The 57,671-nt window shown below is 45.7% G+C and carries 39 protein-coding genes, 1 rRNA gene and 2 pseudogenes; 5 read left to right on the plus strand and 37 right to left on the minus strand.

Annotation, left to right across the window (positions count from 1 at the left end; translation table 11 throughout):
• The 19 genes from NV381_RS28355 to NV381_RS28445 all read right to left on the minus strand — a co-directional run.
• Positions 1 to 272 (minus strand): 16S ribosomal RNA (locus NV381_RS28355); the annotation flags it as partial.
• Positions 273 to 588: 316 nt separating this feature from the next.
• Positions 589 to 840, minus strand: coding sequence for a hypothetical protein (locus tag NV381_RS28360; protein ID WP_258216672.1), 252 nt, complete (start codon positions 838 to 840; stop codon positions 589 to 591).
• Between the two features lie 334 nt (positions 841 to 1,174).
• Complete coding sequence (locus NV381_RS28365; RefSeq protein WP_258216673.1) at positions 1,175 to 1,330, minus strand: DUF1540 domain-containing protein; 156 nt, start codon at positions 1,328 to 1,330, stop codon at positions 1,175 to 1,177.
• A gap of 144 nt (positions 1,331 to 1,474) precedes the next feature.
• Entirely contained in the window at positions 1,475 to 2,074 is a 600-nt protein-coding gene (locus tag NV381_RS28370; RefSeq protein WP_258216674.1) for a response regulator transcription factor, read from the minus strand.
• Positions 2,071 to 3,210, minus strand: a complete 1,140-nt coding sequence (locus NV381_RS28375) for a sensor histidine kinase (RefSeq protein WP_258216675.1) — start codon at positions 3,208 to 3,210, stop codon at positions 2,071 to 2,073. Before NV381_RS28375 ends, NV381_RS28370 begins: the two co-directional genes overlap by 4 nt.
• A gap of 118 nt (positions 3,211 to 3,328) precedes the next feature.
• Positions 3,329 to 4,369: a fatty acid desaturase gene (locus NV381_RS28380; protein WP_258216676.1), complete on the minus strand. Its 1,041-nt coding sequence runs from the start codon at positions 4,367 to 4,369 to the stop codon at positions 3,329 to 3,331.
• Between the two features lie 228 nt (positions 4,370 to 4,597).
• Positions 4,598 to 4,780 carry a hypothetical protein gene (locus tag NV381_RS28385; RefSeq protein WP_258216677.1) on the minus strand — a complete coding sequence of 61 codons (183 nt, stop codon included), beginning with the start codon at positions 4,778 to 4,780 and terminating at the stop codon, positions 4,598 to 4,600.
• Between the two features lie 99 nt (positions 4,781 to 4,879).
• A complete protein-coding gene (locus NV381_RS28390; RefSeq protein WP_258216780.1) occupies positions 4,880 to 6,580 on the minus strand; it encodes a methyl-accepting chemotaxis protein in 1,701 nt (566 codons plus the stop codon).
• 101 nt (positions 6,581 to 6,681) lie between these two features.
• Positions 6,682 to 7,629, minus strand: coding sequence for a dihydroorotate dehydrogenase (locus tag NV381_RS28395; RefSeq protein WP_258216678.1), 948 nt, complete (start codon positions 7,627 to 7,629; stop codon positions 6,682 to 6,684).
• Positions 7,626 to 8,414 (minus strand): dihydroorotate dehydrogenase electron transfer subunit, encoded by a 789-nt coding sequence (locus NV381_RS28400; RefSeq protein WP_258216679.1) that lies wholly within the window; start codon positions 8,412 to 8,414, stop codon positions 7,626 to 7,628. Before NV381_RS28400 ends, NV381_RS28395 begins: the two co-directional genes overlap by 4 nt.
• Positions 8,383 to 9,696 carry a Zn-dependent hydrolase gene (locus tag NV381_RS28405; protein WP_258216680.1) on the minus strand — a complete coding sequence of 438 codons (1,314 nt, stop codon included), beginning with the start codon at positions 9,694 to 9,696 and terminating at the stop codon, positions 8,383 to 8,385. The genes NV381_RS28400 and NV381_RS28405 overlap by 32 nt, the downstream gene beginning before the upstream one ends.
• Positions 9,697 to 9,919: 223 nt before the next feature.
• Positions 9,920 to 10,693 (minus strand): ABC transporter permease, encoded by a 774-nt coding sequence (locus tag NV381_RS28410; RefSeq protein ID WP_258216681.1) that lies wholly within the window; start codon positions 10,691 to 10,693, stop codon positions 9,920 to 9,922.
• Positions 10,694 to 10,709: 16 nt separating this feature from the next.
• Positions 10,710 to 11,750, minus strand: coding sequence for an ABC transporter substrate-binding protein (locus NV381_RS28415; RefSeq protein WP_258216682.1), 1,041 nt, complete (start codon positions 11,748 to 11,750; stop codon positions 10,710 to 10,712).
• Positions 11,747 to 12,535, minus strand: a complete 789-nt coding sequence (locus NV381_RS28420) for a nucleoside phosphorylase (RefSeq protein ID WP_258216683.1) — start codon at positions 12,533 to 12,535, stop codon at positions 11,747 to 11,749. The genes NV381_RS28415 and NV381_RS28420 overlap by 4 nt, the downstream gene beginning before the upstream one ends.
• A gap of 24 nt (positions 12,536 to 12,559) precedes the next feature.
• Entirely contained in the window at positions 12,560 to 13,327 is a 768-nt protein-coding gene (locus NV381_RS28425; RefSeq protein ID WP_258216684.1) for an ABC transporter permease, read from the minus strand.
• Positions 13,327 to 14,070, minus strand: a complete 744-nt coding sequence (locus NV381_RS28430) for an ABC transporter ATP-binding protein (RefSeq protein ID WP_258216685.1) — start codon at positions 14,068 to 14,070, stop codon at positions 13,327 to 13,329. Before NV381_RS28430 ends, NV381_RS28425 begins: the two co-directional genes overlap by 1 nt.
• A 345-nt stretch (positions 14,071 to 14,415) precedes the next feature.
• Complete coding sequence (deoB, locus tag NV381_RS28435) at positions 14,416 to 15,603, minus strand: phosphopentomutase (protein WP_258216686.1); 1,188 nt, start codon at positions 15,601 to 15,603, stop codon at positions 14,416 to 14,418.
• A 55-nt stretch (positions 15,604 to 15,658) separates the two neighbouring features.
• Positions 15,659 to 16,942: a dihydroorotase gene (locus NV381_RS28440; RefSeq protein WP_258216687.1), complete on the minus strand. Its 1,284-nt coding sequence runs from the start codon at positions 16,940 to 16,942 to the stop codon at positions 15,659 to 15,661.
• A 211-nt stretch (positions 16,943 to 17,153) separates the two neighbouring features.
• Positions 17,154 to 18,824: a PucR family transcriptional regulator gene (locus NV381_RS28445; protein ID WP_258216688.1), complete on the minus strand. Its 1,671-nt coding sequence runs from the start codon at positions 18,822 to 18,824 to the stop codon at positions 17,154 to 17,156.
• Between the two features lie 280 nt (positions 18,825 to 19,104).
• Here NV381_RS28445 and NV381_RS28450 point away from each other — a divergent pair, with 280 nt between their 5' ends.
• On the plus strand, positions 19,105 to 20,289 hold the full coding sequence (locus NV381_RS28450; protein ID WP_258216689.1) for a carbamoyl phosphate synthase small subunit: 1,185 nt from the start codon (positions 19,105 to 19,107) through the stop codon (positions 20,287 to 20,289).
• Positions 20,276 to 23,464 (plus strand): carbamoyl-phosphate synthase large subunit, encoded by a 3,189-nt coding sequence (gene carB / locus NV381_RS28455; RefSeq protein ID WP_258216690.1) that lies wholly within the window; start codon positions 20,276 to 20,278, stop codon positions 23,462 to 23,464. Before NV381_RS28450 ends, carB begins: the two co-directional genes overlap by 14 nt.
• 134 nt (positions 23,465 to 23,598) lie before the next feature.
• On the opposite strand, the gene NV381_RS28460 is transcribed toward carB, so the two are convergent.
• The 15 genes from NV381_RS28460 to NV381_RS28530 form a co-directional block, all read right to left on the minus strand.
• A complete protein-coding gene (locus tag NV381_RS28460; RefSeq protein WP_258216691.1) occupies positions 23,599 to 25,062 on the minus strand; it encodes a hypothetical protein in 1,464 nt (487 codons plus the stop codon).
• Positions 25,063 to 25,155: 93 nt separating this feature from the next.
• Positions 25,156 to 26,631: an amidase family protein gene (locus NV381_RS28465; protein WP_258216692.1), complete on the minus strand. Its 1,476-nt coding sequence runs from the start codon at positions 26,629 to 26,631 to the stop codon at positions 25,156 to 25,158.
• Positions 26,632 to 26,838: 207 nt separating this feature from the next.
• On the minus strand, positions 26,839 to 27,282 hold the full coding sequence (locus tag NV381_RS28470) for a Rieske (2Fe-2S) protein (protein ID WP_258216693.1): 444 nt from the start codon (positions 27,280 to 27,282) through the stop codon (positions 26,839 to 26,841).
• A gap of 52 nt (positions 27,283 to 27,334) precedes the next feature.
• Complete coding sequence (locus NV381_RS28475) at positions 27,335 to 28,408, minus strand: amidohydrolase family protein (RefSeq protein WP_258216694.1); 1,074 nt, start codon at positions 28,406 to 28,408, stop codon at positions 27,335 to 27,337.
• 238 nt (positions 28,409 to 28,646) lie between these two features.
• Positions 28,647 to 29,528, minus strand: a complete 882-nt coding sequence (locus NV381_RS28480; protein WP_258216695.1) for a carbohydrate ABC transporter permease — start codon at positions 29,526 to 29,528, stop codon at positions 28,647 to 28,649.
• 16 nt (positions 29,529 to 29,544) lie between these two features.
• A complete protein-coding gene (locus NV381_RS28485; protein ID WP_419182312.1) occupies positions 29,545 to 30,465 on the minus strand; it encodes an ABC transporter permease in 921 nt (306 codons plus the stop codon).
• A 118-nt stretch (positions 30,466 to 30,583) separates the two neighbouring features.
• Positions 30,584 to 33,280 (minus strand): hypothetical protein, encoded by a 2,697-nt coding sequence (locus NV381_RS28490; RefSeq protein WP_258216697.1) that lies wholly within the window; start codon positions 33,278 to 33,280, stop codon positions 30,584 to 30,586.
• Positions 33,277 to 34,485, minus strand: a complete 1,209-nt coding sequence (locus NV381_RS28495) for an iron-containing alcohol dehydrogenase (RefSeq protein ID WP_258216698.1) — start codon at positions 34,483 to 34,485, stop codon at positions 33,277 to 33,279. The genes NV381_RS28490 and NV381_RS28495 overlap by 4 nt, the downstream gene beginning before the upstream one ends.
• Positions 34,486 to 34,501: 16 nt before the next feature.
• Positions 34,502 to 35,590 carry a mandelate racemase/muconate lactonizing enzyme family protein gene (locus NV381_RS28500; protein ID WP_258216699.1) on the minus strand — a complete coding sequence of 363 codons (1,089 nt, stop codon included), beginning with the start codon at positions 35,588 to 35,590 and terminating at the stop codon, positions 34,502 to 34,504.
• A 5-nt stretch (positions 35,591 to 35,595) separates the two neighbouring features.
• A complete protein-coding gene (locus tag NV381_RS28505; RefSeq protein WP_258216700.1) occupies positions 35,596 to 37,752 on the minus strand; it encodes a beta-galactosidase in 2,157 nt (718 codons plus the stop codon).
• A 148-nt stretch (positions 37,753 to 37,900) separates the two neighbouring features.
• On the minus strand, positions 37,901 to 39,469 hold the full coding sequence (locus tag NV381_RS28510; RefSeq protein WP_258216701.1) for an extracellular solute-binding protein: 1,569 nt from the start codon (positions 39,467 to 39,469) through the stop codon (positions 37,901 to 37,903).
• A gap of 166 nt (positions 39,470 to 39,635) precedes the next feature.
• On the minus strand, positions 39,636 to 41,966 hold the full coding sequence (locus NV381_RS28515) for a helix-turn-helix domain-containing protein (RefSeq protein WP_258216702.1): 2,331 nt from the start codon (positions 41,964 to 41,966) through the stop codon (positions 39,636 to 39,638).
• A 1,460-nt stretch (positions 41,967 to 43,426) separates the two neighbouring features.
• Positions 43,427 to 43,909 carry a Fur family transcriptional regulator gene (locus tag NV381_RS28520; RefSeq protein ID WP_258216703.1) on the minus strand — a complete coding sequence of 161 codons (483 nt, stop codon included), beginning with the start codon at positions 43,907 to 43,909 and terminating at the stop codon, positions 43,427 to 43,429.
• Positions 43,910 to 44,323: 414 nt separating this feature from the next.
• Positions 44,324 to 45,679, minus strand: a complete 1,356-nt coding sequence (locus NV381_RS28525; RefSeq protein ID WP_258216704.1) for a dicarboxylate/amino acid:cation symporter — start codon at positions 45,677 to 45,679, stop codon at positions 44,324 to 44,326.
• Between the two features lie 317 nt (positions 45,680 to 45,996).
• A complete protein-coding gene (locus NV381_RS28530) occupies positions 45,997 to 52,647 on the minus strand; it encodes a 5'-nucleotidase C-terminal domain-containing protein (RefSeq protein ID WP_258216705.1) in 6,651 nt (2,216 codons plus the stop codon).
• 230 nt (positions 52,648 to 52,877) lie between these two features.
• On the opposite strand from NV381_RS28530, the pseudogene NV381_RS28535 reads away from it, so the two are divergent.
• A pseudogene (locus NV381_RS28535) lies at positions 52,878 to 53,090 on the plus strand (YiaA/YiaB family inner membrane protein); the annotation flags it as partial.
• A 60-nt stretch (positions 53,091 to 53,150) separates the two neighbouring features.
• A pseudogene (locus NV381_RS28540) lies at positions 53,151 to 53,348 on the plus strand (YiaA/YiaB family inner membrane protein); the annotation flags it as partial.
• Positions 53,349 to 53,441: 93 nt separating this feature from the next.
• Here the strand turns inward: NV381_RS28540 and NV381_RS28545 are convergent.
• The 3 genes from NV381_RS28545 to NV381_RS28555 form a co-directional block, all read right to left on the minus strand.
• The gene (locus NV381_RS28545) at positions 53,442 to 54,182 is read right to left on the minus strand and encodes a MerR family transcriptional regulator (RefSeq protein ID WP_258216706.1); all 741 of its coding nucleotides are present in this window, start codon (positions 54,180 to 54,182) and stop codon (positions 53,442 to 53,444) included.
• Positions 54,183 to 54,326: 144 nt separating this feature from the next.
• Positions 54,327 to 55,505: an NAD(P)/FAD-dependent oxidoreductase gene (locus NV381_RS28550; protein ID WP_258216707.1), complete on the minus strand. Its 1,179-nt coding sequence runs from the start codon at positions 55,503 to 55,505 to the stop codon at positions 54,327 to 54,329.
• 30 nt (positions 55,506 to 55,535) lie between these two features.
• Positions 55,536 to 55,973: a DUF1641 domain-containing protein gene (locus NV381_RS28555; protein WP_258216708.1), complete on the minus strand. Its 438-nt coding sequence runs from the start codon at positions 55,971 to 55,973 to the stop codon at positions 55,536 to 55,538.
• 483 nt (positions 55,974 to 56,456) lie between these two features.
• Here NV381_RS28555 and NV381_RS28560 point away from each other — a divergent pair, with 483 nt between their 5' ends.
• Complete coding sequence (locus NV381_RS28560) at positions 56,457 to 57,368, plus strand: LysR family transcriptional regulator (RefSeq protein ID WP_258216709.1); 912 nt, start codon at positions 56,457 to 56,459, stop codon at positions 57,366 to 57,368.
• Positions 57,369 to 57,671: the final 303 nt, after the last annotated feature.

Below are 57,671 nucleotides of genomic sequence, written 5' to 3' on the forward strand. Positions count from 1 at the left end.
GGTGAGCCGTTACCTCACCAACTAGCTAATGCGCCGCAGGCCCATCTGTAAGCCACAGATTGCTCCGTGTTTCATGAACAGAACATGCGTTCCATTCAGCTATCCGCTCTTAGCTATCGTTTCCGATAGTTATCCCGGTCTTACAGGCAGGTTGCCTACGTGTTACTCACCCGTCCGCCGCTAACTTCACCCGAAGGTGAAATCCGCTCGACTTGCATGTATTAGGCACGCCGCCAGCGTTCGTCCTGAGCCAGGATCAAACTCTCCATTAAAGTTGGTCACGAAGACCGTTTAACGCAAGCTTGTCTTAAGCTCAAAAGTAATGCTAGCGAGAATTTTCATTCTCCATTTTAACACTCACTCGTTGTTCAGTTTTCAAAGGGCAATCATGTTCTATTTACTCGTTTGTTTCACTGCCTCGTAAGCAGCTGAATTAATATAACACATGTTGTTTACTAATTGCAAGTACTTTATTTTTATTTATTTACTTATCTTTTTTTGCCGTTCTCAACAGCAAGATTGCCAATATACCACATATAACAATCGCATTGCAAGTCTTTTTGCCATTAAAAAAATGACTGCTAGTTTTTAATGGATTTCAAAACCTAATTCCAACGCTCTTTTCAAAGCATCTGCTGAAAACTTATTCTTCTTGTACTTTTTTTCAATCTCTTCCTTACTAAGAGGTATCCATCGAAAGTCTTTATTTATATAAATCATACTTTTAAAACCCCAATCCACATGGATGGTTCTATTCGCCACTTTAGTAATCTTCCCAATTTTGGTAACTGCAAACCCCACCGTATCAATACAATATTTATTTAGTATTGTTGTATTCATTTTATTCTCCTCAGCTTTTTTTACATGCCTATAAAAGCATCCTATTAGTTTAACAGTTTTCAAAAGAATATGACAGCAAAAAATTGTTCTTATGTAGTATAGAAGGCTTATTTAAGATAATTTCAAAAAAATTTTCAAAATTTGTGATAACGATTATCATTGTCGGTTAAACTAGAAATAAGAAAAGCTTCTATTCGAAGTCCTCTCGATGAAGATACATTCGTGTCTTAGCGGTAGCTTTTCTTGCAATATCAGCTTCAGCTCCGCTGAAAACTTATCAAGTCTGATATTATGAAAAAAGCAACTGCTGTAACAGTTGCTTTCGAAATAGTTATTAAATTTGAGGTTCAAAAGTTTTACAATCCGTTTCTTCCGAATTAGCAGCCTGTTTACCGCGATGGCTAACTACATAAATCGAGGTAGCATTGCATTTATTACCCGTTGCCCAATACTTACAGGAATTCACGTCGCATAGAACATCTTTTGCCATATACTTTCACCTCCTCCTTACTAAACAGTATGGTCTAACTATAGAATTAACATTCCTGTAGTTTATTTGATTTCTTCTATAGTCATCGTTATCCGATTTCAAACACAAAGAAAGCCACAGGAAGGTAAGTGTCTCCCGCGGCTATCATTTGAACCATCCTTTTTCATTAAAATGCTTGATAGCTTCGATCCGGTTGCTAACATCGAGCTTATCGAGGATGATGGAAATATAATTTCGGATGGTTCCTGTAGTAAGGTAGAGTTGACTCGCAATTTCCTTGGTATTCTTTCCATCGGCAATTAAAGATAGAACCTGCTTCTCCCGCTCAGTCAGAGGATTATCATCGCTATACGCCTCATCCACCAGTTCTGAGGCATAAACCCGACGGCCGCTCAGGACACTGCGAATGGTGTTGGCTAATTCTTCGCTTGGACTATCCTTCAACAAATACCCGCTTACACCTGCTTTGATGGCTCGATCAAAATAGCCTGCACGAGCAAAGGTCGTTAGAATGATGACCTTACAACGGTCTCCTTTTAGCTGTTCAGCAACCTCAAGTCCCGTTTTCAAAGGCATTTCTATATCCATAATACAAACATCCGGTTGATGTAGACGAACCAGCTCTAAAGCTTTTTCCCCATCCGCCGCTTTACCAACAACCTCCATGTCCTCTTCCAAATCAAGCAGGGAACCTAGAGCTCCCAGTAACATTCGTTGATCTTCTGCAATCACAATTCGTATCATGTACGCTCACCCTTATCCGATTGGTTTATCATCTGGGGGATTCTCGTGATGATTGTTGTTCCTTTGGTCAATGCAAATTCAAGGCTTCCGTTGACGAATTCCAGTCTTTCTTTCATTCCCTGCAGGCCATTGCCCCGTTTAATACAGGACTGCTCACCCAAGCCAATACCATTGTCGTGGACTTTCATCAGCAGCTCGGATTGAGTCCTCTCAAACGTGACAGAGCAAGCCGAGGCGCCGCTATGCTTGACCACATTCGTTACAGCCTCCTTCAGACACATGCTTAACACATTCTCTGACAATAAAGAAACATTAGAAATAGCTTCGTTGCCTTCCAAATGGAAATCAATTTGGGCTGCCTTCAAAATTTGCTGGACATGAGAAATTTCCTCTTCGATTCTCGTTCCCCTCATTTGCGAAACGATATGTCTAACTTCCTTTAAAGCCGTTCTGGCTGTTTGTTGAACGTCCTTTATTTCTGCACGTGCCCGATCAGGATCTTTAGTTATTAATTTGCTGGCAAGGTCACTTTTCAAGCCAATGAGAGAGAGCTTTTGACCAAGTGTGTCATGCAGATCGCGAGCTATACGCTGACGCTCTTCAATCTTAACCAGCTCAGAAATCCTCATATTGGCATCCTTAAGCTGCTCCTGAAGCTCTCCACGCTTATTTCGGTTATAGCTCCCTAATGGAAGCAATATGACGCCGATAAGACAGATTAATATAAATGGGGCTTGTGACAAGAAAAACTTATTTTGCAGGATAAAACCAATATTAACGGTAATGATGCTCGTCACTATATGAACGGTATAAAGGGTAATAAATCCGGCCTTATTCTGAATATTCCCAATAAAGAAAGCAAGAAAGAAGGAAAAATACGCATAGTTAAAAAGAATCGTCATCGCTATGGATATAGCAATTTGCAAGCTCACCCCGACATATACCGGCCAGCCTTTATAATAAAAGGTCAGCCGATAGCAGAAAAAGAAGGCGATAATCATCAGAATGCCGGATGTGATTTCGAGATTGGATGAAGAACGGAATATAAAATAGAACGGAAGAATACCAAACACAAGCCACACATAGGGGCTAAGTCCAGTGCTTTTAGGGAATAGTTGGTATTTCTTCAGCTGCATGGCAAGTTCTCCTAATTGATGTACAGTCGTTACTACTATTTTAACATATATATCAAAGAATGGGTTGTCATTGCATGATTGTATATAAAAGCTTTACATTGTCTTTTCTAGTATGCCTCTATGCCGATTTTTTAGCGCCAGTCGTTAACGGTTTGGCCTTTAAGAGCAAATGGCGGATTTCTTTGAAGCCTACAAAAGACTTGCTTTCTTCATCCCAAAGACGGTAGTTTAAAGCTTTTAGACTGGTAGCGATTGTTATAGTAGTAGCATGCTGCAATGGCGGCACTGCGTTATGAGCTTGCTCCAGATTATAATTAGGAACTCTTGGATTTAAATGATGAACATGATGAAAGCCAATATTTCCCGTAATCCATTGCAATACTTTAGGTAGCTTATAATAAGAGCTTCCATCAACGGCAGCCTTCACGTAGCTCCAATCCCCTTCCTTCTCAAAGTAGGAATCCTCAAACTGATGCTGTACATAAAATAACCAGATGCCAAGTGCACCCGAAACCCAAAAAATAGGACCTTGAATAAGCAAAAAGGTTTGCCAGCCGATTGCCCAGCAGACAACACTGTACAAGACAACAATACTTACATTAGTAATCCATGTGTTAATACGCTCAGCCTTACGAGCTCCCTTTACATTGAAGCGTTGAGCAATAAGGAAGGTGTAGATAGGGCCAAGCACAAGCATCGTAACCGGGTTACGGTACAGTCGGTAAGCAATACGTCTCCATACAGGCAAGGCAAGATATTCATCTACGGTAAGCATCCATATATCGCCGATACCCCGTTTATCTAAGTTGCTGCTTGTTGCATGATGTATGGAGTGGGCATTCTTCCACTGATGGTAAGGAAAAAGAGTAATAACTCCTGTAATGGTTCCCACGATTTCATTCGCTAGTCGATTTTTGAAAAAGGATTGATGGCAGCAATCATGAAAAATAATGAAGGTCCGAATGACAAAACCCGATGCCAGTATAGCAAACACAAGGGTAAGCCAATACGATACGGACATGCTGAAATACGCGGCAAGCCACAATAAAACAAAAGGAGGCAATGTGTTGAGAATTTGTCTTATGCTCGATTTAGTGCTGGATTTTTCATAAGGGGCGACATTTTTTCTCAACTGGGCTTGATGATTAGAACTAGGCATAGGTTCCTCCTTGTAATGTACACACTTAAGCTGAGTATAGCTCTACATCTATTCTAATCCATGCATGTATACTGCGTTAGTCATAAGTGTCAGTACTAACACATGACAAATGTCATATGAGGAGAACCGAAGTCTTACGGTGGGTCACCTGGAAAACTCAAAAAACAGAGAGATAAAGGCACAGCTAGCTGCTAGTTCCTTTATCTCTCTGTTTTTGTACATCATTTATTATATAGAGTTAAGTTCAAATACTTTTTTCAATTCATCAAAATCCAGATCCAATTGCTTGCAGCAGTTCTCTACTTTTGCAAAAAAGTTGTTTTCCTCACTCGGTTGATCACGTTCTACATAGTACATGTTAATTAGTTCATACAGCTCAGATAATACTTTTACTCTCTCTACTTTATCCATCTAAATCATCCCTTCTATCTCTAAAAAATTGTAATGATTCTTCATAATTATACATTAAAATGCATAAATAATCATCACTTTTTTATTTTCACCCAACATTTACAATCGAAAATGCTGCAACGTCAGCTGCAGCTCCTCCGATAGCTTGGCAAGAGCATCAGCCGCACTCCTGATCTCCTCCATGCTGGAAAGCTGCTCCTGACTGGATGCTGTGCTTTGCCGGCTGACTGTCATGCCTTCCTTAGCCACGTTATTTACCACATCCATTACAGATACGATTCTTTGACTGCCCGCGATAAGCTGGTCAATAGTATCCTTAACGCTCGCAACTCCCACGTATACATGATCAACCGCCTCATCAATATGATGAAACACGACTTGGGTATGCTTCGTTTTTTCGATTCCTAGCTCGACTTCATTTAATCCGTGCCGCATTGTGCTGCCAATCCGCTTCATCTCCGCTTGAATCGAACCGATCAGCTTCTCAATTTGCTGAGAGGAGCCAGCTGATTCATCGGCAAGCTTTCTCACCTCTTCAGCTACCACAGTAAAGCCTCTTCCCGCTTCTCCTGCTCGTGCCGCTTCAATGGCTGCATTCAGAGACAGAAGGTTAGTTTGAGTGGAAATCTCATGAATGACTGTGACGAATTTCCCGATTTCCTGAATATGTCCTGTCAGCAGCTCCACCGTGGAGTCGAGGTCTTTTACCGTTGAATAAATCGACTTCATTTGCTCCGATACCGATGATACGGTCGATGCTCCTTCTTTGGAGAAGCTCGCCGCTTTACTTGCAGATACATATACATTCTCACCGCTGTCGCCAATAGTTACGACATTTTGCCTAATTTGATAAATAGCTGCAGTAGCATCTTCAATACTATTAACTTGTTTGTCCAGCTCCAGCTCCAGATGCTCGCTTGAAGAGGCGATTTGTTCCGAAGCGGATGCTCCTTGTTCAGTACTTGCAAGCAGCTGTTGAGAGCTTGCCGAAATAATGAGCGCATTCTCTGATACTTGTACGACCAACCCACGCAACCCCTGCAGCATTTTATTAAAGGAGTTGGTTAGGTTGCCCACCTCATCCTGGTAGGGGTAATCGCCTACAACCGAAAGATCTCCAGCTTCAGCCCGGTTCATCAGGGATTGCAGCGAGAGAATCGGTTTTGTAATTACATAGTTGATAAGAAATCCTACGATAATAAATATTCCTACTGCCAGCAAGGTTGCAATTAAGGTGAAGATTTGTGCCGTAGTGGCCTCGTTCTCTGTTTGCTCATATAACTGCTCGGCAATTTGCTCATTGTGTGCAGATAAATCAGTTAGAACTTGATTAATTTGATTGCCCAATCTGCTGGCTTCCGTCACAAAAGCATCATAAGCCTTCGCTTCGTTATTGGCAGCAGCCAGCTCAATGACTTTGACAACAGAAGAGCGATAGGCTGGAAGCAGGCCTTTATACTGCTGAATGAGCTCCAGCTCTTTCGGACTCAATGCAAGCTTTCCGTATTCTTCTATCGTAGAGTCGATAAATTGATCCTGCTTGCTTATTTTACTTTTCAACAACTCATCCTTGGTCAATACAAACTCAAGCATACTTCCTTCATTCATACGTGTAGCCGTTTGAATGGCATTTACCCATTTAACGGGCAGCAGCCTGTTAGTATACATTTCCTTTGTATTCACAGCCATACCCGTCATATAGTGATAACCTACAAGCGCAATAAGAAGGATTGCAATAATGGCCGTTACATTCAATATAAAAATTTTATATCGAAACCTTAGATTGCGGAGCACATCCATACTCAAGATAAACCTCCCGGCAGTTATGAGCATCATCTGTACGTCATACTGCTATTTACATTCTTATAGCGCTGAACTTCCTATGTAGAACAAGCGGATAGTTAATCCGCAATATAAGTGCTGTTTACCATAACTTTCCCAATTAATTCTTTAATATCCTGAACTTGATACCGCACCATATAGTCCTTTATTTCCTGTAAAATATCGAGCATAGCGGTTGGTTGGACAAAACTGGCCGTTCCTACTTGCACAGCGGTAGCTCCAGCCAAAATCATTTCGATGGCGTCTTCTCCGTTCATAATGCCGCCGCAGCCGATAATCGGGAGGCTCGTTACTTGCCGGACCTGGTAGATCATCCGGACAATAATCGGCTTGACCGCAGGACCGGATAGGCCCCCCATGTTATTGCCGATCTTAGGCTTACGCGTATGGATATCGATGGCCATTGCCAATATCGTGTTAGCCACATTCAATCCATCCGCTCCGCCTTGTTCGGCTGCAAGTGCAATTTCCTGAATGCTTGTCACATTAGGCGAAAGCTTGGCAATGATCGGTTTTTCCGTAACTTCCTTCACACGAAGAACCAGTGCACGAGTTGCTTCCGGGTCCATGCCGAAGGCTAAGCCGTTCCCTTTCAGGTTAGGGCATGAAATGTTCAATTCTAATGCGTGAACGTCGCTCAGCTTGCCGATTATCTCTGCCATTTCAGCAAACTCATCGATCGAATCTGCTGAAATGCTCGAGATTAGAGGAACGTCATATTGTTTATAATAAGGAATGGTCTTTTCCAGATAGTACTCAATTCCTTTGCTTTGAATCCCGATGGAGTTGATCATACCTGCCGGAACCTCGCATACTCGCGGAGTCAAATTCCCTTTGCGGGGATATTTCGTTATGCTTTTGGGTACGATGGCGGCGATTCGATTAAAGTCGATCACCTGATCCATTTCTTCACCAAAGGCGCCGGATGCAGGCATAATCGGATTCTGCAGCCGAAGACTCCCGATATTAACTTCCAGATTCAATGCTTCCTGATCCACTTTCATCATGCCAACACCACCTGTTCCAAGGAAAACACGGGTCCTTCTTTACAAACCCTTACAGTCCGGGTTGAACCGTCCGCCTCTTGAATATCACAAACACAAGCAAAACAAACGCCCATTGCGCAGCCCATATTTTCTTCCAAAGCGATTTCTGCGAAAATATCCTTTTCCGCTGCAACCTCCTGCAAAAGCATGGACAGCCGTTTCGATCCACAGGTGTAAGCAGCGCTGATATCATCTTCGCTCATAATTTGCTCAATCAACTGTCGTACATGTCCGACACCGCTAGTACCGTCCTCATCCGTCACTTTATATACCTTTGCTCCAAAGCCCTGAAGCGCCTCAGCTGCAAGTAAATCATTGCGCGTTCTTGCACTAAGAATTGCGACGCTGCGAATTCCCTGCTCTGCCGCTTCCTGCGCGAGTGCTGCCAATGTCGCTATGCCTACTCCGCGTGCAAGCATAAGAATGGTCCCTTCGTTTTCCCGTAAAGTAAAACCAGTACCGAGCGGGCCGAAAATATCGACTGTTTCTCCAGCCTTTATTCCAGCCAAGCGCTGCGTACCGATTCCTTTGACCAAGTAAAGAAATTCGAGCGTGTTGGAATCTTTATTAATTCTATATATGCTAAATGGCCGACGCAGCAGAGGGTAATTATCCTCCCCGCACAGGACATTAAAAAATTGTCCGGGCCTGGCTGAAATATGCAGGTTCGATGCATCGACAATCATATGCCAATAACGTTCACTCACTTGTTGATTAGATAATACTTTTCGTTTTTCCGCTCTCATGATGTTTGCTCCTATCCATGTTTTTAAATGTCCCGGCCGGCTTTTTCTGAACTTCTTCCGCACACCGGAGAACGACTTCTTCCAACAAGGCGGCGCCTTTAGCTATTTGGGCAATGGAGCTGTATTCATCCTTATGATGGCTTAATCCGTCTCGCGATGGAATGAAGATCAAGCCAGTCGGACAAATACTTGCCATATTCATCGCATCATGCCCGGCACCGCTCATCATATTCATGTAAGCGATACCTTGAGCTTCACATAAAGTAGATAACAATCGTACTGTATATTTATCCAGAACGACGGGCTTCTCATCACTTAAGATTCTAGCTTCGACCTGAAGTCCCCGCCTTTTTTGCAATCCTCTGAACAGTTGAGACAGACGTTCAATGATGATTTGTCTGGATGTTATAACGGTGCCACGAATATCGATCTTTAAGCTTACCCAGTCCGGTACGACATTCATCGCTCCTGGTTGAACATCACATACTCCTGCTGTGGCAACCGTACCATGCTCGGCTTCCTCTAACGCTGCCTTTTCCAGCTCCGTAATGATCTCGGCCGCTCCAATCAGCGCATCCTTACGCATATTCATCGGAGTCGTCCCCGAATGGGAAGCCTTGCCTTGGATCGTAACCTCCAGGCGGATGGGAGCAGCTATTCCAGTTGCAATCCCAACTTCCCTACCGCTGTTTTCAAGCAGTGGGCCTTGCTCAATGTGAAGCTCGAAAAAAGCTTTAATATCTTTCCCGCTTCTTCGCGCCGTTTCGATATGGGCAAAGTCCAGGTCAACTGCTGCTAATGCTTCCGGAAATGAAACACCCTCATTGTCACGCAGCTTTTGCAGCGATTCTTTGTTTAACTTGCCAGCCATAGCTTTGCTTCCTATGGTCGATACACCGAAGCGCGCTGATTCTTCACAGGCAAATGAAATCAGCTCAATAGGATTGCGCGTAACAATCCCCTTCTCATTCAAGCTTCGAATCATTTCCAATCCTGCAATAACTCCGAGAGTTCCATCGTATCCGCCGCCATGCTGTACTGTATCGAGATGCGATCCGCATGTCACTGCGGGAAGCTGAGGTTCACTGCCTTCACGCCGGGCAATAACATTCCCGCAGGCGTCAATCCGCACCGACATACCTTCATCCTTGCATTTTCGGATCAAATATTCATTTGCTTCCCAATGCTCCCTGGAATAGGCAAGTCTCGTTATTCCCTCTCCATTTGCAGCCCCAATCTCGTTAACTTCCTTCAATGCAGCTTCCAAACGATTTATATTCACGAGCAATCACCTCATTATACCTAAGCTTTTTCCTCAGTATACGTAAGAGAAAAAGAACAGTCATTGTGTATAAAGCCGAAAGATGTCAGTTTCTTTTGTCTGTTTGGATAAGAAAAAAATACCGATTAGAGCTCATAATTCCAGGTTTAAATGAAACACCCCGACGCTTCAGATCTGTCAGACAGATGACTTAAACGTCAGGGCGGGTAGAAACGTAAAATATTTACAAAATAAGCTCTTGAGACTCATGCCAACGAAGCAGTCTTTTCTCCAACATATTCGACAGCATGTATAGCAGTAAGCCAATTACGCTTAACAATAAAACCGCCGTTAAAATCATATTAATGTCATAGGTTTCACTGCCCAGAATTACCAGATACCCTAACCCTGCCTTGGCGCCAATCATTTCACCGATAACCGCACCCGTTATTGCATAGGTTGTAGATACTTTGACACCGGACATAATAGAAGGTAAGGAATAAGGAATTTCTACCGTCCAGAAACGCTGCCACCGGTTAGCCTTCAGAATATGCAGCAAATCCTGCATATTCTTTTCTACAGAACGGATACCGACGATCGTATTGACCATGATGGGGAAAAAGACGACCAAGATGACGAGTGCAATCTTCGAGGTTGCACCCAAGCCGAACCACAAGAGAAACAGTGGTGCAATTGAAATTTTCGGTGCTATTTGAACCAAAACAATATACGGATTGAACAGACGTTCCAACAATACGCTTTTGGCCAGCAAATAACCGAAAAGTAACCCAAGTACACAACCAATCAGAAATCCGATGAATATCTCATATAACGTAATCCCAATGTGGGTTCCCATATCCCCCATCGTTAAAATTTTAAGAAATTTGGATACAAACAATGCAGGACCTGGAAGAATTTGTACCGGTATATGAAAAACAGATACGTATGCCTGCCACAAACCAACGAACACCAGTAACGTAAGGATAACGAGAAAACTTTTTCGTCCAAAATAATTCATAGTGCATTCACCTGCGTTACTTTAGATTTGGGACAACTAAATCTTCCGCTTTAAAGGTTGTCTTGATAATATCAAATGTCTTTTGCGTGTCGATTGACGTTTGCCATCTTGCCATATCAGCAGCACCATAGCCATCCTTCTTAGTCAGATCGCTCTGCCACAAATAAGGAATGAACACATCATTGAAGATTTTTTCAGTAATTTCCTGTTTACCTTCAGACGACGTAGCATATTTCTTGATGGACATATCAACAGCAGCTTTCACATTGCCTTTAATAATATAATCCAGTGACTGGTTCAAAGCTTTGTTGAACGCGATAACCGTGTTCTTATTCGTGGACAAGTATTTATCCGAAGTTACGACAACATTACCAAAGGAAGGAAGGAAATCATCGGAACGAATTTCATCCACATCCACGCCGCTGTTTTTAAGCTCAACCGTTCTCAGCATGGAGAAGGTGATGGCATCAACTTCATCAGAGACCAATGCATTTACAATTGCGCCGGTACCTACGATTTTGGCATTAACATCCTTGATGTTCATGCCATTTTTCTCAAGCAGCACCTGCAGTTGGATATAGTTCGGGCTTCCGAAGCTGGTTACGGCAACCGTTTTACCTTTCAAATCTTTAGGGCTTGTAATTCCTTTGCCTTTTTTGAAAATGGTTGCTCCCAGACCGCGCTGATAAGTTGTGTGCACAACTTTTACAGGAATGCCTTGTGATTTTGCTGTAATAACGGCATCGGCATTAGGAAATCCGAATTGCACATTGTCCGCAGCAACGTTTTTCACGATACTGGCAGCATCTGCATAAACGAAATCGACGTCAAGACCTTGCTCCTTAAAGAAGCCTTGCTCTTTGGCTACATACATCGGTGCATAGTAAGGAACAGCTGCTCCATCCATTTGAACCGTAACCTTCTGAATTTCCTTTGGTTTCTCTCCACCGGCAGCAGGCGTTTGTGCAGTATCATTAGGTTTGGCGCCACAAGCTGCCAATAAGCTGCCAGCAAGCGTAAGACTGAGTAAAAGGCTAAGTGATTTCTTCTTCATCATGAAACAACACCCCTAGTTATCAATTTGTCTACTGCGTGCAACGCGACCTTGCATAATTTCATTTGGCTTTCTTCGTAATCCACCAGCCATTGATTCGTGATTCGGTTGGCATGGACAACAAGCAATGTGCCTGCATAAGCTCCCATAACTGAAGCAATGGTCAAAAGTGTTTCTGATTCCATCTCCAGATTAAGCACTCCAAGCGCCTTCATTTCCTCAATGATGCTCGCTGAGTAATTATAAGGACTTACGTCTCTTCCCTGACCATGGTAAAACGAAGAGGTCGTTGCGCCTATGCCGAGATGATAGCGGTAACCCAGATCCTCACAGGCTTCAATCAGCGCCTGCACTACATAATGATTGGCCAACGCTGGAAATTCGGGACGCGCATAATGATTCGTAGTCCCTCCCAATCGAACACTGCCTGTGTTGATGATCATATCCCCACAATCAATTCCTTCTTGAATAGCAGCGGTTCCACCGATTCTAAGCAAGCATTTGGCCTTTAATCGGAGCAATTCGAGAACGGCTATTTCGGTAGAAGGACCGCCAATGCCTGTAGAACATACGGAGACTGGATTGCCGTTGAATTCGCCTGTCCCTACTTTAAATTCACGATTAGAGCTGATGATCTTATAATTGCTAAACAAATCGCGAATCAGCTCAACACGCCCCGGATCACCCGGCAGCAGCACATAGGGCGCTGTCTCTCCTTCGGAGATCCGAAGATGCGGTACTTTCGTTCCTTCGTATAAGGGGAAATCCGCTTGAATAAACCTGGTCATGACCTGCCCTCACATCCTCTCGAATTATTTCATTTGCTTGGAATCGTGCCAGAATAGAAAACGATTCTCTAAAAAACTAATAAGTGCGTAGAAAATGATCCCAACGACAATGGTGTATATAATACTGGCAAAAAGCATGGGAGAATTATAAGTGGTACTGTTAAATACCAGCAAATAACCTAACCCGCTTTCGCCGGATATCCACTCTGCAACAATAGCTGCAATAACGGCCTGTACCATTCCAACCTTTAAGCCTGCAAAAATTTGCGGCAGGGAATGAGGCAGCTCGACTTGAACGATTTTTTGCCACCAGTTTAAGCCTGTAATTTGCATCAAGCATTTCAGGTTATAAGTGACGCTTTTCAATCCGAATATCGCACCCAGCATAACCGGGAAAAACACCATCGAAATAATTAACATCAGCTTGGAGGTAAACCCTAATCCGAACCATATAACGAACAACGGAGCAAGAGCAATCTTCGGCGCCGTTTGGGCCAAAAGAATATACGGCATCAGCGCATCTTCAAGAAATTTGAATTTACCAATCAGATAGCCGATCGCATAACCGAAAACAATACCCAATACGAAGCCTGCAAGCACTTCACCTGAGGTAACTAAGAAATGGTGCATCAAATCCTGAGTGGAAAACATCTCTATAAGCGCTTTTCCAACATCCGCTGGAAGCGGTACTATAAATGCCGGCACATCGAATGCTACGACGTACACATACCACACGAGTACAAGAAAAAGGATGGCTGCTAAATACTCTCCAACTTGTCTCAATCTCAGCATTAGCCTAACACTTCCCTTAGCTTTTTAACGTAATTCACAAACTCAATCGTTTCCTTCATTTCCACAGTTCGGGGATGAGGCAGATCAATATCGATAATTTCATCGATCTTTCCCGGGCGTGGAGACATTACGATAACACGATCGGATAAAAATGCCGCTTCGGAAATGCTGTGTGTTACAAACAAAATCGTTTTTTTCGTTTCCGTCCAAATGCGAAGCAGCTCAATTCCCATTTTATCCCGAGTCAGCGCATCCAAAGCACCGAACGGCTCATCCATCAACAGAACATCAGGGTTATAGGACAACGCTCGAACTATCGCTACCCGCTGCCTCATACCGCCTGACAATTCACGTGGATATGCTTTCTCAAAGCCCTTTAATCCCGCAAGCTCCAGCAGCTTATCCAGGTTTTCCATATTCTCTTTGGTTTCCAATTTCTTTACTTCCAACGGAAACTTGGCATTCTGATAAACGGTTTTCCATGGAAGCAGAGTAGCATCCTGAAACACAAAGCCAATGTTATCAGCTGATTTCTCCCAAGTTATCGAACCTGATGATGGGGTATCCAAATTCGCAAGTATTCTTAGTAAAGTTGATTTCCCGCAGCCTGATGGACCTATGATGGAAATAAATTCACTTTTTTTAACATTCAAATCAATATGTGTTAAAGCCTGTACCTCTCGACCATCGCTTGCCTTGTATATCTTGTTTACATCCTCAATGCGAATTGCTGTAGTAGACATGCTGGATAACACCCCTTCACTTTCATCTTTTACGATATTACTTTCTCTAAAAGTCCCTATCGGTTATATAAAATATATTTTATCCGTTTAAAATGTGATCTGATATGTCTGTGAGGACAAAAAATAAGTTTCACATTCGTCCATTAAGACAATGTACATTTTTCCATTTGTTGATCAATGGCTTTTTCAGCTTATATTAATGTCAACTATGTGGTATTTGAGCTGTTTACAAAGGCTATTCCCCATTTTGAACAGGAAGTAAATCATGACGTTTGGGAGCCTGCTGGCTATGCTAGCAGCATTTCCCTACATTATTCATGCCCTCTGTCCTTACGGACTATACGGCTATTGCTCCTCTATGCTAGAAAGAAAGCTCTCTCCCTGAGGCGGGGGTTCTACGAGGAAATTATCTGCAATCGTTGCTCCAATGTCGGCAAAGGTCGAGCGGATTCCAAGGTCGCTTCCCTTGCCCAAACTCTTCTTCGATACAAGCAGAGGTACATATTCCCTTGTATGGTCTGTACCTGTATGGGTCGGATCATTGCCATGATCAGCTGTGATGATCAACAAGTCATTGGAGCCTAAGCCTTCCAGAATTTCAGGTAAACGAGCATCGAACTCCTCCAGTGCCGCAGCATAGCCTTGCGGGTCACGGCGATGCCCATAAATAGCGTCAAAATCAACAAGATTCAAGAAGCATAAGCCATTGAAATCCTGTTGCATGACCTTAATTAATTGATCTACTCCATCCTGATTGGACTTCGTTTTCAAGCTTTCCGTAACGCCTAGTCCTGCAAATATATCGGAAATCTTACCAATCCCAATGCTGTCATATCCAGCCTTAACCAAATGGTCCATCACCGTCGCCGTTGGCGGCGTCACGGCGTAATCCCGCCGATTCGGAGTTCTACTGAATTGGCCAGGCTCACCTATGAAAGGACGCGCAATAACCCTGCCTACAAAATTATCCGCATTCAGCGTCATTTCCCTGGCTTTACCGCAAATCTCATATAGCTCAGCAAGGGGAACGATGTCTTCATGCGCGGCAATTTGGAGCACACTATCGGCTGAGGTGTATACAATAAGTGCCCCGCTTTGCATATGCTCCAAGCCTAGCTCATCCAATATTTCAGTTCCGGATGCCACCTTATTGCCGATAATTGAACGGCCTGACAGCGATTCCAAAGCTTGTATGAACGTTTCCGGGAACCCTTCGGGATACGTTTGGAAAGGAACATCATTCCGCACACCCATGATCTCCCAGTGCCCAGTTAATGTATCCTTGCCCGCTGAAAGCTCAGCCATTTTCCCATAATAAGCCTTCGCATGCTCAACAGCTTGTATGCTTTGAATAGGTCCGATGCGGCCAAGTCCCATTTGTTCCAAGTGGGGCAGTCGCAATGCACCGACAGCCTCCGCTATATGTCCAAGCGTATTGGAACCGAGATCACCATAAACGGAAGCATCCGGAAGCTCCCCTATCCCAACGCTGTCCAGAACAATGAGGAAAACCCTTGAATATCGATTAGTCATTAGTTGTTAGCCCCTTCACCTATACCTGTGCTGCAAAAATTATGGTTCCAAACACTTAATTGAGCATTTCATCGTAAACAACAGTTCCATTAACCATCGTTAACACAGCTTTCCCTTTGAGCTTCATCCCGGCGAAAGGGCTGTTTCGGGATAGCGATTTAAATTGCTCCGGATCTACCGTCCATTCTTTCTGTGGATCCAATATTGTAATATCGGCGTCCAAGCCCTCCGCCAGCCTTCCTGACGGCAGTCCCATAATATTCGACGGGTTGACCGTTAATTTGGCAATTGCATCCGTAAGGGCCAGCCTTCCTGAATGTACGAGGAATGTAAAGGTTAAGCCAACAGCCGTCTCAAGCCCAACCATTCCAAACGGGGCCTCTCCAAGCGGGCGCGCCTTCTCCTCAGATGTATGAGGGGCATGATCCGTTGCAATAGCTTCCAGCGTCCCGTCTGCCAGACCTGCAATTACAGCCTCCACATCCTCCCGAGTTCGCAGCGGTGGATTAACTTTAGCCAATGTGCCGCATACTAATGCTTGCTCATCGGTTATGGAGAAATGATGCGGTGCTCCTTCCCCTGTAACCCGCACCCCTCTGGCCTTGGCCTCACGTATAAGCTGAACCCCTCTGGCCGTTGAAACATGCTGAATGTGAAGCCTTGCCCCAGTTTCTTCTGCGAATAAAATGTCTCGTGCTATAATCAATTCTTCACCCAGCCTGGGAATACCAGGATCTCCAAGCTGATTGCTCACCTTGCCTTGATTGAGTGAACCGCCGCTTACCAATTGATGATCCTCGCAATGGGAGCTGATCGGCACATCCAGCTCGGCAGCTTTGCGGAAAGCTGTGTACACAAGCTTAGGGTCCATCACAGTTTTGCCGTCATCTGTAAATGTAACCGCCCCGGCTTGCTGCAGGCTCTCCATCTCTGTCAGCACCTTGCCCTCAATCCCGTAGGTTAGAGCCGCTGAAGAATAAACCTTGACGGTCGCTTGCTCCAGTCCTGTACGGAGCACATACTCCAGTATTTCTACAGTATCAATGCTGGGCTTCGTGTTAGGCATACAGACTACCGTTGTAAATCCTCCGGCAGCTGCGGATAAAGCGCCTGATGAAATCGTTTCCTTTTGAGGGAAGCCTGGGTCCCGGAAATGGACATGGATATCTACAAGACCGGGAACAACAAGCAAGCCTGATGCATCAATGACATGATCGACAATCCCATTCGTTATAGGTCCAATATGAACAATTTTTCCATCTTCAATGATTACGTTAGTGATTTCCATAAAATGAGTCTCAGGATTGATGACCGTTCCATTTTTGATAAGCGTTCTCATAAGATGTCACTCCTTGAACTTCTGATAATAGAAACTTTATCAAGAAATAGAGGCAACGAATATGTAGGGAAGGACAAAAAAATAAACCGACTTTTGTCGGTTTAGCCAAGAGTAAAAGGTGAGTCCCGCACTCCAAGGGTTTCTTCAGTATTCGATGCTGACAATGTTCCAAAAGTTACTTCGTTATCCATGCAAACTTTTTATACCAACGCTACACATTTCCCGACTGGAGGATTTGGTCTATTTTCAGTCCCATATGCAGCAACAATCGTTTTTCCGCATCATGAACACTGCAGCCGGTTAGCTGTTCTATTTTTTGCAGCCGGTATTTCATCGTATTAACATGAACGAACAGCTTCTCCGCCGTTTCAGCCAGGGAGCAATTGTTTGCAAAATATTCCCTCAAGGTGACCACAAGACTTGCATTGCTGCTCCAATCGTATTCCACCAGCTTGCCGATCGTTTCCGAATAGATATCCTCCATTTCCTTCCAATCATTAACTTGACCTAGTACACGAAAAATACCCAAATCCTCGTAATGGACACAGCCTGTTTTTCCACTGATCGGCTTTCCCAGCTGAATTGCTTTAACCGCTTCCTTATATCCTTGATGAATGCCCTCCAAGCCCTGATAAAATCTTCCAACGCCAACGGTAAACGACAATTCATCGAATTCTTGTGAAAGCTGCCGGCGCGCGGATTCCGCTAAATCCATGATCGAGCTGTTATGCGGGTCATTGGTGTAGGGTAACGTTCCCGCTCCAACCGCGGGCTCCCGATGATAAAGTACAACGATAAGTTCTTTTCTAACTGTAATAATAGCCTTTTGGGCATCGAATCGAAAAATATCATTTACTTTCAGCAGAAGCTTTCGTTTGCGTTCCTGAAACCACAGCGCTTCATTCTCACGTTTTACAACAGGCTGCGGAGAGCTGGAATAAGCAATAGCAAACACTTGATAGTCCTTCGACAAATTCCAATTGAACATCTTGCCCTTCTCAATAACTTCGGCTTTATCCGCAACATTGCCCGTCAGCACCTCGGATAAAAAATCATCTTTGAAGGTTTGTTCCACATCTGCTCTCGTAATCACTTTTAAAAATTCAAGGGCCATTAACAATACCGTACGATCCAGCACAAGAAAATCACGCTCAACAAATTCTCTTTTCGTTTGCCAGCAGGTAACATCTCCGTACAATTCATCGTTCAAAAAGAGCGGCGTTACTATGCATGGTGTGCTCTGATGATCAAGCATTCGCTCCATCCTGATGGAACGTTTGGCTATTTTCAGCTCGTTTTTTTGCGCCCGGGTCAGAGCAGCGACTGTTTTCCCCCACGAAATACCTTCCAATGCCGGAACTTCCGATCCAACTGTAATAATATTTTCTGTCATTTGCTGCACAGCTTCAACCAAAGACGGGATTCCCTTCCCACCCATAGCCAGCTCAGTAATCCACTGAAAAAACTTTTCCAGCTGCTCCTTGCCCAGGTCCGACTTATTCAATCGAAGCTCCATCAACGGAGTCATAATATCCAGATAAGAGACTTCATCTTCTATTTCTATTATTGGAAACCCAAGACGGTTCCCGGCTTCGATGATCACCTCTGGAATTTCCTTCACATAACGTTCGGTCTTAATAGCTAAGGCTGAGCTTCCAACATCATGCAGCTGCTGAACCAAATGTCCGATAGCCTCTGGATCGTCCTTGATCGGGTACAGGCTGGTCAACAGCAAGTCGTTTCCTTTTAACCACCGAATAACATCCGGCACTTCCATGACTGTAATATAGTCAATCGTTCTATGAAGCCCCTTCTCTCCGGCAACTACCTTACACTGAACCAGTCCGCCGATTTGCATAGCTTCCTTTACGCTGACTCCCATTGATCCACCTCTTCTTTCTGTCGGTTAAAATTTCCATATGGATAATGTACGTTATTATAACGAAAAGAAATCGATTATACACTATTCGCATTTGCTTCATTCAGTATGAGAAAAACAGATAAATCGATATTATTATACTTTTCCGAGTCAAAAGCAAGAAACAGGGGCAATTTAAGGTATTGTATATTTATTCATTTTAATGTATATTTAATCACAAATTGACTTACTCGAGCTATTATCCCTCATATTCCATATAAATATTTTTTAGGAGTGAATCATCATGAATGCGAAATTGTTGTTGGAGGATGGAACCGTATTTGAAGGAAAAGCTTTTGGCGGCGAAGGAGAAACCTCCGGAGAGGTCGTATTTCACACCGGTATGACCGGCTATCAGGAAATATTATCGGACCCTTCCTATTGTGGGCAAATGATTGCTATGACCTATCCGTTAATCGGAAACTACGGGATAAACCGGGATGATTTCGAAGCTATTCGCCCCTGGGTACAGGGCTTTATTGTAAGGAATCACGAGCTCGCGCCCAGCAATTGGAGATCCTCCATGAACCTTAATGCTGTGCTGAAGCAATACGGCATACCCGGGATAAGCGGCATTGATACAAGGATGCTGACACGAATTATTCGGCAGCACGGCACGATGAAGGGACTGCTCTCAACCAGCAGCAAGCCGCTTGCAGCACTGCAAGAACAGCTTCATGCCATGAAGCCGCTGCGCAATCAAGTGTCGCTCGTTTCGACGCCGCAGCCATACCGCAGTCCGGGCGCCAAGGAACGTATCGTGGTAGTAGATTTCGGCTGTAAATTAGGCATGCTTCGCGAGCTTAGCGGTAGGGGCTGCGATGTTGTCGTCGTTCCTCACGATTCAACCGCGGATCAAATCCGCAGCTTTAATCCTGACGGCGTCCTGCTGTCCAACGGTCCCGGAGACCCTAAGGATTCGGCTCACGTCATACCGGTGATTCGCGAGCTTCTTGGTGAAATTCCGCTGTTCGGAATTTGTCTTGGGCATCAGCTATTCGCACTCGCCTGCGGTGCCGACACCGGCAAGCTGGCCTTCGGCCATCGCGGCTCCAATCATCCTGTAAAGGAAGTGGCCACAGGACATTGTCTTATCACATCACAAAACCACGGATATACCGTAATCGATGCTACAGTAGCTTCAACCGACCTTATGATCACTCATATTAATAATAATGATGGCACTATTGAAGGACTTAAGCACAGCTATCACCCTGCTTTTTCCGTACAATTTCATCCCGAGGCAGCTCCTGGGCCTTATGACAGCAACACTTTGTTTGATCAATTTTTGGATATGATTCACCAATTCCAACGCAATCGTGCTTTAGGAAACCTTTTAGAAAGCTCAACAGGCAAACACAAAGCTCATACAGCATCTTCTGAAATTCTCTCACATAAAGGAGCCCAATTGGTATATGCCGAAAAATAACGCTTATCAAAAAATTCTCATTATTGGCTCAGGCCCTATCGTGATCGGGCAAGCAGCCGAATTCGACTATGCCGGCACACAAGCCTGCGAAGCGCTAAAGGAAGAAGGCGTGGAGGTGGTGCTCATCAACAGCAATCCGGCCACTATTATGACCGACTCCACATTTGCCGACAAGGTATACATGGAGCCTATCACTCTGGAATTTGTCAAACAGATCATTCGAAAAGAACGTCCTGACGGCTTACTTGCTACTCTTGGCGGACAAACGGGGCTCAATATGGCGATGGAGCTTGCTAATGACGGTATCCTCGCTAGTGAAAATGTAAAGCTTCTCGGAACTCAATTGGAGCCCATCCGTAAAGCCGAGGACCGCGAGCTGTTTCGCGAGCTGATGAAGGAGCTGCGACAGCCCGTTCCGCAGAGCATCATAGTTACAGAGGCCAATGCAGCGCTTCAATTTGCGGCTCAGATCGGCTATCCTGTCATCGTTCGTCCCGCCTATACGTTAGGGGGAACCGGTGGAGGCATCGCCAAGGATGCTGAAGAGCTGCTGGATATTGTTCGATCCGGCTTGCACTGCAGCCCCATCGGCCAATGTCTGGTAGAAAAAAGCATTGCCGGCATGAAGGAAATCGAGTATGAAGTCATGCGTGATGCTAATGACAATTGTATGGTTATTTGCAATATGGAAAATTTCGATCCGGTAGGCGTTCACACTGGAGATAGCATTGTCGTAGCCCCAAGCCAAACGTTATCTGACCGAGAATATCAAATGCTGCGCACGGCCTCCATACAAATTGTGCGGGCACTCGGTATCGAGGGCGGCTGCAATGTGCAATTCGCGCTGGACCCGGACAGCTACCAATATTACGTTATTGAAGTGAATCCGCGGGTCAGCCGTTCATCAGCGCTGGCATCCAAAGCGACAGGTTATCCCATTGCCAAGATGGCTGCAAAAATCGCAATGGGTTATACGCTTGATGAGATTATTAACCCGGTCACTGGTAAAACCTACGCCTTCTTCGAGCCGGCATTGGATTATGTCGTTACCAAAATTCCACGCTGGCCCTTTGATAAATTTCCGAACGCCAACCGGAAGCTTGGAACTCAAATGAAGGCTACCGGAGAAGTTATGGCCATTGGCCGCAGCTTCGAGGAATCGCTTCAGAAGGCCGTCCGCTCCCTTGAAATTGGCACCGTGCGGCTGCATCTCCCTGAAACTAAACAGCTCACTCAAGCGGAGCTGCAGATAAGACTGCAGAAAGCAGATGATGAAAGGCTGTTTCTGATCGCAGAGTCTTTTCAAAGGGGATATACAGTCGATGAAATTCATCGTCTAACTCATATAGATCAATGGTTCTTACAAAAAATTGAACAATTGGTTGTATTCGAGCAGCAGCTGATAGAGGAAGATCTTTCGGATGCTCAGCTCCTGGAGGCCAAAAAGCTGGGCTTTAGCGATCAAGCTATTGCGGATATACGCCACTCTGCGAATGCCTCCTTCCGGTTTACAGCGGCTCGCGACATTGAAGAACGCAGGTATCGTTCAGGCATCATTCCAGTATTTAAAATGGTGGACAGCTGTTCCGCTGAATTCGAGGCGACTTCATCGTATTATTATTCGACCTATGAAATAGAAAATGAGACACCTGAGTCAATCAAACCCAAAATCGTAGTATTAGGTTCCGGTCCCATACGCATCGGGCAAGGCATCGAATTCGATTATTCCACCGTTCATGCGGTCAAGGCTATTCAAGAGGCCGGGTATGAAGCGGTTATTATCAATAATAATCCGGAGACCGTATCAACGGATTTCAATATTTCGGATCGATTATATTTTGAACCGCTCCATCTTGAGGACGTCATTCATATTATTAATCATGAACAGCCTGAAGGGGTTATCGTGCAATTCGGCGGGCAGACGGCTATTAAGCTGGCTGCAGCTTTAGCTGAGCGGGGCATTCGCATTATTGGCACGAGCTTTGCCGGAATCGATACGGCTGAAGATCGTAAAAAATTCGAACTGCTCCTCCGGGAGCTGCAAATTCCGCAGCCTTCGGGAGACACCGCCCATTCGATCAAGGAGGCTGTGACGGCCGCAGAGCGAATCGGCTATCCCGTTTTAGTGCGTCCCTCCTATGTGCTTGGAGGACGCGCTATGGAAATTGTGCATTCCGCCTTGGAGCTAGTCACTTACATGGAACGTGCGGTTCAGGTTAATCCCTTGCATCCTGTCTTAATCGATCGATACATGCATGGAATTGAGGCGGAAGTAGACGCAATTTATGATGGTACAACGCTCCTGATTCCTGGAATTATGGAACAAATCGAACGGACAGGGGTACATTCCGGGGATTCAATTGCAGTGTATCCTCCACAAAGCTTGTCACGAGGCGTCAAAGAGCAAATCGTTGATATAACAACGAAGCTGTCCAAGCATCTGAATGTTATAGGCCTCGTTAATATTCAGTTTTTAGTGGTGCAGGAGCAAGTGTATGTCATCGAAGTCAATCCCCGCGCCTCAAGAACGGTTCCATTTATGAGCAAAATCACGAATGTACCGATGGCTAATATAGCAACCAAAGTATCCTTGGGGCAAAGCCTTGCTTCATTCGGTTTTCCAGAGGGTCTGTTGAAGGAAGCCGACGAAGTTTCAGTTAAAGTTCCGGTGTTTTCTCTTCATAAGCTAAGCGGTGTGGAGATTGCGTTAAGTCCTGAAATGAAATCCACAGGCGAGGTTATCGGGAGAGACCCAGTGTATGCAAAAGCGTTGTATAAAGGCTTGCTTGCCGCAGGGATGAAGCTGCCTGCCCAAGGAACCGTCATCGCTTCCATTGCTGACAAGGATAAAGCAGCGGCTGTTGAACCGCTAAGAAAGCTGTTCCGGCTTGGGTACCGGATTATCGCAACTCCCGGGACCGCCCGGCTGCTTCAAGCGAACCATATTCCGGCTGCCAGCTATAACATGGAAGAGCTTATCCATTCGCTGCGAAGCTTCAAAGCAGACCTGTTAGTCAACATGGTGACAACAGGAAAAGCTGCTTCCAGCAACGGCTTCCAACTTCGGCGCGAGGCCATCGAAAGCGGACTTGTGTGCCTAACCTCGATGGATACCGTGCACGCCTATACAAATGTGCTGGAAACGGTGTATTTCACACCGTTCGCCATTCGTTAAGGATACGCGGCTTCGTATTTTGGGTGGATGATCTCGTTTGCGCTTTTTGTTAAGGAAATGGAGTGGAAGCTGCATGATCGCTTCCACTCCATTCTCTTAGTCCTTACGAAACATCACTCCAAGCCGAAGCATGTTCACGGTGCTCCAATAAGCAGTGGAAAATGTGTCAGCATTGCTAATTGTGCTTCCCCTTGCTCACTCACTCCTGCTTTTGTGTAATCGATTGTCATTGGCAGCTTGATTTGGACACTATAATTTCCGAAAGGAACCTGCTTGCCGTCTGAATCCTTTTGATCCCAACTAAATGTCAACTCCTCGCTTCCGCCGCTTTCAAATACGGCTTTCGATGCGGGGATTTTTCCTGACCAGACCAGCTCCGGTTTAATACGGCCAGCGCCGATGTCCAGTTGACGGGTAATCTCAATTGTGAAGGACGTTGATGGATTCAATTCCAATTCGTCTATGCTTACATTTCTGATTGCGTAGCGTAAACCTACTTCTTGGCCTCTGGAAAAGTAAGCTTCCGGATTGATCATTTCCCCATTCATAACAACTATGGATAAATCAAACGGATAGTTTCTCCATCCGGCGCCCAGCTCATATTGATGAGTCTTTTTTACGCCTGTAATTTCCTTAGGGATAACTGCTGCCGGAGGTATATATAGAGCAGGATCATCTTCCGGGTTTATTTGATAAATCCAACAATCCCCAAGCCAATCGCTATGAATATGATGCCAGCCTCCGCCATGCTCGAACACCGTTACCTTCTGTGGAGTCAATCGGCCGAGCTCCCGAGCTTGTTTATCCGGATGCTCGTATGCAATGGCAGAATCGGTCAGGATCATACTTCTTTCTTCTGACTTAAGATCCGGCGGATAGCCAACATGACTGTTGACCCAGCGCTTCCCTTCCCATGTATCGATGTACAACCATTCATTATTTAATGTTATTTTTGCCTGCACTAGCTGGGGTGACAGCATGCCTGCAACCTCGCTCCCTGCATCCGGAGTACGGAACATTGGAGTTGGCGTCCGCAGATGTACCCATAAGCCGCTGCTGTTCGGTCCGTAAAACTCCGCATGCTGAATAATGGAAGATTTGGGATGAATCCATTTATAGCCAAGCCATGTTTCAATCAGATAGTATTCTCCATCCGTATACACGGACCGGACTACTTGCGGAGAAATGGTTCCCAAGCTCTGTTTCATAGAAGCTTGCCGTGCCGGATACAAGTTTTCCTCTTGCATCAGCACCAGGTAGTCGTAATATTGCTCCTCAAATGGAGCGTTCTGCAATAGAACCCATTTATCCTCATTCGTTGTTTTAATTTGAAACCACACTTTGCTTCCGTTCAAGAGCTTACGGTCCCAGCCATTTTCGGCTCCCGTTACTTGTACCGTCTGCGGGGCAGCATCGTAGAGCTGATTGCCGTCAATACCGTCATAGATAGGTGTTCTATCAGCCGTTAAGCTAATTTCTTGGGGAAGCTGCATACCTGTGGAACCGGATTCCGCTGCAAATGCAGCGTTCAAAACTGTGGAAGCCACGCTCCCGAGGAGCAGCACAAGCAGCATCAATAGAATTCGTTTAGGTTTCATTTCATTTCCTCCCTATCTAAATGTCTGATATACATTCAGACGCTCGGGAGGCTAAAAGGTTTCCAAACTGCAACGGCATTCCTCCATTGAAGTTTAAGCAAATTGAGGGGGAAAACGGTGATGGGTTGCTTGTTCAAACCCGTAGGCTATTTTTATCAAAGTAGGCTCGCTAAATGCTCTACCTGAGAAGACTACACCAAAGGGACCCTTTGTATGATCACCATCCAAGTCTATAATGCCTGTCGAAGAATACCCCGCCGGAACCGCAATTAATGGATAGCCCAATCGTGCTGCAGTATATAGCCCGTCAACATCCCCAGGTAACATTAAGGCATCCAGACTGTATTTATCCAACACATAGTCTATTCCTTCATGAAGCGCCAACTCCATGTATTCCTGCTTCTTCTGCAAATAGGTTTCTTCAGTCAGTGCTGTTTCTTCAGACCTTATTAGCGTGTCCTGCCCATATTTCAAAGCAATCTCCGCATTCTTATTATTGTACTCAATCAGCTCTTCCAAAGAGTGAACCGGTACGGTATCAGCCAACTGGGATAAGTAATTATTGAGACCTTTCTTAAATTCATACGTGATGACATCATTATTCCAGTTCATCTGCTCAACGTAGAGACTAACATGATCAATAATTGTGGCTCCTTCATTTTTCAATGTAATAATGGCTGCTTCCATAATAGAAAGCCTTTCCTCATCCAAATGCTTATAATAATGTCTTGGAATGCCTATTCTTGCATGCTGTAAAAAGCCTGCTTCTAAAAATGGCGTGTAGTCTTGAAAATAATGCTTTTCGCTCGAAAATGTAGCACTATCATTGCTATCCACTCCAGTTAATGCTCCCAAAATAATGACAGCATCCGTTACCGTTCTAGCTATAGGTCCCGGAGTGTCTTGGCTGCAAGATATAGGAATAATCCCGCACCGGCTAACTAATCCTACCGTAGGTTTGATTCCTGCCAGGAAGTTTTGACAAGCAGGGCCTACAATAGATCCTGCCGTCTCCGTTCCTATAGCCGCCGCTCCCAAATTCGCCGCTACCGCAGCAGCAGAGCCTGAGCTAGATCCGCTGATGAACAGCTCACCAGCACCATATGGATTTAGAACAAGTCCACCTCGCGAGCTGTATCCCGCAGGCATCCGGCTTGACATGAAGTTGGACCATTCCGTCATATTCGTTTTTCCGAGCAATATGGCTCCCGCGGAACGGAGCTTAGACGCTACGAATGAATCTGCTGCCGCGAACGAATCGGCCAAAGCTACTGATCCTGCACTCGTATGCATATTATCCTTGGTATCTATATTATCCTTCAATAAAATGGGAATACCATGCAGCTTTCCCCGGTTCCCTGTTTCTTTTCGTTCCATATCTAAAGCTCTTGCGATTTGTATAGCATCCGGATTGATTTCTAATATGGAATGAATTATTGGATCAAACTTATGAATCCGGTTCAGATATGCATTAACTAAATCCTCTGAGCTTATAGAACCTGCTTCCAAAGCAGTTTGCATACTTGTAATATCCGCTTCTACAATCCAATCCTGCAGCTTGATAGTCACTTGGACAGCTCCCCTCGACAAAAAAATGTGGTGTGATTATCTTCAACTTACCACAATTTCTTCACCTAATAACATGGAGAGATTAACTATACTTATTTTAAGCTTTGAATTTATTGACAAAAAAAGAGCTGTACCAAAAGTCATTTTGGTACAGCCGTTTATTGGATATTCTCAGATGTGCGGAGATAAGGTCACTTCCAACGCGTATTATATATGAAGAATAATGAGGCCGTCCTCCACCGTAATCGGGTATGTCTCTATCTTCGTCTCCTCTGCCTCTATAGTTGGCTCGCATACTACAGCAGCAACAGCGGCAGCTGGCTGTTCTACAGTAACATCATAGGTGCGGACAAGACATTTATGAGGATCATAGATCGATTTGCCTGTTAAAATATCGAATTCCCAACCATGCCAAGGACATCTTATAATTTCCCCGCTTCGTCCGTATACATATTGTCCCGGTGGTGCTGTAAGCGTCATGCCAGTAACACGTCCTTGGCATAAGGGCGCCCCCTGGTGCGGGCAGCTGTTACGCATTGCGTAATAAGTACCGTTGACATTAAATACGCCGATAGACCGGCCTTCGGCTTGGACGATTTTGCGCCCACCGGCCTGTACCTCCGTAACCGTTCCTACAACATGACGTCCCAAGCTGATCTCCTCCTAAAAGTTTCGCGGAGCGAAACTTACTTCGTCCATATAATTATCGCAATCGGTAAAGTTCTCTGGCCGTGTCTGAAAAAATCCGGTTATATAAATCCTCCGGCAGCTTGGGGAACGCACGCTTCGGCGAGTCGAAGTCCCAATGCGGATAATCGCTGGAAAACATCAAAATATGGCGTGCATCCATCATATCCAGCACCTGCAGCAGATGCTGATCATTGTCCGGCCGTTCAATCGGCTGCGAGGCCATACGAACATGATTGCGTAAATATTCACTCGGCCGTTTGGTCAACCAAGGCACTTCGTACCGAAGCCCTTTATACTCCGCGTCCAACCGCCACATTAATGCCGGAAGCCAGGAAACGCCGCCTTCGACAAGCACTACTTTAAAGTCAGGAAACCGTTCGAATACACCTTCGGTAATAAAGCTGACCAGATGCGCTTGAAAGCTTAATGACAGACAAGTATGCCACTCGATATAATGAGTCGGATAGCCGGGTGACGGCTGCTCATTTATCCCCATACCATCGGTACCCGGATGAATGGCAAAAGGAAACCCGTTACGCTCGCACGCTTCATAAATCGGATAATACTGCCGTTGGCCGAACGGCGCCCTTGCTCCCGAGTCTGTCATAACCTGAACAAAATGCGGATGTCCCGCCCAACGGTCAATTTCCTTCGCTGCGGCCACCGGATCCTGATGCGCAATAGTAATCGAGCCTTTGAATACGCCGTCATTGTTGTATTTGCCGAGCCAGGTGTCGGCCAACCAGTCGTTGTATGCGGCAGCTAGCGCTGTCGCCAAATCCGGATCGGGGATCATATTGCAAAAAGCCCGGGGCAGCAGAATAGCATGATCGATTCCGTATTCTTCAATAAGCTGCCGGCGCAAAAAGTCAGGGTCCGTGCCCGCTCCCCCGCCACCCGGAGGCTTTGCATCCAATCTGACCCCATGAACCGGGTTCTCATAAAAGCCTCCCCTGCCTGAAGGCAAATTCCGGCTGCGCCACGGCTCCTGCATATAGCTCCTCAACTCGTCACTGCTTTTCGGATATACATGAACATCACAGTCAATAATGCCTTTCTTTCCTTGTGCACCTTCAAAATCCGCCATTGCCTTCACCTCATCATATAGTCTGTCGGGATCAGTCCATGGAACGCGTTCATCTTAGCAGCTGAGACGGCGGCGTACTACAGACATTTTTTTATAATATCTGACTTTATAAGTTTTCAGTGGAGCTGAACAAGTCTGATATTGCAAGAAAAGCTACAACTTAGACACGAATGTATCTTCTTCGAAAGGGCTTCGATCAGAAGCTCTTCTTACCCGGCCATATATTTCCTAACCCTTCCTAACCCTTGACCGAACCTAACATTACACCTTTGGCAAAATGCTTCTGCAAAAACGGATAGACGATAAGAATCGGCGCCATGGACAGCATAATGGATGCCATGCGGATCGTTTCCTGCGGCAAAACCCGGTCATCCCCGCCTGCACCTGCCTGACCGACACCATTGGAATCGGAGTCTATAACGAGTGTTTTGACGAGCACCTGAAGCGTCCACTTTTTAGAATCTGAAATGTATATAAGCGCATTAAAATACGTATTCCAGTGAGCAACGGCGAAGAACAGTGTGAAGGCAGCAATAGCCGGCATCGATAGCGGTATAACAATTCGCAGAAATACCCCAAGATCCGAGCAGCCGTCAATCCGTCCCGAATCTTCAAGCTCCGACGGCAGCGATTCCAGAAAGCTTTTGATTACGATAAGGCTCCAAGCGCTGGTTAATCCCGACCAAATCAAGGACCAATAAGAGTTAAGCAGCCCCAATTCTTTTATCAAAATGTAGCTCGGTACGATTCCCGCATTAAACACTAAGGTGAAAATAACCGCGCTCATCATAATGCCGCGTCCTGGCATCGTTTTCTTGGTCAGAGCATAAGCCATGGAAAAGGAAACGATAACGTTAAGAATAGTGCCGATTACCGTAATGAAAACCGTACTTTTCAAAGCGTTGATAAAGCTGTTGGTAGATAAAATATACTTGTAGGCGAGAAGCGACCATTTCTCGGGAAATAAATAAAATTGCAAAGGGATATAGGCTTTGGGATCGGTAAAGGAAACACTAAACACGTAAATAAACGGAAAAATACAAATGATTGAAATGATGGCCAGGAGCGAATAGTTCACCCAGTCAAACAATGTCAGCTTTTTGCGCGCAACAAAACTCATCGCAGGCTCCCCTCCTTCAATAAATGCCTTCGTGTCCCAGCTTTTTGACAACGTAATTAGATGCAAGCACAAGCACAAGACCGACGACACCTTTAAACATTCCGACTGTAACCCCGGCACTGATCTGTCCCTTCAATATACCGTGTGTATACGCATACGTATCAAACACTTCCGAGACCGACAGAACGAGGGGATTCTGCATCAGCAGCACCTGCTCGAAGCCGACGTCGGCCATATGACCCAGCCTTAAAATAAGCAATATGATAATGGTCGGCCGAATCGCCGGTAATGTAATATGCCAAATTTGATGCCAACGGTTAGCTCCGTCCACAACAGCCGCTTCATATCTCTGCGGATCAACTCCCGCCATCGCTGCGAGAAAGATGATGGTGCCCCAGCCTGCTTCCTTCCACATGCTTTGCGCGGTAATGAGTCCCCAGAAAAAATTCGGATTGGACAAAAATGCCACGCTCTCATGACCGGAACCTGTAATAAGTTTATTCACAATGCCCACATCGGTGGAAAGAATGAAGAAGGTCATACTTGCTACCACTACCCAGGACAAAAAATGCGGCAAATACACAATCGATTGGTTTAACCGTTTAAACACTTCATGCCTGACTTCATTCAACATTAGCGCCAAAATAATAGGGACCGGAAACATAAACAGCAGCCCGATCAGATTGATGGCGAATGTATTTCTCAGCATCATGTAGAAGGCGTTATCGGTGAACAATTCGTTAAAATGCTTCGCTCCAACCCACGGACTGCCCCAGAAACCGCCGAAGGGATTATAATCTTTAAAAGCAATCAGCAGTCCCCACATCGGGGCGAACTTAAACAGGACGAAATAAAGCACGCCTGGCAAAGCAAGCAAATACATATATTTATGCTGCAGCATGCGGATCCAGAGTCGGGGCCAATAGCCGGTATTCATTTGATTTTTGAGCACGGACTTCGCCGTGTCAGCCGTTGCAGCGGGCTCCAGCATACCATGCACCTCACTTTTATTTGACGTTTGTGATTCGGGTTAACGGGATTCCGACCCGCTTATTTTATTGCTGACGGAGGTGGTAATACGGCTGATTGGAAAGATCAGCATTCAGCCCCGGAACGAGCCATGCTTCCCCAAGTTCATTTCTTAGCTCAAAAAAGTAAATGAGCGGATAGGAGGAATCCGTATAGCTGCCCGGAATGACAGCAGAATAATGTCCCTCAGATTGCTGCATGGTTACAGTCTGATAAGACTCCGCTTGATGTGCATGCCTGTAAAGCAGACTCACGTGCACATCTATACTAGCTCCGGCAAGCATCAAATGCAGTTCTACCGGCTCTCCCACACGGAATGTTCCCGGTGATACATGGTTGTATAGCGGACGCTGCAGCACCGCTGAACCTGAGAGAGCTCCTGCAGACGCCGTCTCCAACGGAGCTGAACCTTCATAATCTTTGGCGGCTTTGAGATACACCTGCTCCATCGCAGCGATATCTTCATCGATCCCTGCTAACCGGTCGGACCAGTGACCCTTCATAAACGGCTTATAGCCGAAGGTGATGTCATCACGGTACACATCCTTGGTTATGGCAACGACTCTCTCCCAAGCCGACCGCGCAGAACGGTAGCTCTGTAAGGCCGCCTGCAGCTGCTGGGGATTGCCGGTCCGCTCGAACATGGCGTAGGCAACTCCGGCACGCAGCTTATCCGCGAAGAAGCGACCGATTCCCGCCTGAGCAGCGATATCGACAGCCCAGCGCCGGAAAGTAGCGCCTGCCGAATCGCTCACTAATGTGCCGGCTGCGGCCAAATGCCGTTCGGCCGCTTCCGCGAGCCCCGATAGCCGGTCTGCGACTTCAAGCGGTGAATATTTGCCGCGCCGCTCGCCTCTCACTGTATCATCGGCAAACTCATTGATCCCATAAAAGATGGCGGTGTCAAGCGGACTTACTGCGCCGAATGTATGCGGGGCAGGGGTGTCAAAATAAGTTTCGGATTGCTTGCCTATGTCGACAATCGCCAGATTATTGTACATCTCCGGCCAAAAATAATTGTTCGATGCAGACGGCAGATGAGCGGTCGTAATCAGCAGCAATATTCGGCTGGCATTTGCCAGTGCCTCGCCTAAATCAGGCCCTGCCCCCTGGAACTCATGACGCAAATATCTTTGCCATTGATCTTCAGCAGCGTCAGGATTGTAATTCAATCTTCCCCACACACGGTAAGTGTACAAATATTTATTCCAGCCATGGCCCTCCATTTGCAGCCCCGCATCCTTATAAAGCTCCCGTCCCCCCGGAGTACCGCTGGTTTTCCGCGCTTTGAACGACATCGGCTCACAGAGCTCTACGCCGAGGCTGTCGCAGAAGCTCCCGCTGCGCCCATAGCCCGCAGCCATTGCAGGATCACCCCATAACAATACCCGCTGCGTTCCGGGCCAAATGCGGTGAAGCACCCCGGTTTGCCGGTTTTCATTCAAATAATCGGCATAGCCGTATCGCGTAAAACGCCTGTAAGTGTTTGTAACTCCCATTAATTCAGCACGCTCCGTCGTCGCAACCGGTAATTCTCTGGCGCGAATGGCAGCCTGATGGTAAGGCAAGCCCATATGCTCCGCCCAAAATTTAGGGGAAACAATGACCGGCATTCCGGTGCCAAGAGCAACCTCCAGCATCTGAGAGTCCACGCCTTTAGGATGCATGTCGATCTCCACTTCCCGGCCGCATCCGGTTATCCCTTTCATAACTTCATTCCAGAACACATGCGAGGGCTCCGGAATACCCCCTTCGTAATGCGTGCGAATGGTCACACCGTCTATATTTGGACATAGCTTGAGCAAAAGACCTAAAGCATCCCGGCAGTAAACGGCATGGTTCTGCTCATCCACACCTTCAATGGTGTGAAGCTCATTAGGACTATCCAGCATCTGATAGGCATGATTCCATAGCCCAAGCTGGAAATGGATACCGCGCAGCTTAGCTTCATGGCTAATATACTGCAGCATGGCTAAATTCCGTTCCGCTTCTCCCTCCGGTAATTCACGAACACGTACCCCATAACCGGGGACAGAAACAAAAAACGGATATGCGAATCCAAAATAGTTGTCCTGCACATTCGGGTCATGCCCATAGTCATACGATATACCAAGAGTCAGATGCAGCCGGTTGAAACGGTGCGTGGCCAGCTCGGTCAAATACTCTTCCCAGAACAGCTTATCGTAGAACCATGGCTTATCTTCAATTTCACTGCAAAATGAACGGCTAATACTGCGGATTCGATTTGCCGGCTGCTCTCTGTACGACTCTATTTCCGCCAGCGCTGCCAGCGGTTCATCGCTGCACTGAACACGGTCCGCCAGCTCCAGAACTCCGTAGATCAAGCCACGAATATCCGCCCCGATAATAGCAATAGCAGCTATACTCTGTGCGACTTCTGCCGCTTCAGCAGGCTCTCTCAAGATGCAGAATGATTCCGCAGCATCCGGCTTAAAGTCAATTCCAGTCCCGATTGAATGCAGAAGCTTCTGCGCCGTTTCGGAGCCGGCTCCGGTAATAGTAATCTTCAGCTTATACCCGGATCCCAAATTTCCATCATCTGCCGGCTGTCCGCTCGAATCAACCGAAATTCCCTGCTGCTCCAGCACATGCGACAAACGCGCAACTGCCCACTCTGCTGAATCTGCGGCAACCGCAACCGCTGTATCTGTGAAATCACATATCACCCGAATCCGTTCTTTACTTCTGTCACGATCTTTCATCTATTAACATCTCCTTTGCTCCCGCTAAAGTCATATTCATAACAGAGCTTATAGAGCTCCACAATTTCCGCATGAACCGGAATGGTCGGATTATTGGCAGGACTGCCGCTCTTGAGAGCATCGTCCGCCATTCTTGGCAAAGCATTCAAGAAGACTTCCCGCTCAATACCCCAATTTTTCAAATTAGGGATTTGCATCGCCGTGCATAAACGTTTAATTTCCTTTATCACCGCATCAGCCCATTGTTCATCCGTTAACTGCTCTACCGTAAGCATCGGCAGCATGATCCGCCCTATATCCGCTAATCGCGGCAATGCATCCTTCTTGCTGTATTCCAGAACGGCCGGAAAGAGCATCGCATTGGATATCCCGTGTGGCACATGAAATTGCGCTCCTATCGGTCTAGACATGCCGTGAACAAGAGCGACAGATGCATTGGAGAAAGCAGCCCCGGCGATCATCGCTCCGGTCATCATTTTTTCCCGGGCAGCTACGTCATCGCCATGCTCATAGGCGCGCAGAATGTTCGCCGAAATATCGCTTACTGCCGACAGGGCAAGGGCATCTGTAACCTGATTCGCCTTCCTGGACAAATAAGCCTCCACAGCATGGCACAATGCATCTATTCCCGTTGCAGCCGTGGTGCCCGGCGGACAGGTGAGAGTCAGCAGAGGGTCGATCAATGCTATTTGAGGGAGCAGCTCAGGCTGCGAAATCATCATCTTTTCATTCGTTGCCGAGTTTGTAATAACGGTTACTTTCGTAACCTCAGACCCGGTCCCGGCTGTCGTTGGAATAGCTATAAGCGGCAGCGCTTTATGGTCGAACATCCGCTTACCACCGGCATAATCGCCGATATATCCGTCATTATGCATCATTACAGCCACAGCTTTGGCCGTGTCCAGACAGCTTCCTCCGCCCACAGCTACAATGAAATGGCATTCATGCTCCCGGCACCGGCTTAGTCCTTCGTCAACATGCTTATCTGTCGGCTCTGTATCTACTCCCGTATAGCTTACGCTGGAAACAGACGCAGACTGAAGAAGCTGTTCGCAGCGCTCTACGATTCCAAGCTTTTTCATAACGGGATCGCTTATTATTAGCGCCTTACTCCCCATTACAGAAGCCCACTTGCCTAGCTGGTCAAATGAGTTAGAGCCGTTGACTACCGTTTCCGGCAGAAACAGACGATGCAAGATGTTCATTTCCTCAATCCTTCCGTCACTTCTGCGAAATTTGATAATCTGCCTTTTCCAGCCATTCCGGATTAATAGTAACTCCCCAGCCGGGTCCATCCGGTACGTTGACTTTCCCGTCCCGCACTTCCGTCTTCGTGGTAAATAAAGAGTTCGTCCACGAATCGGACTCGATGGAATATTCCATAAATGTGCCTGCATTCGGTATGGCGGCCACCATATGCAGGGTGAAGATAGTGACCATGGAGTGATTCGCCGCATGGGGGGTGCAAGTCATCCCCGCGTATTGGGCAAGCCGCGCTACCTCCATAGCCCGGCTAAAGCCGCCGGTATAGCAAATATCCGGCTGTACAATATCTACCGCATGCATGGAAATCATCCGTTTCCAATGGGCCATATCGGTATCCTGCTCACCTCCGGTTACAGCCACATCCAACGCATCTGTAACCTGCTTCGTCCATTCCAATTCCGGATACGGACACGGTTCTTCATAATGGACGACACCGTATTGCTCCAGCATGCGCCCGACCTCAATCGCTCTGCGCGGGCTAAAGCCGCTGTTTGCATCAACATACAAAGCTGTATGGTCGCCGATGGCTCGGCGAACGGCAGGTACAACCTGCTCGGTCCGTCCCGGGTACACATCAACATCACGTCCGAAATTATTGCCGATGCGGATTTTAAATGCCCGAAAGCCATAGTCCTGCTGCAATCTTTTCAACCGCTCTGCCTCGTCCTCAGGAGAAATGTCCCTGCGCATGCTGGAGCCGTATACATCCACCGGACGGGGCTTGCCTCCAAACAACTCGCAAACACTTCGGCCTGCTCTTTTCCCTTGGAGATCCCACAATGCCGTATCCAGCCCGCCAACCGCTCTGCATACGTAAGAGCCCGGAAACTTATGCTCACCTTCCACACATCTTTCTACCAAATTCTCTATTCGCTCTGCATCAGCACCCAGCGCATAAGGAGCTATCTGCTGATGCAGCACCATAGCCGATATGTTAGCGTGGTATGTAGCCATCTGCCCATAACCTTCGTGTCCGTCATCGGTTCTGACTCTAACGATACTGATATTCCTGGTTGTAAAGGTTTCTATGCTTTTGATTTTCACCAAGTTCACCCTCTCCCCTGCTTAATCACCGGGCTTCTCAAGCCAATCACCCATGCATCCCTGCCCGGAAGGGCAGCCCTCAGAGTCGAACCTTCTTGGGAATAGCCGCCAGTTCCCCAATACACGCGGTCTGCAACCTGCAGCCCAAACATGTCGGACAGCTTAATGTTTGTCATTATCGACTCTCTGCCCGGGTTGATGATCCATAAAAATAACGATCCGTCCGTATTTTGCGATAGTCTCGCCTGTAAGCTTGGATCGGACAACCGTACATGAGGGGTAACCTCTGCCCAGTCCAACACCTTCAAGAAAAAAGCAGCGTTCGCCGTATCATGTGTCTTATAGTAGCCGATCGACGGGAATGTACCGATCAATAAGGTTTTGCCTTTACCGTGCGTATGCTCAACAACTGCTGTACTGCCATCCGGAAATTGTCCTAATGATCTGCCTGAGGTTGCTTTGTAGGACTGCCTGAAGCCCCCGCCCAGCACCTTACTGCCACTACCTCCGTCAAAATCAAAGGCAATCCCGTCAGCAATATCAGGCATAAACTGTACTTCAGCCTCCACTGCGCCGAAAACAACATCCAAATGATGATTAGGCTGAAGCGTGCCTACCTTACCGCGGTCGCCAAAATAGGCCGGGCAGCCCTCGCTGATTAACGTGCCGCCATTCTCTACCCAACGTCCCAGCAATGCTGCATATTCCTGAGACAGCATGATCGGGTACGGCCAATAAAGCACGCGATATTGGGCAATATCGTCGATATGTACCCAATCAGGCTGAATTCCTTGGTCAAAAAAGCCTTGATAAGCACCCCACATCGCTTGCGCGTACAGCTCGTTCTTACCTTCCCGGTTCAGTAAATAATCAAAAATTTGCGTCTCTGGAACAACAAGAATGCCTATTTCTCCTTGAAGCGGAGCCGATTCAAGCAGCTCTCGCTGCTCCGCCGCATTGGCCCATCGGGCTATCGAGCCGGCCATCTCCGAGCGGTCTGTCCGCGTGCCGTCCATCGCATAAGGACCGAACGCCCCGAACAACGGACCGTCAAGCAATGGGCGCCAGCGCGGAAACAGCAGCCCACGCGCTCCGCCGGCGAATGATATCATCTGCCAGACGCGGATATCCTCCGGCTCCGTGACCCGGCCGTCCTCCTTAGGCCGGCCGACTACCTGCGGCTGCAGCCATAGCGGCCCGCCCTGCGCCTCCGCATGCCAGAAGGTTTTTCCGCGTGATGCGGCCCGCGTCAAATCAACGGCATGCCATTGCTTCCAGGGCTCGCTGCCCTTGCGGGAGGCCACCCATGTGAAGCCGTACACATCGGCTTTGGACGCAGCCAACCAATCATCGGCGCCCATCGAAGCCATGACATTAATACTGCCCGCGATCCCGTGCGCCGCTATGATGTTCTTGTCATCCAGACTGCGGATCAGATCAATCCGCCACTGCATATGCTCATAGAAATTGTCTTTCGTGAACTGCACCCAATCCAAACATTCGGGATACGGTCCCATCTGATGAGGAGAGCGCACCTGCTCCCAAGATGTATAACTGTAACGGTTCCACGCTTGATTCAACGCCTGCAGGATGCCGTACTTAGTCTCCAGCCACCTGCGGAATTTCTCATTCGTATATTGGCAATGGCATACGTGAGGAGAGTAATTGCATTCATTCCACACATCATAACCGGCTGTAGCAGGATGGTCTTTATAACGCAGCACCAGCCCGGTCAGAAAACGGCCGGCGGCTTCCTTCACCTCAGAGCAATCCAGACAAAGAACCCCTTGTGAGCCTTCGCTGAACCCACCCGTGGCACTGCTCGCTCCCATCTGCGTTCTTAACGGTGTTCCGTCCGATTTCACATGAACGGCATGTGAATACATGTCTGCCGCCCACTCGGGAACGGAAGTGATCATCTCAGCGATGATGGTCATGATGCCGTGCTTGGCAGCCAAATCCATCTGCCGGTCGTAATCAGCCCAATCGAAAACGCCGGGAGCCGTTTCAATCGCCCCCCACATGAACCAGTGGCGGTTGAAGTTCATCCCGTCCTCTTGGGCTACCGCATAATCGCGTTCCCAGTCTTCACGGGGCGGATTAGACTTGCGGAAATAGACCGCTCCGTAAGGCAGCTGCGGCAACACTCGCTTGGTTGACATCGGAATCCTCCTTCTGCTAAGTCCGGCGATTATCTCACCGCAGCGCGGGTTGACCCTTATTCTGAATCGCCGTGTCCTAAGGCTATTAAATGGCTACAGCCCGCAGAGACATTCTAATTCATGACCCTGCGGGCTTGTTTCATTATGGCTACTTCGCGTTGCCGAAATATTCTTTATAGGTTTTGGCAAATTCCTGATAAGCCTTCTTGATATCCGCATTGTTGTTCAGCTTATCCACGTAAGCTTTATACTCATCCATCGAAATTTGCGCAACGATTGCTTTAGTCGCCATCGCCTGCCATTCCTTCTCGTACTTCGGCCATACGGAAGTCCATGTATCGGATGCAATATTACCGAATAGGCTTAACTTCCCAAGCTTGCTGTAAATCTCGGTATCTTTTATTTTCTCATCGTTATAAGCTTTTGGCGCAGCAGGATTCAGCACTTTCATCTTATTGTTAAACGCCAATGAAAATACTTGATTCGCATTCGTAGTCACCTGCTTCACGCCTAGTTCAGTAAGCTGCGGTTGACCGTCTACGACTTTATGATGGACACCTTCGATACCGTAATAGTTAAAATCGGTAAACTCCATAGTTGTCGTTTTTTCCATGTAATCAAGAATTTGCTTAACCTTCGCTTCAGGCACTTTTTTGGAAATATACATACCCCCGAAGGTCGGATTTGCCAATTGAGCGGTGTACCCACCAGGCCCTTTCATCGGAGGTAAGGTAATGACCTTAGCGTCCGGCTGCACTTTTTTAATATCCTGCTCCCATGTGTAGTCACGCCATATATTCCGTACATAAGAGACGGCGCGTCCTGTTGCGAACAGCTCTTCGGCCTGCGTCTTCTTAATTGCCGAAAATTCCTTGGACAAGATGCCGTCAGCATACTGCTTGCGGAACCACTCAATCATCTGGGTGTAATTAGGCGTTAATGTTTCTTTAATCAGCCCGCCGTCTTTATCAAAGATCGGGTCCAACCCTCCAAACGCTCCTAGGAAAGTGCCGTCGCCGTCAGCCAAAAGAAAACCGTGTCCTAATATACCGACTGTATCGTTCTTCCCGTTTCCGTCCGGATCGCTGGACACAATCTTTTTCAACGCTGCGGCATATTCATCAATCGTTTGAGGAACCGGAATATTGTACTTGTCTAGCCAGTCCTTGCGGAATTTAATGCCTAAGTCAATTTGCGGGCGGTTGCGGGGCAAGCCGTAGATTTTACCGTCTGCCTTCATGTAGCTCCATACATTAGGCCCGCTGTTGTTTTTAAGATTCGGATACTTGCTGAAATCTCCGAGAAACGGAGTCAAATCCCAGAAAGCGCCTTGCTTGATAGCGCTAAGCAGAGTTGGGCGCGTGGTGCTTTGCGAGACGATGATCTCGGGCAGGTTGCCGGATGCCAGAACAAGATCGAATTTAGTATCATAATCGCCTGACGGTATCCATTCTACATCCAGCTTGGTGTTGGTTCTTTTTTGCCATTCTGTCCAATATTGGTCGTTCATGTCCGGCACATCGGCAAAAGACGGTACTAAAAACTGCAGCTTGACCGGTTCGCTTGGCTTGACCTCTTTTTTGTCGTCAGTCTTATTAGCGACATTATTGCCGGTACCTGCAGCGGGCTGAGTTCCCCCCGAACATCCTGCCAGCAAACCAATTGAAACAACGGTTGTCATCATCCAACTGACTTGTCTACGAAACGAAGCATTCATTGTAACCCTCCTATTTACTTTTTGAATGCACTCTGACAGCGCTTTCAATCACATTGTATGCCGTACCTGAGCGGCAAGTAAGTGACAATTCTTTACGGGAAGCGTCCGTGACAAGCTTTGGGCAATTTTTGTCTTACCGGTTATAAACCGTCTGCCGTGCGTATGCCTACCGGTGCTCCGCTCTAAAAATACTAGGGTTCATTTTCGTATGTCTTTGGAATATGCGGTTTAAATTCCGTTCCGAATACCCGATAGCGGCGGCGATCTCGCTTACGTTAAGATCCGTTTCCAGCAGCAGCCTTTTCGCCTCTTCGACCTTGCATTCCACTACAAAATCAAGGAAGTTGATCCCCATTTCTTTCTTAAACAGCCTGCTTAAGTAGGACGGACTCATTGCGATCATTTCAGCGCAGTGCACGAGCGATAGATCCTCCGTACTGTGTTCTCTAATGTACTTGGAAATTTGCAGAACGGCGGACTGTCCGGCCGAGCTGCGGTATTCCTCGGTCAGCTTATGGTACAGCGGGAATAATATTTCGATAAACCAGGCAAATATTTCACGTGACGTTTGCTTCGCTTCCAGCTGGCCGAATAAGTTGTACTCCAAAATATCAAGAATACTGCCTCCTTGCTTTTCCAATGACGTTATTACCGCCGAGAGCAGCACATGATAGCTTTGATAAATAAAATTATACGATTGGGAAGACCTGATAGACTCTGTAAATTGAACTAATGACTGCTGCGCTTGCGCCAGCTCTCCTTTGACAAGAGAATCTACAATGCTGCTCTCCAATTCCCGCGGGTAGCGGAAGGAAGCCTGCTTTCTGGAGCTTTCCAAATCCTCAATGTACATCACCGGCTCCGAATCCTGATAAATCCTATATTGGAGTGCCAGCTCAGCTTCCTTATAGGATAGGGGGACGTCTGCGATATGGGAATAACTGCGTCCAATGCCGACCGTAGCCTGAAAGGAGAGATAATTCGTCAACGATTGGCTGACCGAATCGGCAAAGCTTCGTGCGGCCTGATGGAGCTTAATAGGCGCGATGTCGCATTTCCACTGCAGAAGCGCTACTGCTTTGCCTTGGTTAGTGAAAATATAACCGCTGATAAGCTCATTTTTTTGCAGCAGCTCCTGCATCACATTCATGACGGCAAAAGCAATAATCGGTTTATCCTTGGGGAAGAACCGCTTCTCCTTATAGGCATTTTCCACCTCGACGACAATGACTGAATAGGTTGATTTAATATCGATACCGTAGCTCTCGCATTCTTGAATTAGCGACTCGTTCCGTACATACTCTCCGTTTACGAGCTGCTGCAGACACTTCTCGCGGAGCGTCGGCTGTACCTTTTCCATATAGCCGCCCAGCTTCTCCGTCTCCTGGCTTAAATAATCGAGGCATGCACGTATGTAAGCAAACTCATCCTCTTTATTTTGAATCCGTCCCTCGCTAAGCAGCTGACTATGCTGAATGAGCTTCTCTATCGGACTGTATGCTTTTTTCGTACTGAAATAGGTCAACAAGATACCCAGTAAAATAAAAAACAGGGCAACTATAATAGTGACAATGCGTATCCATCCAATACGCTCCTCCAGCATTTGCTCGGGTATTACCGTTACATAAGTGCGGCCGAAAATGCTTTTTAAATATGTAAATTGAGCTTGGCGTCCGTCCACCCCTGCATCGAAGAAGCTGTCTATCGTTGAATCCGCTGTGCCTATAGTCTGCAAGACCGGGTGGTTCTCCAGCAGCCGTTTGATGTGTTCCTTACTTTTGGAATCAAGCTTGGACAAATTAGGGTAGCTGACCATCAGCATTTCCGGACCTTTAGTCAAGATCGTTGTATCCGCTTGCAAAAAATTGCTTATTAAGGAAGTTTCTATATCAAAAGCAAGTACTCCTTGCTTTCCCGCATTTCCGACGACAGGAAGCTTCCTGGCAAATGTGATGTAGCCTTCCTTTTTCCCTGCAGGCAAAAATATCCATTGTGAGCCGCTTTCCAGCTGCATCAGCAGATCGATATCTTCTTTATGCTTGTAGGAATCCTTACTCATAGAGCCGTACCGGTTCGTTAGAAGGATATCCTCCTGGTTATTGTAAAAGTAAATCTCATCAATAAAGCTGTTGGCATTTTTGACCAACGTAATCTCTTGCAATAGTTGCTGATGCCAGATTAACGGAGCATCTTCCATCCTGCCGGCAAAAAAATCATTGATCCGGGAATCCAGCGATAGCTGAAGCGACTCCTGCTCAATGCTTTGCAAAATCCGTTCCGCCCTGTCCTTCATCATAACCAAGGAAGATTTGTTCTCGTCAAGAAACTGTCGTTTAACCTTGTCCATCGAAAATTGATAATAAATAATACCGGCCAGAATAATCGGAACACAAACGGAAATACAACCTATCCAGATTAAGCGGTGTAAATATTTCCCTTGAGGAGCGTACTTTCCAAAAGTTAAAAAGCGGGGAATTCGACCGAGCTGACTAGCCATAGGACCTCCTCTGTAAAACGTATTAGGTTCGCTCGCTTTAGCTCTCTCCTCAAAAAACGCAATCTTCATCTATTATAGTGTAAAATCGGACGGCACTTAACCGACAATTATTGATGTAGACATTATTTTCCTTACGATGGGTTACACAATTATTGTCTGAGTAGGGCTACGGGACTTGTCCCTCGTCATATAGAGCTCATTCAATGCGGCAACATAAGAAAAGCTTCTGATCGAAGCCCTTTCGATGAAGATACATTCGTGTCCTGGAGGTGGCTTTTCTTGCAATATTAGAAAGTGAACCTCCGGTTCAAACTTAAACTTTCTAAATATTATAAGAAAAACGCCTTGCGGCGTCCTTGGTGTACAATCTACGTTTGTGCGTTGAGAGGGAATCGGGTATGGGATTCCGGGCGCTGTTGAAGTCGTGTTCCTTGGAATGAAAGGCTTGCAGCGGGAGGAACAACACGAGCTTCAAAGGTAGGCTGCATACCCGATCAGTCACCGGAGGTGACGACCAGGGCGGATGCTCACGCTCCTCCATCCCGCACCCATGCCCTCTTTTGTTCTACTCTGTGCTTTGCGCCGATTTCTTACTTCCCCCTAAGCTGGTCTTCGAGCCGTTATTCATAACAATGAACACTTGTGCAGTGTTCCATGTACATTTAGCTCCATCTCCTTTTAGAGAAGAGATCACTTGCACATGACCCTAAACAACCCGCCAGTACTGCGTCCACGGAAGTGAAGGGCACTGCGGAAGTAATTCTTCCTCTATCACCTGAAAAGTCCAAATATCAGAGTGATAAGGGAAGAGCCAGTTCCGTTATTGCTCGGTTTTTGTGCATAAATGCTCCATTCGGCCAACATAACGGAATTCCCACTTCCGCTATCTCCTTAGATTAGAGCCGGCAGTTGGAATAACGGAACTCTCAGTTCCATACAAAATCCTCCAGGGCCCGTCGCAGCGCAGCTTCGCCGCTATACCTATAAAAATCCCCCTTGATCATGGAGCGCGTTAAATACCTTAAGCTCTAATGTAATTCTGCACTAGTCTAAGTAAGTAGACAGGTAGGCAGGTAGGCAGGTTGCCCGCTGATTCTTCATTCCTCGGAAAAGCTTCTGATCGAAGCTCTTTCACTATTTTTCTTTGCAGGCATTGTAGACGGCTACAAACGGTTCAGGGTAAACGCAGGATACACCTGAAACAACACCCTCGCACCCCATAGCTAATGCCGGAAGGAACAATTGGTTTGCGCCGGGCACTACCGAAAAATCCCCTTGATTGACAGTAAGGTACTCATTGACTCTCAAAAAGGTAGCTTCAAAGTTGATTCAAATACTTTTCGGGGAGCCCCAATTCGATATACGCAAAAAAAACTCCGATACGGAACCTATCCGTATCAGAGTAATTCGACTCTTGCGCTATATAATGGAATTATTTTCCATATATTGACTGACAACGATTATACAGCCTTGGCCTTGCCTTCTCTCTTGCATTCCGTGTTTTTACAATTATTAAAAACCCCGGTAAAATCCAGACGATGATCAGTCACTTGAAAGCCGTATTCGTGTTTTACCCGCTCCTCCAGTTGACCGAGCCAGTCTTCCTTGATTTCTTTTAACGCGCCGCATACATTACAAATCAGATGATGATGCATATGGGTGTTATCCGGGCCGCGAAGATCGAAGCGGGCTACCCCATCCCCAAAATTCATCTTCTCCACTATATGAAGCTCAGCGAACAATTCCAATGTCCTATAAACCGTAGCGATTCCAATTTCGGAATGCCTTTCTTTTACAAGCATAAACACTTCTTCAGCACTCAAATGATCCTTTTCATTTTCGAGCAAAACCTTCAATGTAAGTTCACGCTGAGGGGTCATCTTGTAGCCTTTTATTCTTAATTGTTGGTTGATCTTGTCGATTTCCTCCATGATGTTCATCATAAATGAGGCTCCTCCCTGATTACTGATTACTCCCTACTTACCCATTTAAGCTATGTTAGGTTGAATAGTTATTTATACTATGATTTGTTATTTAGAATGATTCTAATCTAATCGTAATACAGTTTTGTCAAATACGCAAATTAAAACTTCATGAACCTGTAGAAACCATAAGAAAAGCTTCTATTCGAATCCCTTTCGATGAAGATACATTCGTGTCTAAGCGGTAGCTTTTCTTGCAATAACAGACTTCTTCAGCTTCGCTGAAAACTTATTAAGTCTGATATTATAAAAAAAAGAGTAAACCCGCAATCATAGATATGCCGCGCAAAGGCTGGCTGACTATGATCACTTGGTCTACTCCTTTAATTTACTTCAAAACCTATGAACGTATAGGGTGTATAAGATTTTTCTTCCTTATGCAGTTGCAACTTCAAGTTCATCTTCTTCATCCCGGTCAAACGCAGCCCGGTCGAATTCGCCTTCCGAATCTGCTACCAGCAGTGCAGTAACTGTCGTTCCCGTCGCATTGACGGCTGTACGGCCCATATCGATAACCGCTTCGACACCAAGCACTAAGCCCATACCTTCCAGCGGCAGTCCCATAGCTGTCAATACGACCGTGGTGGAAATTGCAGCCGGACCCGGCACACCTGCTACACCTACAGAAGATATAACGCTCACCAGTATCAGTACAATGTAATCAGTAATCTCCAAAGGTACATTATACACACGCGCTACGAAGATAGCGACAACGGCTGGCCACACACCACCGCAGCCGTTAAAATTCATTGTGGCGCCCAAAGGCGCTACAAAGCTTGCGATTCTTGGTGAAACACGCAGGCGTTTCGTAATGACTTCCAGATTCACAGGAAGCGTTGCATAGCTGCTGCGAGTAGTAAACGCTACAGCAATAGTCGGGTATGCTTTGCGGAAAAACTTGATTGGATTGACCTTGGCAACAAACGAAACCAACCCACCAAATACCAGTACAAAATGAAGGATAAGAGCGATGTATGAAGCAATGATAATCTTCACCAAGGGAGCTAAAGTCTCCAAACCGTACTTTGCAGCCATAGCCCCTATCAATGCGTATACGCCGTAAGGTGTTAAGCGGATTACATATTTGATGACTTGATGCAGCACATCAGTCGCCGATTTCATAAACTGCTTCACAGGCTCCACGCTCTCCGGCTTTCTTGAGCTAATATGTACGATCGCCACAGCAATGAAAATCGCAAATATTAACACCGGAACTACTTTACCTGCAGCCATATCACTGATAGGATTCGATGGCACCAGGTCCAGAATAACTTGGGAGAACGTCGGAACTTCTCTCACTTTGAAATCCTTTGGTACAATGGCTTTGATTCCATTACCCGGATCAACGGCCAGTGCAACAATCAAACCGATTATGGCGGCTACCCCAGTCGTGGACAGGAACCATAGGATCGTCTTAACGCCTAGCTTACGCAAATGAGCCATACTTGCCAAAGACGAAATACTATTGATTACAAGAACGAATACTAATGGCATAACCATCATTTTAATCAAATTGACATAGATCGTACCAATGGTACTAACACTCTTATAATCCAGCTTGAAAGTGTTGAAAATAATGCCCGCCAGAAGTCCAAGTCCTAGCGCTATAAATACGCGAACGCCAAAGCCGACGCGTTTCTTCGCCAACAATACTAGTATCCCGATAATGACAATCGAAACCAGCAAGCTGACCCAGTTGGTTTGAAACGCAAGAAGTAAGTTATTTTTCATTCTCGTACAGCCTCCCTTTTAATCCTATAATGTTACTTGGAATAAACAAATATTAAGGCTAGGGTAACTATTTGTCAATATATTTATTTTCCCATGATCTCCCTAGCGAATGTCCACTGTAAATTAGTCCATGTAAGTATATACAGGTACATTCAATTCTATGCTGGATTTGAATCGTACAAAATATCCCCACAAAGTGGAGTCTTACTTCGAAGTAGATTCAGATACTTTGCGGGGGAGCCCCGAAACATATAAAATCTATTCTTGTAAAAGAGACTGCCGGGATTTCCCGGCAGCCTGCTTTTATGGAAAATCTGTTATTTGTTGATGAATTCCGTAAACTCGAGAAGTCGCTTCAGCATTACTGTTGCTTCTGCTCTTGTAGCAAATTGCGCAGGCATAAACTTATTCTCCGAGGTACCTTGAATGATACCTGCGGCTGTGTTTTTAGCAACAGCGTCCATTGCCCAATCATGAATCTGGGTTCCGTCAGCAAATTTTGCGGTAACATCGGCTTTCTTACTATCTCCGACTTTACCCGCTGCCGCCATCGCTCTGCTTATCATTACAGCCATCTGTTCACGTGTAATCTTGGCATTCGGACGGAACGTTCCATCTTCGAAGCCTTCCATCAAGCTTGCTTTCATTGCAGTTCCCAACACTCCAACGAACCACTCGCCATCCTTGATGTCTTTAATGCTTGATTTTGCCGAAGCATCCACCTTCAAACCAAGCGCACGTACGAGAAGTGCTGCAAATTCGGCACGTGTGATATCGCTATCCGGAGCAAACTGGCTATCCGTCTGACCTTTCACAACCAGCTTGGATGCGAGAAGCTCAACATCTTTTTGGGACCAGTGTCCCTTCAAGTCAGCAAAAGTTTTCTCCGATTTCACAACCGTGTACGTACTGTTGGAATTACGTTTTATTTTTACTACCGTCTTGCCGTCCACCTTTTCAAATAACGCAGGTACAAATGTCATTTCTTTTGTAGCTGGATCGAATACAACTGCAGTTGCTTCATTACTGTTTACCGGCTCATTGATAGTGATCGTTCTAACAACATAAGTTGTACCAAAATCGTTCACTTCTGTCGTTTTACCATTGGCCTCTGCCGTAATAGTGAAGCTAACTCCATCGGATAATAATTTCATTCCAGGCTGAGCTGCCGCTGTGTTGATTTGTTGCGCTTCGGCACCTGTCACCGCTTGGATTGTTATGCTAATACTTACATTATCGGCACTTGTTCCTAATGCTGCTCCAAGTGCTCCGGCGTTAATAATGCTGAGAGGCAAATTGTATGATTTATTCTCTGTCTCAATGCGGATAATAGTGTTTTTCGCATCTGCTGCAGCCTCTTTAAGCGCGTTGGATGGCAGTTCCACTTTTACCGTACCTTGGACATTAGTCATGTTGATTACAACCGTTTTAGTCGTTTCATTGCCGCTGCCCAACTTCAATGCCTGAGCGAGAGACTCCGAATTGACCGTAAACTTCGTTACTGCTGTGCCGTCTGCTGCCGTTTCTTTTTTCAAGTCTGCATCATTAGGCTTCAGCACTACACCGTTTGGCGTCGAAGCAGGAGCTCCAGTGCCTTCCTGACTTGGGGAGCTGTTTCCTGTACCCGGACTAGGGCTGGAGCTGTGTCCGCTGCTAGATTGGGCCAAGGTAGTGACTTCCAAGGACGGACCATCTGTTGTAGTATTACCTGCCGCATCAATAGCTTCTACTTTGAACACATAATTCGTTCTAGGCGGAAGACCGCTTACCGTGTAGGTGTAAGTCGAGCCCGTGACCGTTGTAACTAGACTACTTCCATTGAACACCTTGTAGCCAGTTACAGCAACATTATCTGTTGCTTGCGACCATACTAACGTAACACTACTTGTTGTTATGCCTGAAGCTGTTAGTGACTTATTGCCCGGCCATGTCGGTGCGATTGCATCCGGCGCTGCGATTTCACGAATACGTCCTTCAGCTACATAATTGATCGGACCTACGTGATTTTTCACAAAGTTAACCGTTGCTGGCAAATCTTCAGGACCCTGTACCGGGTTCTTGCCATTCGTATGCATTTGGATGTACCTTGCATCATTGCTTGTGTACATAAAGCTATTTACAACAAGACTGTACGTCTTGCCCGGATCTAGCGGCGTACCATCCGGCAGTGTAATATCAATGACTTTTCTCGTCGAGCCTATTTGAGCCCATGTATAGCGGAAGCCCCCAACGTGTGAATCCGGACCGAATGTAGAGCCCGTACCAAGCTGAGCTTCAACGATTGCTTTCATCTCTGCTCCGGTTACTTCTACTTTTACTAGCGTGTTATTAAACGGCTGGATTTTGAAAAGCTCTTCCCAAGTAATTTCGCCTACATTGAGATTATCCCGTACGCCTCCGCCATTCATCATAGCGAAGTCAGCCTTCATCTCGGCTTTCATTGCATCAGCAATCATATTACCCAAAGCAAAGTCAGAATTTTTGCCAATGCCTTTACCTGGATAGTCTTTGGTCATTTCATTCAGGTTCTGACCTACGACTTCTTGCAATTTCGGACCTGCAAGAGCTTTGTATTCGTCAATGATGCCCTGTACTTTCGCATCAGCATCCACTGTACGGAGGTTATAAAGAATTTCAGCTGATTTGGATACGACATCGCCTGTTTCGCGGCTGATTTCCAAATCTACATCCATTAATGCTTTACTGTACTCCCATGCTGAAACAATTAGCTTGTTCTTTACTGTACCTTTAACTTCCTTGTGGTTATGCGCTGCAAAAATAGCGTCTACTTCATCATCCACACCATTTGCAAGATTTACCGCTTCGCCCACAAGCTGTCCTTTGTCATTCATATCTGCGCTCATATGTGCTAATACGACGATTGCTCTTACACCTTGCGCCTTCAACTCTTTTACCGCTGCATTTACTTCATCAACAGCGCTTGTGAACTTGAGATCTTGAATGCCTGTCGGAATTACGATCGATGGCGTCTCTTCCGTAACAACACCGATAAATCCGATTTTAGCGCCCCCGATTTCCTTCACAACATAAGGATCGAACACATGCTTGTTATCAGCCTTGTACCTTACGTTTGCACCAAGGATCGGGAATTCCATACCTTCATAATCTTTACCGCTCGGATTAACTCCACCTTTTGCAAGACGAATCAATTCATTCGTTCCATCGTCAAACTCATGGTTGCCTACTGCGCCTACATCGAAGCCGATTTCATTCAATACTTTAATCGTTGGTTCGTCATAGAACAAGGCAGACAATGGTGGGCTCGCTCCGACCATGTCCCCGGAATGAACGACTAGCGTGTTCGGATTGGTATCTCTCTTCGCTTTAATATGCGTTGCAAGGAACTGCATACCGCCTAAGTCTTTATCTTTCTTCCCGTCGCCGTCAAGATCGCGGTTAATCCCGGAATCCTTCTCGTTAAACTTGCTGTCGATATTGCCGTGCAAGTCGTTGACTCCGAGAATTTGGACTTTGATGTTGCCTTGCGATTGTGATGCTTTCTTAGCAGCTAAGTCCAGTTGTGTAAGCAGTGGATCATGGTCGCTTACTCGACCGTCAGCCGCTTCAAAATCAGAATTTACATGCACAGCTTCAATAGCTGCGAATTTCGCCAATTGATTATCAGTTAAGATGTTGTCAAGTGTCTGGGAATTACCATCGTATACGTACGAATATCGTTTATTTTCATCCAACAGATCAACCAGATTGGTCAATTCTTTATCTTTTACAATAGAAAGAGTTCTGGAAAACTGAAAATCATTGAAATCTCCCAAAAGCACAACATTCGCGTTAGGATCTTTACCAAGCAAGCTCTTCACGAAGTTATTAACTACGGTTGCCTGCTTCGCACGTTGAACCTCACTAACTCGAGTAACAGGTTGTGTGCTTCCGAATGGCTTCAGATCGCCACCCTTGGAATTGAAATGATTCGCAACAACAACGATTCGTTCACCTTGGAACACAAACTCTGCCGCGAGCGGCTTCCTGGAGCTCGTGAAAGCTTCATTCGTCGGATCAATTCGACCAGGATTCATAGATAAACTTCCATCCGACTCAACAGTTACAGCTGTATTATACTTACCTTCGCTTTTGCCAGGCTTCAATGTCACCCGATCCGTGTTGTATAAGAAACCTAAACGGATATTACCGCCAGGTGCTCCACCGTCCTTGTTATTCTCCGGAGCGATATCCTTAAAAGCATAGGTAGGACCGTTATTCGCCTTGATTGCTTCTATCAATGTATTGAAGCTACCCTTAGCATCGGTGTTACCGTCATCCAATTCACCGTTATTGTCCTGAACCTCCATTAATCCGAGAATATCAGGTGTCTTCAGGTTTTCGACTACGATTTTGCCAATTTTCGCAGCTTTATCCTTCTGGCTTTCATTGAAGTTTTCTACGTTGAATGTAGCAATCGTTAATTTTCCATCCTGCTTATTGATAGATGTGGTTGCTTGTTTTAACCCACCATCTTTAACGGCTGGCAATGCAGCTTCAGGATTTAGCTTGAAATTGCCTTCATCATAGATCAGTATTCCAGTAATTGGTTGCTCGAAAGAATCACCTGTTTTGACCGCAACGGATGGTTTTCTGTTAATGAACAGCTTTTGTGGATTCAAACTGCTCTCAAACGGCTGTCCTGCGATGTCTGATCTCAGAATGATACCGCCAGCTGGAGTACGCATCGGATTGTTGGGCGAATTGTCAAAGGTTACCGCAAGCCCTGGTGTAGAAGAATAAGGTCCTGTGATGACTGGATTTTTGATAGTTACCCTCATGCCCTCTAAGCTTTCATAGAAATCAATTGCATCTTCATTAGGATTAAACACGGTCAGATTATCTGTATCAATGACTTTAGGAACAATACGACCGCCATTACCTATTAGAACTGCTTCTGGTAATGCATTATTTGAAGAAATGGTATTAATCGAGCTTGCGGCAATTCTTGTAACGGTTAATAGCGCCGCATCGGTTGTATATTCATTCACTGTACCTGTTACAGTAATCAGATCTCCGGCTTTTAAACCAGGGCTAAGTGTCGTTGCCTTATTGACGAGAATCGCTTCTGAAGTTCTGTCATCAGAATCAACTTGATTCGGCAATTCCTGCATATAGAAGTTGCTGGTGCTAACGACGTAGGTTACGATTCCATATACATTTTGTACCGTTGAACCCACATATAACGAGCTGTGCGCAGCTCCTTGAATGTCGTGGATACGAAGCTTGTCAAGTTCCTTCAAGACTTCGTAAGTAAATGTATAAATATCACTCGTTGCCTGTGGTGTCACTACAATTGCTTTTATCGTTGTATTCGCGTTAACGACAATAGCTGAGCTGTAAGGTGTACTGCTTGCAGTCGGTATTGTTCCATCTGTTGTGTAATAGATGGTTCCACCAGATGCCAGTGTGGATAGGGTAACGGACCCTCCCTTGGCAATTCCCCCGGACGGTACACTTGACGATACCGACAGGAATCTCTGTACGATGTCAGCAGCACTGCGAGGCAGCAGCTCAAGACCGTAGCTCGTATTGTATGTCATAACGCCATATAACTGTTCGTAATCCTTGCCTACGCTCAATGCAGCTGCTGCATTTTTGGCATAGATTGTAATCTTGTTACCCAGATTGTCCGTACCGTAAAATGTTGAACTGTTACTGCTTGTAATGCTAACATTTTTCAGAGTAATCAGCATACCTTCATATTGTCCACCAGGACCTTTAGCATTTCCTTCTCCTGGCAGAAAATCTGCAGATGTGAGTAGGACCGGATTAGGAAGCGTGAGATTGCTTTGCAATACAGTTAAGCTGCCTCCACTGAAATCACTCTTATCTTTCTCGATTTGAACAAGTCCGTTATAAATTGTGATCGGACCGAATGCACTAATCTTATCCCCTACTACAGCTGATAAATTTGCCGTACTGCTCCTGACTACTATACCTCCTGTGCTATCTTGAATGTATAGGTTGGCGTAACCGCCGGAATCTTCGCGATACGTTACGATTCCTTCAACAGTAGCCGTTTCATTAGCTGCCTTGTTACGAGCAGCAGCAATGGTTACTGTATTTGCGTCCTTAATTGTATAGTTAAAAGTAGCTGTAGCACTATCATCCAGCCCTGCTCTTTGAGCATATGCCGTAATTGTTGTTGGTTCAGTAATTGTAATTGGTGCACTGTAATAAACAGCAGCTCCAACCGTTGTGTTCAACTTGTAGTAGACGCTTGCTCCAACCGTTGCGGTCGAAAGAGCGACAGATGTTCCAGGCGCAACTGCACCTGAGCCCGGAGTGGCTTGTACATCTGCTACTTTCGTTACCGGTATGTAAGAGGAATTACGAGGATCCGGTTTCCCAACTACGAAATCTGAACTGTTAACATCGGTATCCAACCCTCTACCGTCCGTTCCAATTACAATCGGTTTACGGATAGCAGCGGTTGAATTGGACAAATCACCTGTTGGAGTTCCTTCCCCTCCGGTTGTTGCTGGAGTGCTCGATCCGTAGCCTACCAGGTCCACGACAACACTGGCTGCATTCACTAATCTGACCTTTCCCTTTGTCCCAGACAAGGCAAGGGTTCCCGTTGCATCAACTGTCGGAAGCGCAGCGATAGTGTTCGTACCCGCCGCTTCCTGAACCAAGTAATATCGTTCCGCGGCAATAATTCCTGTCAGCGGGGTACTACTCCAGGTGGTTCCTGTAGATGAAGCATACTGAACAGACCATCCAGCTAGTGAGATATCCGCTCCTGTAGGATTATATAACTCAATGAAATCATTCGTGTAAAGAGCCCCTGAGTTTCCGCCCCCTCCGTAGACTTGAGAAATCACCACATTGTTATTACTTGTGTAGGCTTGGACAGGAAAACTCCCAATCAAGCTGCTAGCTAGTAAAAGGACTGTCATAATCATGCAAAGCTGCTTTCTACCTTTGCGAATCCATTGTTGCATAAAAGTTTCTCCTTTCAATAATAAGAAGTAAATGTAATAAATTCATAAACTCCATCTAGTAGATTAACAGTTGAATGTAAAGTGAAGGTCACATAGATATTAAATTTATGTTAAATAACAGATTAATTGACCATCGGTACTAGAAAAAGATAGTACTTCTGAAAACCTTGCAAGAGACGTAAGATGAAATCAAGAAATATTTCCCATAACCTAAAAGGAGTGCAAACGATATGAAAAAGAACTTCTATAAAAGAAGAAATACACCCGCTTATACATTCATGGCCTGGGGTGCATTCACAATTGCCGCGATGTTTTACTTTATCGGTATATGGACTCTAGATCAAATTTTATCGGTAAAAGGCTACTATGCCGTGTGTGGAGTACTGATCATTATAAGCGCCTTCGTGCTGCAGAAGGTGATTCGTGATAATGACGAAGATCATTTCATCAGAGAACATGATTACACGCATCGCATGAGAAATACACCTGCCTTCACCTTCATGGCTTGGGGCGGCTTTATCCTGGGTATCCTGTTCGAATATGTCGGGTTATACAATCTGGAGGAGCCTCTGTATGTCAAAGGCTATTACGCTATCGGAGCAGCATTCTTGATAGTGACGTGTTTGGTGTTGCAAAAAACAATCCGTGATAATGAAGAGGATAAGATAAATCATCCTGAGTTGGAATCTGAGCCAGCTTAGCATGCTGCAACGAAAATAAGCAAAGTCGACACAACCGTGATAGGGTTGACTTTGCTTACTCATATTCGTCTCTAATTGCGAAAAGATATCCCATTACCTTTGGTTATTATCTGCATATACAGCCATAGCATCCCGCATAAATTGGGCTAATCCCTCACCAAAGGCGTCGATGTTTTGAGTGAAACGTTCATCATCAAGATACAATTGACCTAAACCCCTGAATGCATCCAGTGAGTAGCTGCCCATTTTGTTTAACAGCACATACCATTCCTCAATGGCTGCTTGTGACTCTGCTGAATCAGGCAATCCCTTGCGAAGCGGAGCCAGCTTTTTGTAGATCGAATTCATTGTTTCAGGCAGCTCCTTTTGTTCTTCCTTCGACATGTTCCCCAGTTTGAGATTCGCCTGGTCAACAGCTTCATCTCCCCAACGTTCACGCGCTTCCTGCTCATATGGATTATGGCTAAAATCAAAGCCTTCGAATTTTTCTTTGTTGGTCATTTGAATTTCTCCTTTAAGATGTTGTATGGTTTTTTCAATGGTTCCGATCATGGTATCGAGCTGACTGCGTTTCTCCAGCAGCATGCTGTAGTGAAGCTCTAGCGCTTCCTTTCGATCAAATGAAGGGCTGTTAATAATTTCTTTAATCTTTTTTAAAGGAAATCCAAGCTCTCTAAAAAATAAAATTTGCTGCAAAATTTCAAGATTGTCATCCGAGTAAAGTCGATAACCTGAATCTGTCGTTTCCTCCGGGGCTAATAAGCCGATTTCATCATAATGATGCAAGGTACGCACGCTAATACCAACTAAATCAGCAACCTCCTTCACCTTCATTGTCCTGTTCGACCTCCTTTCAATAATCACTATAAAGTATAACGTAACGTAAGAGTCAATCAAAAAATCATGAAAAAACGGCGCTGATCTCCTTGTGAGATTAACGCCGTTTCACGGTATAGCCAAGTGTACTAATAATAAATATTAGTATGCAAGAGCAAACAAACCGTTGATATGTGTAAGGTAGCGCGCATTGCTCGCTTTTTTCATCAATGAAGCAGGCAATCCTTTAAGCTCGATACCACTTCCGCCGATAGAACCAATGCCGTCTTTACGGCCCAGACTCGCCAAGGTGCCCGAGAATACCGGATTGAAGCCTTCCATTGGGCTGCCTTTGAAATTAGCTGCGATATTAGCTCCGGTAAGCTCACCCATCTGCCATGCAAGCTGTGCAGTAGGAGGATAAGGGCGACCTTCAGCTCCAAATACAACGGCACAGTCGCCGGCAAGGAATACATCTGGATGGGAAACGGATTGCATGAACTCGTTAACCGTTGCACGTCCTCTATTGACTTCAACGCCGCAATTTGCCACAAGCGTGCTGCCTTGTACGCCGCCAGTCCATACCAAGGTGCTAGTGTCAATCGTTCTGCCGTCCTTAAGGCTTACCGTTGGACCATTCACTTCAGTAATGGCTAGACCGGTCAAGAACTGTACGCCGCGCTTCTCCAAGCTCGTAGTCGCACGCTCAATCAAATCGGCCGAGAAGATCGGCAGGATGCTTGGCATTGCTTCTACAAGATATAAGGATACATCCGCAAAATCTACACCGTTCTTACGGCAAATACCCGGCAATTCGTCCGCAAGCTCACCAACAAGCTCAACACCTGTCAAGCCGCCGCCACCGATGACGAAAGTTGCATCCGCTTTGTTTTTGGTTTTGCTGTATTGGCTGATTCTTTCTTCAACATGCTTGTAAATCCGGTTCGCATCTATTACGGACTTCAGAGTAAAGCTGTTCTCTTGAAGACCAGGAATGCCAAAGTAATTAGTTTCGCTGCCCAGAGCCAGCACCAATGCATCATAATCAAACGTTCTGCCGTCTGACAACAATACTTTGCGGCCTTCGACATCGATATTTTCAACGGTACCGATTTTCAAATCAATATTTTTGCCTTTTAGCAATTTTTCCAATGGCAGAGCAACTGCCTTCTCATCAACATTACCCGCAGCCAGACGATGCAGCTCAGTAATAATCTGATGCGATCCAACACGGTTAATTACTGTAATGGTTGCTTCTTCTACAGTTAAGTTGGCACGAGCGGAAAGAGCACTTAACAAGCCGCCATAGCCGCCACCTAAAATTAAAATATGTTTACTCACGTTTATCCTCCGTTCCTTTGACAGGTTAATTTAGTCTTGTTTTTTTCTTTCGCCCAAAATATCGAGGTAAGCTTGTCCAAAACGAAGCATACGCTGCAATTCCGGATCCTTCAGCAGCTTCATCATGCCAAATAAGCCAATCGTTGCTTCGCTTTGCTCCGCGCGATCATTGGCCTCTATAGCGGCAGATGCATAACCTCTCACTTTTTCCTCAAGAGGCTTCACAACTTCCTGGATACCGCCTACCATATCTTGAATAAGTACCCGGTCTGTCGCTACCTTTTGCGCCAAGTCATAAGTCTTCGTAAGCAGTGCCATCATTTCAGCAAGCTTCGGAAGTTGGTCGACCAGCATAGTTAACGCTTCCTGCACCTCTGGTTTTAACAATTGATCCAACACATCCGGCTTCATGATTCCTTGTACCGCGGAAGCTTCTTCAACAGATCTCTGAGCAGTTGTTTGTGACATTTCTACTTTCTCCTCCTTAATTCATATGCTTTGTACCAGCTCGCAGCGTAAAATTGACAGTCCCTATCCGTATTAAAAATAAATAAACTAGTATTTATTATTTCGCCTTAGTGAAATTCTTCACATAGAAATTAGAGTTTGTCCTATCTAAGCTGCTGCGAACGAGTAGTAGTTTGAGACTCTATTGTACTCCCAAATGCTGCTTGCAACAAGCCGTTTATTAAATAAAATGTCTAAAAATATCACATAAATTGCATCCTCATTGTTATGCTTTGCATTTTTATCCGGAAGCATACTTCGTAACAATTTCAAAATATAGGGAAACGCAGCAACTCAGAAAATAAAGATGTTGTTTTTTTGCTATTTTCCATGCTTTTTTAATGATATCTTTTGTTTGAAAGCTTTAGAAACAACAGTATAATGATACTATTACGTCCAAGCTGCCAGGGTACAATCAGACTAATGAATTAGAGGGATTGCAATATGGATGAAAAAGACTGTAAAGTGCTGCTCATTATATTTGAAGAACAGAATTTGTCCAAGGCTGCGGAACGTCTCTACATTACCCAACCGGCCTTAACCTATAGAATCAGACAGCTGGAAAAGCAATTTCAAATGCAGATTGTGCAAAAAACAGGAAAGAATATCAAATTCACTTCTGAAGGCAAACAACTGGTCGACTATGCAAGAAAATCGTTGCAGGAAGAGCAGCGGTTTAAAGAGTTAATTATTAATTTAAAAAGTGAAATTCAAGGAACGCTGAGGCTTGGAGCGTCGGGTCATTTTACGCAGTATAAGCTCGCGCCGATCCTTCAGCAGTTTATGGAGCAGCATCCGAAAATACAAATCGTTCTTAACACCACTACGAATCAAGAGATCTTTCAGGCGCTCGAGAACGGCAGCGTTCATGTTGGCATCGTAAGAGGAGAGTTTAACTGGATTGATCAGAAATATTTAATTAGTGAAGATCCTTTTTATATCATATCAAAAAAAGAAATCGAGCTGGACCATCTCCCTGTATTGCATCGAATTAATTACCGTCCAAGTACGCTCCCTCTGAATAAATTCGGTTACAAGCCAGATACCTATCTAATGGAAGTAATCGAAGGATGGTGGAAGGACCGATTTAACATTCCGCCATTAATTACGATAAACGTGAATAATTATGAAACTTGCAAGCAGCTTGTCAAGCACGGGCTTGGTTATTCTATCGTACCTCAAATCTGCTTGAATTCGGAGGATTCCTTCTATAAATACCCGATGATTTTTCAAAACGGGCAGCCTCTGGTAAGAAAAACGTGGCTTATTTACAAAGAATCCTCTCTGGAATTAAATTTAGTGAATGAATTTGTGAATTATATCAAATCTTCGAACTTGCACCGGTCCGTATATTAGGAAAACCGTCCGGAACACCGAACGGTCCTTTATGTGCGAATCCATACAATTGTGCGTTGGGAGGGAATCGGGTGTGAGATTCCGGCCGCTGTTGAAGTCCTGTTCCTTGAATTGTAGGCTTGCAGCGGTAGGAACACCAGCTTCAAAGGCGGGCGCTAACGCTCCTCCATCCCACACCCATTCCCTCTCTTGTTCTACTCTCTGCTTTCTGCTCCTTCTTCATCCCTAACCGATCTTTCAACCGGTATTCATATCCATGTACTCCCTTTACTGCAAGCTTCTATGCTGTAAAGGGAGCTTCTC

The sequence above is a fragment of the Paenibacillus radicis (ex Xue et al. 2023) genome, from assembly GCF_024722015.1.
Taxonomy (GTDB): domain Bacteria; phylum Bacillota; class Bacilli; order Paenibacillales; family NBRC-103111; genus Paenibacillus_S.

Excerpts from the sequence above, each read along its gene's own strand:
- NV381_RS28360 (WP_258216672.1), bottom strand. The coding sequence starts at position 840 with ATGAATACAACAATACTAAATAAATATTGTATTGATACGGTGGGGTTT.
- NV381_RS28365 (WP_258216673.1), bottom strand. The coding sequence starts at position 1,330 with ATGGCAAAAGATGTTCTATGCGACGTGAATTCCTGTAAGTATTGGGCA.
- NV381_RS28370 (WP_258216674.1), bottom strand. The coding sequence starts at position 2,074 with ATGATACGAATTGTGATTGCAGAAGATCAACGAATGTTACTGGGAGCT.
- NV381_RS28375 (WP_258216675.1), bottom strand. The coding sequence starts at position 3,210 with ATGCAGCTGAAGAAATACCAACTATTCCCTAAAAGCACTGGACTTAGC.
- NV381_RS28380 (WP_258216676.1), bottom strand. The coding sequence starts at position 4,369 with ATGCCTAGTTCTAATCATCAAGCCCAGTTGAGAAAAAATGTCGCCCCT.
- NV381_RS28385 (WP_258216677.1), bottom strand. The coding sequence starts at position 4,780 with ATGGATAAAGTAGAGAGAGTAAAAGTATTATCTGAGCTGTATGAACTA.
- NV381_RS28390 (WP_258216780.1), bottom strand. The coding sequence starts at position 6,580 with ATGGATGTGCTCCGCAATCTAAGGTTTCGATATAAAATTTTTATATTG.
- NV381_RS28395 (WP_258216678.1), bottom strand. The coding sequence starts at position 7,629 with ATGATGAAAGTGGATCAGGAAGCATTGAATCTGGAAGTTAATATCGGG.
- NV381_RS28400 (WP_258216679.1), bottom strand. The coding sequence starts at position 8,414 with ATGAGAGCGGAAAAACGAAAAGTATTATCTAATCAACAAGTGAGTGAA.
- NV381_RS28410 (WP_258216681.1), bottom strand. The coding sequence starts at position 10,693 with ATGAATTATTTTGGACGAAAAAGTTTTCTCGTTATCCTTACGTTACTG.
- NV381_RS28415 (WP_258216682.1), bottom strand. The coding sequence starts at position 11,750 with ATGATGAAGAAGAAATCACTTAGCCTTTTACTCAGTCTTACGCTTGCT.
- NV381_RS28420 (WP_258216683.1), bottom strand. The coding sequence starts at position 12,535 with ATGACCAGGTTTATTCAAGCGGATTTCCCCTTATACGAAGGAACGAAA.
- NV381_RS28425 (WP_258216684.1), bottom strand. The coding sequence starts at position 13,327 with ATGCTGAGATTGAGACAAGTTGGAGAGTATTTAGCAGCCATCCTTTTT.
- NV381_RS28430 (WP_258216685.1), bottom strand. The coding sequence starts at position 14,070 with ATGTCTACTACAGCAATTCGCATTGAGGATGTAAACAAGATATACAAG.
- deoB (WP_258216686.1), bottom strand. The coding sequence starts at position 15,603 with ATGACTAATCGATATTCAAGGGTTTTCCTCATTGTTCTGGACAGCGTT.
- NV381_RS28440 (WP_258216687.1), bottom strand. The coding sequence starts at position 16,942 with ATGAGAACGCTTATCAAAAATGGAACGGTCATCAATCCTGAGACTCAT.
- NV381_RS28445 (WP_258216688.1), bottom strand. The coding sequence starts at position 18,824 with ATGGGAGTCAGCGTAAAGGAAGCTATGCAAATCGGCGGACTGGTTCAG.
- NV381_RS28450 (WP_258216689.1), top strand. The coding sequence starts at position 19,105 with ATGAATGCGAAATTGTTGTTGGAGGATGGAACCGTATTTGAAGGAAAA.
- carB (WP_258216690.1), top strand. The coding sequence starts at position 20,276 with ATGCCGAAAAATAACGCTTATCAAAAAATTCTCATTATTGGCTCAGGC.
- NV381_RS28460 (WP_258216691.1), bottom strand. The coding sequence starts at position 25,062 with ATGAAACCTAAACGAATTCTATTGATGCTGCTTGTGCTGCTCCTCGGG.
- NV381_RS28475 (WP_258216694.1), bottom strand. The coding sequence starts at position 28,408 with ATGGCGGATTTTGAAGGTGCACAAGGAAAGAAAGGCATTATTGACTGT.
- NV381_RS28480 (WP_258216695.1), bottom strand. The coding sequence starts at position 29,528 with ATGAGTTTTGTTGCGCGCAAAAAGCTGACATTGTTTGACTGGGTGAAC.
- NV381_RS28485 (WP_419182312.1), bottom strand. The coding sequence starts at position 30,465 with ATGAATACCGGCTATTGGCCCCGACTCTGGATCCGCATGCTGCAGCAT.
- NV381_RS28490 (WP_258216697.1), bottom strand. The coding sequence starts at position 33,280 with ATGAAAGATCGTGACAGAAGTAAAGAACGGATTCGGGTGATATGTGAT.
- NV381_RS28495 (WP_258216698.1), bottom strand. The coding sequence starts at position 34,485 with ATGAACATCTTGCATCGTCTGTTTCTGCCGGAAACGGTAGTCAACGGC.
- NV381_RS28505 (WP_258216700.1), bottom strand. The coding sequence starts at position 37,752 with ATGTCAACCAAGCGAGTGTTGCCGCAGCTGCCTTACGGAGCGGTCTAT.
- NV381_RS28510 (WP_258216701.1), bottom strand. The coding sequence starts at position 39,469 with ATGAATGCTTCGTTTCGTAGACAAGTCAGTTGGATGATGACAACCGTT.
- NV381_RS28515 (WP_258216702.1), bottom strand. The coding sequence starts at position 41,966 with ATGGCTAGTCAGCTCGGTCGAATTCCCCGCTTTTTAACTTTTGGAAAG.
- NV381_RS28520 (WP_258216703.1), bottom strand. The coding sequence starts at position 43,909 with ATGATGAACATCATGGAGGAAATCGACAAGATCAACCAACAATTAAGA.
- NV381_RS28525 (WP_258216704.1), bottom strand. The coding sequence starts at position 45,679 with ATGAAAAATAACTTACTTCTTGCGTTTCAAACCAACTGGGTCAGCTTG.
- NV381_RS28530 (WP_258216705.1), bottom strand. The coding sequence starts at position 52,647 with ATGCAACAATGGATTCGCAAAGGTAGAAAGCAGCTTTGCATGATTATG.
- NV381_RS28545 (WP_258216706.1), bottom strand. The coding sequence starts at position 54,182 with ATGAAGGTGAAGGAGGTTGCTGATTTAGTTGGTATTAGCGTGCGTACC.
- NV381_RS28555 (WP_258216708.1), bottom strand. The coding sequence starts at position 55,973 with ATGTCACAAACAACTGCTCAGAGATCTGTTGAAGAAGCTTCCGCGGTA.
- NV381_RS28560 (WP_258216709.1), top strand. The coding sequence starts at position 56,457 with ATGGATGAAAAAGACTGTAAAGTGCTGCTCATTATATTTGAAGAACAG.